46 protein-coding genes, 1 tRNA gene and 1 pseudogene are annotated in these 41,861 nt (G+C 72.9%); 25 read left to right on the top strand and 23 right to left on the bottom strand.

Annotated features, from left to right (window positions below; all coding sequences use genetic code 11):
* The 4 genes from RYN42_RS07990 to RYN42_RS07975 all read right to left on the bottom strand — a co-directional run.
* On the bottom strand, positions 1 to 632 hold a 632-nt coding region (locus tag RYN42_RS07990; protein ID WP_315095229.1), incomplete at its 3' end, for an FtsX-like permease family protein.
* Positions 629 to 1,363 (bottom strand): ABC transporter ATP-binding protein, encoded by a 735-nt coding sequence (locus tag RYN42_RS07985; protein ID WP_315095227.1) that lies wholly within the window; start codon positions 1,361 to 1,363, stop codon positions 629 to 631. The genes RYN42_RS07985 and RYN42_RS07990, both read right to left, overlap by 4 nt.
* Entirely contained in the window at positions 1,360 to 1,923 is a 564-nt protein-coding gene (locus RYN42_RS07980; RefSeq protein ID WP_315095225.1) for a PadR family transcriptional regulator, read from the bottom strand. Before RYN42_RS07980 ends, RYN42_RS07985 begins: the two co-directional genes overlap by 4 nt.
* A 136-nt stretch (positions 1,924 to 2,059) precedes the next feature.
* The gene (locus tag RYN42_RS07975; protein ID WP_315095223.1) at positions 2,060 to 4,633 is read right to left on the bottom strand and encodes a rhamnogalacturonan lyase; all 2,574 of its coding nucleotides are present in this window, start codon (positions 4,631 to 4,633) and stop codon (positions 2,060 to 2,062) included.
* Positions 4,634 to 4,890: 257 nt separating this feature from the next.
* Here RYN42_RS07975 and RYN42_RS07970 point away from each other — a divergent pair, with 257 nt between their 5' ends.
* From RYN42_RS07970 to RYN42_RS07955, 4 genes are all read left to right on the top strand, one after another.
* On the top strand, positions 4,891 to 5,187 hold the full coding sequence (locus tag RYN42_RS07970; protein ID WP_315095221.1) for a type II toxin-antitoxin system VapB family antitoxin: 297 nt from the start codon (positions 4,891 to 4,893) through the stop codon (positions 5,185 to 5,187).
* Entirely contained in the window at positions 5,184 to 5,819 is a 636-nt protein-coding gene (locus RYN42_RS07965) for a LytR C-terminal domain-containing protein (protein WP_315095220.1), read from the top strand. Before RYN42_RS07970 ends, RYN42_RS07965 begins: the two co-directional genes overlap by 4 nt.
* Before the next feature lie 78 nt (positions 5,820 to 5,897).
* Positions 5,898 to 6,077, top strand: coding sequence for a hypothetical protein (locus RYN42_RS07960; protein ID WP_315095218.1), 180 nt, complete (start codon positions 5,898 to 5,900; stop codon positions 6,075 to 6,077).
* A gap of 154 nt (positions 6,078 to 6,231) precedes the next feature.
* Positions 6,232 to 7,476 carry a glycosyltransferase 87 family protein gene (locus RYN42_RS07955; protein WP_315095217.1) on the top strand — a complete coding sequence of 415 codons (1,245 nt, stop codon included), beginning with the start codon at positions 6,232 to 6,234 and terminating at the stop codon, positions 7,474 to 7,476.
* On the opposite strand, the gene RYN42_RS07950 is transcribed toward RYN42_RS07955, so the two are convergent.
* Genes RYN42_RS07950 through RYN42_RS07935 form a run of 4 tightly spaced genes read right to left on the bottom strand, consistent with a single transcriptional unit; the run spans position 7,419 to position 11,035 of the window.
* Positions 7,419 to 8,642, bottom strand: coding sequence for a lysophospholipid acyltransferase family protein (locus RYN42_RS07950; protein WP_315095215.1), 1,224 nt, complete (start codon positions 8,640 to 8,642; stop codon positions 7,419 to 7,421). The two genes, RYN42_RS07955 and RYN42_RS07950, sit on opposite strands and share 58 nt — an antisense overlap.
* Positions 8,639 to 9,511: a phosphatidate cytidylyltransferase gene (locus RYN42_RS07945; RefSeq protein ID WP_315095213.1), complete on the bottom strand. Its 873-nt coding sequence runs from the start codon at positions 9,509 to 9,511 to the stop codon at positions 8,639 to 8,641. The genes RYN42_RS07950 and RYN42_RS07945 overlap by 4 nt, the downstream gene beginning before the upstream one ends.
* Complete coding sequence (locus RYN42_RS07940; protein ID WP_315095212.1) at positions 9,508 to 10,092, bottom strand: CDP-alcohol phosphatidyltransferase family protein; 585 nt, start codon at positions 10,090 to 10,092, stop codon at positions 9,508 to 9,510. The genes RYN42_RS07945 and RYN42_RS07940 overlap by 4 nt, the downstream gene beginning before the upstream one ends.
* A 19-nt stretch (positions 10,093 to 10,111) precedes the next feature.
* Positions 10,112 to 11,035, bottom strand: coding sequence for an LLM class F420-dependent oxidoreductase (locus RYN42_RS07935; RefSeq protein ID WP_315095210.1), 924 nt, complete (start codon positions 11,033 to 11,035; stop codon positions 10,112 to 10,114).
* 56 nt (positions 11,036 to 11,091) lie between these two features.
* Here RYN42_RS07935 and RYN42_RS07930 point away from each other — a divergent pair, with 56 nt between their 5' ends.
* Both RYN42_RS07930 and RYN42_RS07925 read left to right on the top strand, forming a co-directional pair.
* A complete protein-coding gene (locus RYN42_RS07930) occupies positions 11,092 to 11,745 on the top strand; it encodes a DUF1684 domain-containing protein (protein WP_315095209.1) in 654 nt (217 codons plus the stop codon).
* Complete coding sequence (locus RYN42_RS07925; protein WP_315095207.1) at positions 11,742 to 12,560, top strand: hypothetical protein; 819 nt, start codon at positions 11,742 to 11,744, stop codon at positions 12,558 to 12,560. Before RYN42_RS07930 ends, RYN42_RS07925 begins: the two co-directional genes overlap by 4 nt.
* A gap of 6 nt (positions 12,561 to 12,566) precedes the next feature.
* Here RYN42_RS07925 and RYN42_RS07920 read toward each other — a convergent pair whose 3' ends face one another.
* The 4 genes from RYN42_RS07920 to RYN42_RS07905 all read right to left on the bottom strand — a co-directional run bounded on the left by RYN42_RS07920 (position 12,567) and on the right by RYN42_RS07905 (position 17,075).
* Positions 12,567 to 13,457, bottom strand: a complete 891-nt coding sequence (locus RYN42_RS07920) for a DNA-formamidopyrimidine glycosylase family protein (protein ID WP_315095205.1) — start codon at positions 13,455 to 13,457, stop codon at positions 12,567 to 12,569.
* 10 nt (positions 13,458 to 13,467) lie between these two features.
* Positions 13,468 to 15,357 carry an AAA family ATPase gene (locus RYN42_RS07915; RefSeq protein WP_315095203.1) on the bottom strand — a complete coding sequence of 630 codons (1,890 nt, stop codon included), beginning with the start codon at positions 15,355 to 15,357 and terminating at the stop codon, positions 13,468 to 13,470.
* Between the two features lie 124 nt (positions 15,358 to 15,481).
* Positions 15,482 to 16,669, bottom strand: a complete 1,188-nt coding sequence (locus RYN42_RS07910; protein ID WP_315095233.1) for a sigma-70 family RNA polymerase sigma factor — start codon at positions 16,667 to 16,669, stop codon at positions 15,482 to 15,484.
* 19 nt (positions 16,670 to 16,688) lie between these two features.
* Positions 16,689 to 17,075, bottom strand: a complete 387-nt coding sequence (locus tag RYN42_RS07905) for a YciI family protein (RefSeq protein WP_315095232.1) — start codon at positions 17,073 to 17,075, stop codon at positions 16,689 to 16,691.
* Between the two features lie 185 nt (positions 17,076 to 17,260).
* Here RYN42_RS07905 and RYN42_RS07900 point away from each other — a divergent pair, with 185 nt between their 5' ends.
* The 8 genes from RYN42_RS07900 to RYN42_RS07865 all read left to right on the top strand — a co-directional run bounded on the left by RYN42_RS07900 (position 17,261) and on the right by RYN42_RS07865 (position 25,388).
* A complete protein-coding gene (locus tag RYN42_RS07900; protein WP_315095201.1) occupies positions 17,261 to 18,133 on the top strand; it encodes a L,D-transpeptidase in 873 nt (290 codons plus the stop codon).
* A 44-nt stretch (positions 18,134 to 18,177) separates the two neighbouring features.
* Positions 18,178 to 18,852 carry a phosphatase PAP2 family protein gene (locus RYN42_RS07895; protein WP_315095199.1) on the top strand — a complete coding sequence of 225 codons (675 nt, stop codon included), beginning with the start codon at positions 18,178 to 18,180 and terminating at the stop codon, positions 18,850 to 18,852.
* The gene (locus tag RYN42_RS07890) at positions 18,852 to 19,547 is read left to right on the top strand and encodes a phosphatase PAP2 family protein (RefSeq protein ID WP_315095197.1); all 696 of its coding nucleotides are present in this window, start codon (positions 18,852 to 18,854) and stop codon (positions 19,545 to 19,547) included. The genes RYN42_RS07895 and RYN42_RS07890 overlap by 1 nt, the downstream gene beginning before the upstream one ends.
* Positions 19,548 to 19,607: 60 nt before the next feature.
* Positions 19,608 to 20,186: a carboxymuconolactone decarboxylase family protein gene (locus tag RYN42_RS07885; RefSeq protein ID WP_315095196.1), complete on the top strand. Its 579-nt coding sequence runs from the start codon at positions 19,608 to 19,610 to the stop codon at positions 20,184 to 20,186.
* Positions 20,187 to 20,196: 10 nt separating this feature from the next.
* Positions 20,197 to 21,072, top strand: coding sequence for an RNA polymerase sigma-70 factor (locus tag RYN42_RS07880; protein ID WP_315095195.1), 876 nt, complete (start codon positions 20,197 to 20,199; stop codon positions 21,070 to 21,072).
* 145 nt (positions 21,073 to 21,217) lie between these two features.
* A complete protein-coding gene (locus RYN42_RS07875) occupies positions 21,218 to 23,065 on the top strand; it encodes a zinc dependent phospholipase C family protein (protein WP_315095194.1) in 1,848 nt (615 codons plus the stop codon).
* Positions 23,066 to 23,095: 30 nt separating this feature from the next.
* Complete coding sequence (locus RYN42_RS07870; RefSeq protein ID WP_315095193.1) at positions 23,096 to 24,088, top strand: hypothetical protein; 993 nt, start codon at positions 23,096 to 23,098, stop codon at positions 24,086 to 24,088.
* Between the two features lie 112 nt (positions 24,089 to 24,200).
* Complete coding sequence (locus RYN42_RS07865) at positions 24,201 to 25,388, top strand: serine hydrolase domain-containing protein (RefSeq protein ID WP_315095192.1); 1,188 nt, start codon at positions 24,201 to 24,203, stop codon at positions 25,386 to 25,388.
* Between the two features lie 3 nt (positions 25,389 to 25,391).
* Here RYN42_RS07865 and RYN42_RS07860 read toward each other — a convergent pair whose 3' ends face one another.
* Both RYN42_RS07860 and RYN42_RS07855 read right to left on the bottom strand, forming a co-directional pair.
* Positions 25,392 to 25,871 carry an SRPBCC family protein gene (locus RYN42_RS07860; RefSeq protein WP_315095191.1) on the bottom strand — a complete coding sequence of 160 codons (480 nt, stop codon included), beginning with the start codon at positions 25,869 to 25,871 and terminating at the stop codon, positions 25,392 to 25,394.
* Positions 25,868 to 26,176: a metalloregulator ArsR/SmtB family transcription factor gene (locus RYN42_RS07855; protein WP_315095190.1), complete on the bottom strand. Its 309-nt coding sequence runs from the start codon at positions 26,174 to 26,176 to the stop codon at positions 25,868 to 25,870. The genes RYN42_RS07860 and RYN42_RS07855 overlap by 4 nt, the downstream gene beginning before the upstream one ends.
* 49 nt (positions 26,177 to 26,225) lie before the next feature.
* On the opposite strand from RYN42_RS07855, the gene RYN42_RS07850 reads away from it, so the two are divergent.
* Entirely contained in the window at positions 26,226 to 26,861 is a 636-nt protein-coding gene (locus tag RYN42_RS07850) for a maleylpyruvate isomerase family mycothiol-dependent enzyme (protein WP_315095188.1), read from the top strand.
* 17 nt (positions 26,862 to 26,878) lie between these two features.
* Here RYN42_RS07850 and RYN42_RS07845 read toward each other — a convergent pair whose 3' ends face one another.
* Positions 26,879 to 27,499 carry a hypothetical protein gene (locus RYN42_RS07845; protein WP_315095186.1) on the bottom strand — a complete coding sequence of 207 codons (621 nt, stop codon included), beginning with the start codon at positions 27,497 to 27,499 and terminating at the stop codon, positions 26,879 to 26,881.
* A gap of 64 nt (positions 27,500 to 27,563) precedes the next feature.
* Complete coding sequence (locus tag RYN42_RS07840; protein ID WP_315095184.1) at positions 27,564 to 28,487, bottom strand: alpha/beta hydrolase; 924 nt, start codon at positions 28,485 to 28,487, stop codon at positions 27,564 to 27,566.
* Between the two features lie 63 nt (positions 28,488 to 28,550).
* Between RYN42_RS07840 and RYN42_RS07835 the strand changes: the two genes are divergently transcribed.
* A complete protein-coding gene (locus RYN42_RS07835; protein WP_315095182.1) occupies positions 28,551 to 29,498 on the top strand; it encodes a WYL domain-containing protein in 948 nt (315 codons plus the stop codon).
* 26 nt (positions 29,499 to 29,524) lie between these two features.
* Here the strand turns inward: RYN42_RS07835 and RYN42_RS07830 are convergent, their stop codons facing one another.
* The gene (locus RYN42_RS07830) at positions 29,525 to 30,511 is read right to left on the bottom strand and encodes an aldo/keto reductase (RefSeq protein WP_315095180.1); all 987 of its coding nucleotides are present in this window, start codon (positions 30,509 to 30,511) and stop codon (positions 29,525 to 29,527) included.
* Between the two features lie 96 nt (positions 30,512 to 30,607).
* The gene (locus RYN42_RS07825; protein WP_315095230.1) at positions 30,608 to 31,453 is read right to left on the bottom strand and encodes an aldo/keto reductase; all 846 of its coding nucleotides are present in this window, start codon (positions 31,451 to 31,453) and stop codon (positions 30,608 to 30,610) included.
* 141 nt (positions 31,454 to 31,594) lie between these two features.
* Between RYN42_RS07825 and RYN42_RS07820 the strand changes: the two genes are divergently transcribed.
* The 3 genes from RYN42_RS07820 to RYN42_RS07810 all read left to right on the top strand — a co-directional run bounded on the left by RYN42_RS07820 (position 31,595) and on the right by RYN42_RS07810 (position 33,907).
* Entirely contained in the window at positions 31,595 to 32,479 is an 885-nt protein-coding gene (locus RYN42_RS07820; protein WP_315095178.1) for a helix-turn-helix transcriptional regulator, read from the top strand.
* Between the two features lie 134 nt (positions 32,480 to 32,613).
* Entirely contained in the window at positions 32,614 to 33,156 is a 543-nt protein-coding gene (locus tag RYN42_RS07815) for a flavodoxin (protein WP_315095176.1), read from the top strand.
* Between the two features lie 172 nt (positions 33,157 to 33,328).
* Complete coding sequence (locus RYN42_RS07810; protein ID WP_315095174.1) at positions 33,329 to 33,907, top strand: hypothetical protein; 579 nt, start codon at positions 33,329 to 33,331, stop codon at positions 33,905 to 33,907.
* On the opposite strand, the gene RYN42_RS07805 is transcribed toward RYN42_RS07810, so the two are convergent.
* The 3 genes from RYN42_RS07805 to RYN42_RS07795 form a co-directional block, all read right to left on the bottom strand.
* Positions 33,904 to 34,245 (bottom strand): hypothetical protein, encoded by a 342-nt coding sequence (locus RYN42_RS07805; RefSeq protein WP_315095173.1) that lies wholly within the window; start codon positions 34,243 to 34,245, stop codon positions 33,904 to 33,906. The genes RYN42_RS07810 and RYN42_RS07805 overlap by 4 nt on opposite strands.
* A gap of 286 nt (positions 34,246 to 34,531) precedes the next feature.
* Positions 34,532 to 35,002, bottom strand: a complete 471-nt coding sequence (locus tag RYN42_RS07800; protein ID WP_315095172.1) for an NUDIX domain-containing protein — start codon at positions 35,000 to 35,002, stop codon at positions 34,532 to 34,534.
* Between the two features lie 372 nt (positions 35,003 to 35,374).
* Positions 35,375 to 35,464, bottom strand: a tRNA-Ser gene (locus RYN42_RS07795).
* 82 nt (positions 35,465 to 35,546) lie between these two features.
* Here RYN42_RS07795 and RYN42_RS07790 point away from each other — a divergent pair.
* The 3 genes from RYN42_RS07790 to RYN42_RS07780 are packed head-to-tail and all read left to right on the top strand — an operon-like array spanning position 35,547 to position 37,069.
* Entirely contained in the window at positions 35,547 to 35,804 is a 258-nt protein-coding gene (locus RYN42_RS07790; protein WP_315095171.1) for a FitA-like ribbon-helix-helix domain-containing protein, read from the top strand.
* A gap of 11 nt (positions 35,805 to 35,815) precedes the next feature.
* Positions 35,816 to 36,190, top strand: coding sequence for a type II toxin-antitoxin system VapC family toxin (locus RYN42_RS07785; protein WP_315095169.1), 375 nt, complete (start codon positions 35,816 to 35,818; stop codon positions 36,188 to 36,190).
* A gap of 18 nt (positions 36,191 to 36,208) precedes the next feature.
* Positions 36,209 to 37,069 (top strand): NAD-dependent protein deacetylase, encoded by an 861-nt coding sequence (locus tag RYN42_RS07780; protein WP_315095168.1) that lies wholly within the window; start codon positions 36,209 to 36,211, stop codon positions 37,067 to 37,069.
* Here RYN42_RS07780 and RYN42_RS07775 read toward each other — a convergent pair.
* Entirely contained in the window at positions 37,060 to 37,536 is a 477-nt protein-coding gene (locus RYN42_RS07775; RefSeq protein ID WP_315095166.1) for a nucleoside deaminase, read from the bottom strand. The genes RYN42_RS07780 and RYN42_RS07775 overlap by 10 nt on opposite strands.
* Positions 37,537 to 37,577: 41 nt before the next feature.
* On the opposite strand from RYN42_RS07775, the gene upp reads away from it, so the two are divergent.
* From upp to RYN42_RS07760, 3 genes are all read left to right on the top strand, one after another.
* Positions 37,578 to 38,213, top strand: coding sequence for a uracil phosphoribosyltransferase (gene upp / locus RYN42_RS07770; protein ID WP_315095165.1), 636 nt, complete (start codon positions 37,578 to 37,580; stop codon positions 38,211 to 38,213).
* 114 nt (positions 38,214 to 38,327) lie between these two features.
* Entirely contained in the window at positions 38,328 to 38,669 is a 342-nt protein-coding gene (locus tag RYN42_RS07765; protein ID WP_315095163.1) for a hypothetical protein, read from the top strand.
* Between the two features lie 46 nt (positions 38,670 to 38,715).
* On the top strand, positions 38,716 to 39,381 hold the full coding sequence (locus RYN42_RS07760; protein WP_315095161.1) for an NAD(P)H-binding protein: 666 nt from the start codon (positions 38,716 to 38,718) through the stop codon (positions 39,379 to 39,381).
* Between the two features lie 12 nt (positions 39,382 to 39,393).
* Here RYN42_RS07760 and RYN42_RS07755 read toward each other — a convergent pair.
* Positions 39,394 to 41,861, bottom strand: a pseudogene (locus RYN42_RS07755) (hypothetical protein); the annotation flags it as partial.

Raw genomic sequence — 41,861 nt, 5'->3', positions numbered from 1 at the left:
GTGGTCGGAGTGCCGCGGACCGCGGGCGTCGGGTCGAGGCGGACGGCGAGCACGGCCGGGTAGCACGCGGCGCCAACCGCGACGCCGACCCCGACGAGCGCTGCGAGCGCGGCCGCGAGCAGCGCGGAGAGCAGCTCGTCGCTGCTTCCCACCGGCACCACCAGCACCACGAAGGCGCAGCCCGCCGCCGCACCGAGGGCGGCACCGGCCGAGCCGCTCAGCAGGGCGGGCATCAGGACGACCCGCCGCAGGTCGGCGGGCCGGGCGCCAGCGGCGAACAGGAGCGCGAGCTCCCGGACCCGTCGCCGGACGCCGACGAGGAAGGCAGGGGTGATCAGGAGCACCGCCTGCACGATGGCCAGCGCCGCCGCGATCCCGAGGATGACCAGAGTTGCCGGGTCGACCTGGTTCGGCGCACCCCAGCCGTGCAGCGACCCGGAGATCCCGAGCACCGTGCCCGGCGTCAGCGCACGGGCGAGCATGACGGCGGGCAGCGTCAGGAGCGCGGTGGCGATCGCGACCATGACGGCGACGAGGACGGCTCTCAGCGGGTAGCGCCTGACATCACGGCGGCCGAGGCGGAGCGCCACCCCCCAGGGCGCCCGTGCCTCCGGACTGGCGGTGGCGGTCATCGCGCGCCCGACCCGGCCAGCAGCGTCTCCGGACCGGCGGCGTCGCCAGTCGTGTCGACGAGACGGCCGTCCCGGAGGAACACGGTGCGGTCGGCCCATGCGGCGAATCGCGCGTCGTGCGTCACCAGCAGTCCTGCGGCCCCGGCGTCGACCCGGCGGCGCAGGCAGCGCATCACGTCCTCGCCGGTCAGGGAGTCGAGCGCGCCCGTCGGCTCGTCGGCCAACACGAGCCTGCGCGGCCCGACCAGCGCCCGCGCGATCGCCACCCGCTGGCGCTGACCGCCGGACAGGGCTCCGGGGAACCGGTCGACGACATCGTCGAGCCCGACCTCGGCGAGCGCTACGAACGCCTGCTCGACGGCCGGCCCTCGGCGGACCCCGTCGAGCTCCAGCGGCAGTGCGACGTTCTCGAGGGCGGTCAACGACGGCACGAGGTTGAGGTCCTGGAACACGTACCCGACCAGCTGCCGTCGGGCACGCGCACGCCCCCGACGACCCAGCGCGACCAGGTCATGGCCAGCAACGGTCACCGCACCGGACGTGGGGACGTCGAGTCCGCCGAGGAGGTGCAGGAGCGTCGACTTCCCAGACCCCGACGGCCCCATCACGGCCACGAGCTCGCCGAGCCGCACGTCGAGGTCGACGTCGACGAGCGCCGTGACCTCCGTCGGGCCCGCGCCGTGCACTCGGGTCAGTCCGCGGGCGGTGACCAGGACCGGGCCGAGACTCATCGCGACACCTCATCGCGCGCGGGGACGGGCGTCGGTGCGGCGGCCGTCCTGGAAGCGGCGGTCACCCGCGCCTCGACGTGGTCAAGCCACCGGACCTCCGCCTCGGCCGCGAACACCAGGTTGTCCAGGACGAGTGACCACGCCAGCTCGTCGAAACCCTGTCCGACGTCCGCCTTCAGCCGGGTGAGGTCCCGCAGCGCGCGCAGGGTCTCGGTGCGCTGCGTCTGGACGAGTCGCACGACGTCGACGCCGGGGACCGTGACAGCGAGCGCGAGCTTGATGGTCAGCTCGTCGCGTGTCGGGGAGCTGCGCACGACGGCGGTACTCCACCAGTCGGCCAGCTCGGTGCGACCCGCGTCCGTGAGCGTGTACTGCGGAACGTCGTCATCGGTGGGGCTCTCGACGAGTCCGTCGCGGACGAGCCGGTCCAGCGTCGTCGACACCTGACCCATGTTGAGCGGCCAGGTGCCACCCGTGCGCTGCTCGAACTGCTGGCGCAGCTGATAGGCGTGCATCGGCTCGTCGGCGAGCAGTGCGAGCATCCCTTGCCGGACAGACATCTCTACCTCCGAGGTTACTGAGTAACTTTAGGTTACGCAGTAACCATGCACGCGTCAAGGCACGCAGAAGGGCGCCGGTCGGTAGTGACCCCGACCGGCGCCCCGGGCCGCGCTTGCCCTCGCGACCCCTCGATGCTCAGTCGAGCATCGAGATCACCTGCTGCGCCCGGTACCCGAGGGTCGCGCGCGCCGCGGGGGTCACCGTGGACAACCGCGTCCGCGGGGTCAGCAGGTCGACGTAATTCTCCAGCGACCTCGCGGCGAGCTTCTCGTTGCCGTGGTCGACCGCCTTGTCGGCCACCTCGACCGCCGCGAGCAGGCCCACGACCGCGACGCCCTTCACCGCGCCCGCGGCGATCTGCGCCTTGGTGGCGTCCCGCAGGGCGTCGATGCTGCCCGGCGCGTAGAAGGACGGCACCGGGACCTGGGTGTAGTCGGTGTCCGACGCCAGGTAGAAGCCGACGTACGACGGCTGGTTGTAGGTCGTCTGCTGGCGGGCGACCTCGACGCGGTACTGCGGGTCGTGCATGAGCGTGTACATCTTCGTGTGGCTCAGCCCGGTGCTGGTGAACAGCCGGATGGCCGACGAGTCCGCGGTGCGGACCAGCAGCTCCTCGCGCGAGTCGCCCAGGACGTCGGCGACCAGCGCCGCGTTGCCCTTGGTCCCGTTGTTCGACCGCGTCCCCGTGGCGATCAGCTGGGTGCCTCGCGTCCAGTCGTCGATCGTGACGTCCTGGTCGGCCGAGCCGTTGATGATCTGCGTCGTGCCGTCCGGGAGCCACCGGATGCTCTGGTTGGTGCCGGGGATGGGGCCGGGGGTGACCACACCCTGCGCCGAGTACAGCCCCAGCGAGGCGCTTCCACCGGGCAGGCTCGCCCAGGCCTCCAGGCCGCGCACGGCCGGCAGCACGTCGCCGACCATCGACCGGCCGGTGTCCCTGCCGGAGTAGGCACCGAAGAGGACCTCACCGGTCGCCGCGTCGCGCATCGCCATGCCGTAGGGCGCGAAGGTCGCTCCCTCGTGCGCGGTGTAGATCTCGAGGCCGGGGCGGTCCGGGTCGATGTCGGTGACGTGCATGGCGTCCCCGTGGCCCAGTCGGACCACCTCGCCCGGCGCCGCGCTCCCCGCGGGGAGCGTGTCGAACGACGAGTACAGGACCGAGCCGTCGTCGTCGATGGTCGCGGCGCCGTACACGATCTCCTGCTTGCCGTCGCCGTCGACGTCCGCGGCGGACAGGGAGTGGAAGCCCTGCGTGGTGAGCTTCCCGTACACCGGGTCGGTGCCGTCGCGGCCGTGCGGTCCGTCGTTGAACGGGTTGGTCATCGGCACGTGGCCGGAGTCGACGTACCACCGCTCGCTCAGCCGGCGGCCGTCCCAGTCGTACGCGACGAGCGTCGTGCGCGTGTAGTACCCGCGGGCGAAGACCGCCGACGGCGTCGCGCCGTCCAGGTAGGCGACGCCGGCCAGGAACCGGTCGACGCGGTTGCCCGGCTCGATGCGCGACATCGCGTAGTCGCCCCACAGCAGCCCGTCGTCGCCGCGGCCCGGCTTGTAGTCGATGGTCTGCAGCTCCTTGCCGGTGTCCCCCGCGAACACGGTCAGGTACTCCGGACCGTCGACGATGAAGCCCTCGAACGTGCGCAGTGCATTGCGCGGGCTGCGGGCGGGAGCGTAGGTGTCGACGAAGTAGGTGGCCAGGGCGGTCGCGTCCTCGCGGGACAGCGGGTACGCGTACTGCGGCGCCATGCCGAGCGCCGCCTCGACGGTCGACGGCCAGCGGCCCGCGACGACCTCCGGGTGGCTGCTCCAGCCCTGCAGCAGGGTGACCAGGTGGTCGAAGTACCCCGCCGCGCTGAGCCGGTAGTCGGTGGTGTCGGTGACGCCGGCGTCGCGGTCCCGCTTCGGGATCGAGACGTACTTCTGGCTCGCCACGGATCCGTCGGCCGCGTACCGCGTGGTCGTGCTGCCGGGGGCCGTCTTCATCATGAGCTCGGCCTTGCCGTCACCGTCGAAGTCGTAGACGGGGAACTGCGTGTAGTGCGCACCGGCGCGGATGTTCACGCCCAGGTCGATGCGCCACAGGAGCGTGCCGTCCTGCTCGTAGGCGTCCACGAAGACGTTGCCGGTGTAGCCGACCTGGCTGACGTCCTTGGAGTTCGACGGGTCCCACTTGACGAGGTACTCGTACTGCCCGTCGCCGTCCACGTCGCCCACCGACATGTCGTTGGCGGAGTACGTGTACGACACACCCACGGGCGTGACCCCGTCGGCCGGCTTGCGCAGCGGGATGTCGAGCGACGCCTGCGCCCAGGGCGTCGCCTCCGCACCGTCCACCTCGACGCCGTCGACCACGGCCGCCACGCGGTACCGGGACGTCGCCGTGCCCGCCGCGTCGACGAAGTTCGTCGAGTCGGTGACCGTACCGACCTTGACGCCGTCGCGGTACACCGCGAAGTCGGGCCCGACGAGGCCCGTGGCCGTGGCGCCGGCGACCTCGGACGCCAGCAGCCGCCACGAGAGGAAGACGCCGTCCCCGGTGACCGCGGCGACCAGGCCCCGGTCGAGGCGCTCGAGCGTCAGCGCGTCGGGTCCCTGCCCGGAGTGCGCGGGCGGGGTGGCGGACGCCGGCACCGCGGTCAGCGTGCCGACGAGCAGCGCGGACCCGGCGATCGCCGTCAGCGCTCGGGCACGATGGGAGATCAGACTCATCGTTGAATCCTTTCAAAGGGCGAGGCTTCCCCTGGGACCAGAGGGGTGGAGAGCCGGGGGCGCCGTTGACCCCGACCGCCCACGACCGTATCGCCTGGTTCACCCGAGTCAACCCGGTGTGCGACATTCGCCGGAAACAGTCGACGGGAGCGCTCCCGACGACGGAAACCGCTATCCAACGGCCCTGCGGACAACCGGCGCCCGGGTCACCCGTGGAGTCCGTACAGGCCGACGTGCGCGTCACCTAGACTCCCTCCGTGATCTTCAAGTCGGTGGGCGAGGGCAGGCCCTACCCGGACCACGGGCTCGAGACGGCCAAGCAGTGGGCCGAGGTCCCGCCACGCCAGGTGCGCCTGGACGAGCTGGTGACCACCAAGCGCACCCTGGACCTGGACGCGCTGCTCGCGGAGGACTCCACGTTCTACGGCGACCTGTTCGCCCACGTGGTCCAGTACCGCGGCGTGATGTACCTCGAGGACGGCCTGCACCGCGCCGTCCGTGCCGCGCTCCACCAGCGCGCCCTGCTGCACGCCCGCGTCCTGGTGATCAAGTGACGGACCAGGACCGCGGCCGGCAGCTGCGGCGCCGGCACATGCACGAGCGTCAGGCCGTCATCTTCGGCGTCCTGCTCGCGGCCCTCGCGCTGGCGGGCCTCGGTGCCGCCGCGATGTACACAGGCAGCCTGAACCTGCCGGTGTTCGCCCGCGACTTCGCGGCCGCGCCCAGCCCGACCGCCACGCAGGCGCCGTATCCGTGCCCCCCGGCCGGCGCGCTGCCCGTCGCCTACGGCCAGGTCACGGTCAAGGTCTACAACGCGACCACCCGCGTGGGCCTCGCGGGCGTCACGTCCGCGGGCCTGGCGGAGCGCGGCTTCGTGATCGCCTCGACCGAGAACGCCCCTGCCACGTACGACGGCAAGGCGCGCATCATCTTCGGCACCCCTGGAGTCGCGCAGGCGTACACCCTCGCGGCGCACGTCGACGGAGCGGTCCTCGTCCTGGACCCGCGGGCCGACGCCACCGTCGACCTGGCGCTCGGAGCCGAGTTCGCCGAGCTCAACCCGGTCGACACCATCGCGCTGGACCCCGCCGTCCCGCTCGTCGCGCCGCCCGGCTGCACGCCGTTCGACCAGGTGATCGCCCCCGTGGCCACCGAGACGCCCGTCGCGGAGACCCCCGCCGCCTGACCGTGCGGACCGCCCGCAGGCGTGCCACCGTGGTTCCCTGACCGCGGTCGCCGACCGCGCAGGAGTGGGAGGCCGACGATGAGCGAGTCCGTGAACACCCCCGATCCCGTCGAGCGCACGGCCCCCGACGCGCCGCCGCCCCCGGACGAGCAGAACTCCGACGCCTACCTCGAGCGCGACACGGGCGCCGTCCTGCCCGTCGCCGGACCCCAGGCCGGCACCGTGCCCGCCGCGCGGCCGGTCACCGGCAACGGCTGATCGCACAGCGGCACCCGGGCGCCGACGGCGACGGGCGGGCTAGCCTGAACCCTGCCCGCCCGTCGTCCATCGGCCTCGTCCTGGGCCGCTCCCGCTGGAGGTCGCACTGCTCGCCCGACTGCTGCGCTCCGCCACGCCGGTCTGGGTCGCGTTCGTGCTCGTGCACGGCTGGCTCGCGCTCGTGGGCCTGGTCCTCATCCCGCAGCAGGCGTTCTGGGACCTGGACCTCTACCGCTACTGGACGTGGCTCGGGATCGAGCGCGGCGAGTGGCCCGTGCTCGACGGCTCGTGGGTCTACCCCGCCGGGGCGATCCTGCCGATGCTCGTCGCGTCGGCGGCCGGCTCGTCCGTCTTCGCCCCGATGTGGGCCCTGCTCGTCACTGCGCTCGACGCGGCCGCGCTGGCCGTCCTGCTGCGTGTGCGGCGGCCCGGCTCCCCGCAGGACGGCTCGACGACGGTCGGCGCCTGGTGGTGGCTCGCGTTCCTGCTCCTGCTCGGCCCGGTCGCCATGGGCCGGCTCGACGCCGTCGTCGCCCCGGTCGTCGTCGTCGCTCTGGCGATCGCCCTGGACCACCCGCGCATCACCTCCGCGCTGCTCACCGCGGCCGCGTGGGTCAAGGTCGCTCCGGGCGCCCTGCTGGTGGCGCTCTTCGTGGCGGTGCGCCGGCCGTGGCGCAGTGCGGTGGTGCCCGCGGCGGTGGTCTCCGTCGTGGTGGTCGGGACCGTCGCGGCGCTGGGCGGGCTGCCGCACGTGACCTCGTTCCTCACCGCGCAGGAGGCCCGCGGGCTCCAGATCGAGTCGCCGGGTGCCACCCCCTGGCTCGTCGCCGGCCTCTGGTCGCCGTCGATCGTCCGGTACCTGAACGAGCCCCTGGTCACGTGGGAGATCCAGGGGCCCGGCACGCAGGGGGCCGCGGACGTGCTCGGTGCGCTGTTCTTCGTCGCACTGGCCGGGGCCGCGCTGCTGCTGTGGTGGCGCCGCGAGAACCTCGGTGCCCGCATGTGGTCCGGCGGCACCGCGCGCACCGAGCTGCTGGTCCGCGGCGCGCTGCTGCTCGTCCTGGTCATGCTGGTGTTCAACAAGGTGGGCTCGCCGCAGTTCATCGGGTGGTTGGCGCCCCCCGTCGCGGTGGCCCTGGCCCTGCGCCTGCCGGGCTGGCGCACCACCGCCTGGCTGGTGCTGGGCGTGGCCGGTGCGACGCAGGTGGTGTTCCCGTGGTTCTACACCGAGGTCGTCGGCGGCGGGCCGGTGGTCACGCTCACGCTGGCCGCCCGGAACGTCGCCCTCGTGGTGCTGCTGGTGCACACCGTGGCCGCCCTGGTGCGGCCGGTGGCCGAGGATCAGCCGGCTGCCCTGCGGCGCCAGGAGCGGATCACCAGCGCCAGCCCGACGGCGTAGCCGACGCCGAGCACGCCGAGGTACGGCACGTAGAACCGTCGCAGCACCGGGTGCGCGATCGCGGCCGCTCCCCCGATCCCCGCGCCCATGGCCAGCGCCCGCGCCCCGCGTGCCCCCGCGGTGTGCAGGGCGAGCGGCCCCCGGGGGACGCCCGCGTCACCGGCTGCGGCGGCGTACAGCTTGACCGGCACGCCGTTGACCGCCTGCTTCCAGACGCCCCGCGCGCCGACCGCCATGTGCTCCGCGGCCGCCGCACGCATGCTCGCGGTGGTGAGCGGGGCCGGCGGGCGCAGCCCGCGCCGGGTCAGCTCGGACGTGACCAGCACGCCCGCCACCGACCCGGCGGTGAGCCACCCGACGGCGGGCAGGATCCGACGCGGGTGCGCGACGCCGACGACCGCCAGGTACATCTCCATCGTCACGGGCCAGCTCACGCCCTCGGCGAACCCCCAGGCGGCGGCGCCGGCCATCCCGGCCTTCCCGTCCATCGCGCGGTGCAGCACCCGCCACGTGCGGGACTCCGACCAGGTGGCCGGTCCCTCGGCCAGCAGGGCCTCGAGCTGGTGGACCACCGGTGACATGTCGTCGTCGACCAGGTCCTCGGGCTGGATGGGATGCCCGAGCCGCACCTCGACCGGCCCCGGGTGCAGCCCGCCGCCCTTCGGCAGCAGGTCGGCCGTGCCGATGATCGCGACGGGCAGCAGCGGCACGTCGAACTCGCGGGCGAGCCGGACCGCACCGCTGCGCATGTCGCCCAGCCGGCCGTCGGTGCTGCGGGTGCCCTCGGGGAACACGAGCAGGCTGGAGCCGGCACCGAGCACCGCCTGCGCGCCCTCCACCAGCCCCGCGTAGCCCCCGCCGCCCTTGCGGTGCACCGGGACGGCGCCGATGGCCACCGTGAGCCCCAGGCGCATCCACGCCTTCTGGAACCAGTAGTCCTCCGCCGCCACGACGACAGGCTTGTACGGCGCCGGGAACGCGGCGATGAGGGCCGGGGTGTCGGCGTGCGAGCTGTGGTTGGCGACGATGACCATCGCCTCGTACGGCGCGGCGCCGCGCACCTTGTAGCCGCCGACCAGGTGGAAGACGTTGCGCCAGAAGGTGTGCCGGGCGGCTCCGGCCAGGTTGAACCCGGGCGGCAGGCCGACGCGTCGGCGGGACGTCATGCGAGCACCGCCGCGAGCGGGAGCACCAGCAGCAGCGAGTCCACGCGGTCCAGCAGGCCGCCGAACCCCGGCAGCCAGGCGCCCGCGTCCTTGACCCCGGCGCGGCGCTTCACCATGGACTCCAACAGGTCTCCTCCGACGCTCCCGAGCAGCACGGCGACGTACAGGCCCGGCGAGGCGGAATCGAGCACGACCAGCACGATCGCCGCCCCGACGGCGGCTCCGACCATACCTCCGACGGTCTTGTTCGGGCTGAGCCGGGAGAGTGGTCGTCGCGCCCACGCGAACCGGCGCAGGCCGGTCCCGCCGCACCAGGCGGCGATGTCGGTGGCCGCCGCGGCGAAGCACAGCAGGTACGCGTCCGAGCCGACGAGCACCAGGTTGGCCAGCGACCAGCACAGCCAGATGGACCCGAACGCGGTGAGCGTCGCGCGCTCGACCCCGCGCTCGGAGTCGCCGGTCAGCAGCGCCGGGACCGCGCAGAGCAGCGCCACCAGGGGCACCAGCGCGAGCAGGTCGGGGGCCAGCCACGCCGCCATCGGGTACGCGACGGCGAGCACCAGCAGGAGGGTCGTCTCCGCGCGGGGCAGGCGGACCATGGCGGCGAACTCGCGCACCGCCTGCAGCGCGAGCAGGGCCGCGAGCACCGCCGTGGGTCCCGGGCCGAGCCACATGGGGATCCCGATGACCGGCAGGATCAGGGCCCAGGTGGTCCAGCGGCGGCGCAGCTCCGGCCTGCCGGAGAGGAACACGGGGATCGCCGCGAGCGCGAGGATCACCACGCTGACCGTGAGCAGCCAGACCGCCCGGCCGTCCAGGTCGAGCTGCCACGAGGCCAGCCGCAGGTGGATCTCCAGGTCCGGGATCACACCAGCACCCGGCGCAGCTGCTGCAGCCGCGTGACCGCGGTGACCAGCGACATCCCCACCGTCGCCGCGAGCAGGAGCGGCGACAGCCCCGGCGCCGCGACCATGAGGACCACCGCGAGGCACCGCTCGGTCTTGCCGAACGGTCCGCCGTTGAGGCGCGGTGCCCCGGCTCCCGCCCCGGCCAGGGACACGAACGTCGGCAGGGTGGCCGCCAGCGTCGCGACGAGCACGAACGCGAGCGCCGCACCGCCCTGCACCCGCCCGAGCAGCACCGCGAGGCCCGTGAACATCAGCAGGTCGCTCGCCCGGTCGCCGAGCTCGTTGAGGACGAACCCCCAGGGCCGGGAGACCCCGCGCGCCCGGGCCACCGCCCCGTCCAGGTTGGCCCCCGCCAGCCGACCGGCCAGCAGCAGGAGGGCGAGCGGCCACGACCCGAGCGCGACGGCGACGCCGGCGGCCGCGGCGCTGAGCACGCCCAGCCACGTGAAGACGTCCGGGGACACGTCCCGGTCCACGGCCCACCGGACGATGCCGTCGAGTCGCCGGGTGTACCAGGGCTTGAGTGCGTACAGGCCGCGCATGCCGGGACCCTAGCGGGACTCAGCCCAGCTGCGACGCGACCTCCGAGGCGACGAGCTCCAGGTGGTCCAGGTCGTGCAGGTCCAGCACCTGCAGGTACACCCGCGTGATGCCGAGCTCCTGGTAGGAGCCGATCCGGTCGACGACGGCGGTCGGCGTCCCGGCGAACCCGACGGCCCGCACCTCGGCCACGTCACGGCCGATCGCCGCGGCACGGCGCTCCACCTCGGCGTCGTCGCGACCCGCGCAGAGCACCTGCGCCACGGAGAACACCAGCGTCGACGGGTCCCGCCCAGCCTCCTCGCACGCCGCCCGGACCGTGGCCACGCGACCCTCCACGTCGGTCGGTGCGGGGAACGACTGGTTGAACTCGGCGGCGTACCTCGCGGCCAGCGCGGGGGTGCGCTTCGGTCCCCCGCCGCCGACGATGATCGGCACGGGCGACTGCACAGGCTTGGGCAGCGCCGGGGAGCGCTTGAGCGTGTAGTGCTCCCCGTCGAAGTCGTAGAGCTCTCCGGCGGGCGTCCCCCACAGGCCGGTGATGAGCTCCAGCTGCTCCGTGAGCAGGCCGAACCGCTTCTCCGGGAACGGGATGCCATAGGCGGCGTGCTCCTGCGCGAACCAGCCGGCGCCCAGCCCCAGCTCGACGCGGCCGCCCGACATCTGGTCCACCTGCGCCACCTGGACGGCGAGCACGCCGGGGTGCCGGAAGGTGGCCGACGAGACCAGGGTGCCCAGCCGGATGCGGCTGGTCTCGCGCGCGAGCCCGGCGAGGGTGGTCCACGAGTCGGTGGGCCCGGGCAGCGGGTCGCCGTCGCCCATGCGCAGGTAGTGGTCGGAGCGGAAGAAGCCGTCGAAGCCGAGGTCCTCCGTGGCCTTGGCCACCGCGAGCTGGTCGTCGTAGGAGGCGCCCTGCTGGGGCTCGATGAAGATGCGCAGATCCATGCCGCCCAGCCTCACACAGGTCGACCTGCGACAGCGCGTCGTGCGACGGTGGGGCGGTGAACGCTGGATTCCCCGTCATCGCGCCCGGCCGGCATCCCGCCGACGAGCCGTTCGCCGTCGCCGACTGGCGCCGCCGCGTGGCCGAGATCTACGCGGACGTCCGCCGCGTCGCCACGGACGACCCCGCGGCCGCGCACGCGACCTGGGTGCAGCGGCGCGACGAGCTGCTGGCCGAGCACCCCGCGTCGCCGCTGGACGCCGTGGCCAAGGCGTCGTTCGAGGGGCTCGACATCCCGCACTACGACGCCGCCTACCGGTTCGAGTGCGAGCTCCGACCCGCCCCGCAGCAGCGCCTCGACGTGAGCACCGGGACCGACGGCGTGGTGCCGTTCGAGCGCATCGCCGACGTCGAGGTGGGTGACCTGGGGACGCTCGCGGTGTGGCGGCTGCGCGGCTACGCGGGCGGCCTGTTCGTGCCCGTCAAGGACGCGCTGGCGGGCACGCCCGGCGGCACGTACGGCGGCGGGCGGTACCTGCTGGACACCATCAAGGGGGCGGATCTCGGCATGGCAGAGAACAGGCTCGTGGTCGACCTGAACTTCGCGTACAACCCGTCCTGCGCGTACGACCCGGCGTGGGCCTGCCCGCTGGCCACCCGGGCCAACACGCTGGCCGCCGAGCTGCCCGTGGGCGAGCGGGTGTTCTCGTGAGCGCCCTGACCTCGATGTGGGCCTGGGACAACCCGGTGGCGCGCACGCTCGACGCCCGCGGACGCGACTACGCGCCCGCCGAGCCCGCCGCCCTCGTCGCGTTCTGCCAGGAGCGCGCGCTCCAGCGGGTGTTCCTGTCGGCTCCCTGGGCCGCCGACGAGGGACCGGTGGGCGACTGGTTCGGCGTCGCGACGACCGCGCTCCAGGCCGCCGGCATCGCGGTCGGACCGCTCGGTGGCGACCCCGGGTGGCTCGGTCAGCCGTCGCTCGCCGTCACGTGGGCGCTGACCGCCCTCCGCTCCGGACCCAGCGACAGCCTGCAGCTGGACGTGGAGCCGTGGGCGACCCCGGGCTGGGCCACCGACCGCGACCAGCTGTGCGCGCAGTGGTTCACGCTCCTCGACGGCGTTCTCGCGGCGCTGCCCGCGGGCGTCGGGCTGGGCGTCGACACCCCGTGGTGGCTGGCGCACGAGGCGTGGGAGGGCGGCACGCTGCTGGACGCCGTCCTGGCGCGCGCGGCGCGGGTGGGCGTCGTCGCGTTCAGCGACCACGCGCAGGGCCCCGACGGGATCGTGGCGCTCGCGGCGCCGGCGGTCGTCGCGGCGTCGTCGGCGGGGCTGCCGTTCACGGTCGGCGTCGAGACGGACACCGCGGCGGTGGCGGGAGGGGCCCAGTACACGTTCATCGACGAGGGTCCCCTCGTGCTGGAGGCCGAGACCGCGCTGGTGGCCGACGCGTTCGGCACGCTGCCCGGCTACGAGGGCGTCACGGTCGAGCACCACCGCGCATGGCGCTCGCTGCTGGGCCTCGACTGACCACCCTCAGACCTGGCAGACCGGGCACCAGTAGAGCTTCCGGGTGGCCATCCCCTCGAGGAGCACCGGGGTGCCGCACACCCGGCACGGCAGGCCGGTGCGCTGGTAGACCCAGAAGCGCTCGGCGGGGTCGGTCACGTCCTCGCGCGTGACGATCATCCCGACGCGGATCCCCTCGGCCAGCAGGACCGCCCAGTCGTCCCAGAGCGCCCGCGCGACGTCCCGGGGCACCCGCCGGCCGGGGGTGTGCGGGTCGAGGCGCGCGCGGAACAGCAGCTCGGCGCGGTAGATGTTGCCGATGCCCGCCACCACCGACTGGTCCATGAGCAGCTGGCCGACCGCCACGTTGCGGGACGTCAGCCGGGAGACCATCACCGCGCCGGCCGCGTCCAGGTCGTCCGTCGACGCCGGGTCCGGTCCCAGCCGCCCGGCGGCCGCGGCTGCCTCCGCCAGGTCGAGCACCTCGCACGCGGTGGGTCCGCGCAGGTCGGCCACGGTCGCCTCGCTGGCCAGCCGCACCCGCACCTGGCCCACCGGCTCGGGCGGGAACTGCTCGCCCGCCGCGCGCTCCTGCTCGCCCTCCCCCATCCGCACGGACCGCCGGAGCCTGGGCGCGCCCATGCTCCCCGACGCGACCCCGCCGGGCGTCAGCGGCGTGAGCGAGCCGAAGAAGTCCCACGCGCCGTACAGACCGAGGTGCACCCGGAGCACGTCGCCGCGCTCGAACGTGCAGAACAGCTGCTTGCCCACCGCGTCCGCGGCCACCAGCACCTGCCCGTCGAGGCGTGCCGCCCCCGCGGCGAACCGGCCCTGCGGCGAGCTCACCGCCAGGCGCCGGCCCACGAGGTCCTGGGTGAGCTGCCGCGCGATGCGGTGGACGGTATGACCCTCGGGCACGTCCCGAAGGTTAAGCCACGCGCAGCCGCTCCGCCGCGATGGCGGCCTGCGCCGCGGCACCGGCAGCGACCGCCGCGCTCTTCTCCTGCTCCTCGTCCTCCAGCAGCTGCTGCTGGGCCAGGGTCGCCGCCTCGAGCACCGCGGTGATCTCCCCACCGATCAGCTCGTGCCGCTCCAGCAGCGCGTCCCGCAGCGCCTCGACCAGGTGGCGGTGCCGGGACAGCAGCCGGCGCACGGTGCTGCGGGCGTCGTCGAGCACGGCCTCCAGCTGCGCGCGGGCCTGGGAGTCGCTGAGCACCGCGGACACCAGGTCGTGCGGGGTGGCCGCGAACGAGATGAGCGAGCCGGTCATGCCCGCCGCGCCGACCATCTGCGCGGCGGTGCGGGTGGCCGACGCCAGGTCGCCGGCAGGACCGGTGCTGGTCTGCCCGAAGAACAGCTCCTCGGCCACCCAGCCGCCCATCGCGATCTGCACGAGCGCGCGCAGGTCGTAGTGCGAGTGCGTCCAGACCTCCTCGCAGTCGCCGTGCGCAAGCAGGCCGAGCGCGTCGCCGCGGCGGATGATCGTGAGGACCTCCAGCGTGCGGTTCGGGGCGGCGAGCCAGGCGGTGACCGCGTGCCCGGCCTCGTGCGTGGCGATCAGGCGCTGCTCGGCCTCGGTGTACCGGACCGGCTGGCCGATGCCGACCATCTCGGTGATCCGCGCGTGCTCGACGTCCGCGTAGGTCATGGCCATCGACCCGCGACGCAGCGCGTTGACCAGGGCCTCGTCCATCAGGTGCTCGATCATCACGGGCGTCCAGCCGTTGGTGGCGGCCGCGATGCGGTCCCGCACGGCGGGGTCGTCCAGCTCGGCGTCCGTGGACCGGCGTGCCAGGAAGTGGTCGACGAGCGCGCGGCGGCCCAGGGCGTCGGGCGTCGCGAACGTCAGCCGACGGTCGAACCGGCCCGGCCGCAAGAGCGCGGGGTCGAGGGAGTCGGCGCGGTTGGTGGCGGCGATGAGCAGGATCGGGGCCTTCACCGGCTTGCGCAGCCGGAGCTGGCGGGCGGCCGGCAGGAGCAGGTTGGCGCGCGCGAGGAACCAGTTGACCAGCTTGTCGGACGTCGTGGGCTGGTCGAACGACTGCATCTGCACCAGCAGCTCGTTGACCACTCCACCGGTGCCCTCGCTGATGACGGCGTTGGTGACGGTCCGGGGCACCCGGAAGGCGTCGAACGGGCCGGCGGTCATGGCGCTGGCCATCCCGCCACGCCGGATGGCGATCGCGTCGATCTCCTCGATGAACCCGATCGCGCCGCCCTCCGTGCGGGCCGCCTGGCGCAGTGCCTTGAAGTACGCGCGGATCTTCTTGGCGGTGGCGCCGTAGTACATCGACTGGAAGGACGTCGCCGAGACGAACAGGAACGGCACGCCCGCCTCCGCCGCCATCGCCTTGGCCGTCATCGTCTTGCCCGTGCCCGGCAGCCCCTCGAACAGCAGGCCGCGGCGCGGGGTGCCGCCCATCTGCTCGGCGAACTGCTTGTGGGTCTGGAACAGGTCGATCGAGCGGCGGACGTCCTCCTTGACGGGGTCGATGCCGATGACGTCGTCCAGCCGGACGTCCACCTGCTCGGGCCGGTAGACCACGTGGGGCGAGCGCGCGGAGCCCAGCTGCGTGCCCACCAGCAGGAGCAGCAGCGCGGCGAAGAACAGCACGGGGACCAGGATCAGCGGGTCGATCGTCGGCATCGAGGGCAGCACCGGCCGGCTCAGCAGCGCGCTGCCGATGACGTACGCCTCGACCAGCAGCACCACGGCGGCGAAGCGGTACACGCGGCGGCGGCGGACCCGGTCCCGCTCCAGTGCGATGTCGTGCGCGCCCCGTCGGATGGGGGAGATGATCTCGTCGGCCACAGGCATGCCTTTCCCTCGGCGCCTGAAGTCAGACGACGCTGCGTCGCGGGAGGTGCGATCCGCCCATCGTCAGCCCGGCCGGGTGAGTCGGCAAGATCGGACATATCGGACCACCCGAACGGTCCAACGCTCACCCGTGCCGCAGCCGCGCCACCTGCACCAGCAGGTAGTCGCGCTCGGCGAGGCTGGTCGTCCCGCGCGAGGCCAGGAGCAGCTGGTCGGCGGCCTCGGCCGGACGGCCCGCGCGCTCCAGCAGGTGACCCCGCACGGCGGCCAGCCGGTGGTGCCCGGGCAGCCGGTCGTCGAGCGTGGCCAGCAGCGCCAGTCCGGCGTCGGGGCCGCGCACCATCGCGAGCGCGACCGCCCGGTTGAGCGTCACCATCGGGTTGCCGGTCATCCGCTCGAGCAGCCCGTACAGGGCGAGCAGCTGCGGCCAGTCGGTGGCGTCGGTGGTCGGCGCCTCGTCGTGCACCGCGGCGATCGCGGCCTGCAGCTGGTACTCCCCCACCGCACCGCGCACCAGCGCGTCCTCGACCAGCGCGATCCCCTCGTCGATCATCCCCCGGTCCCAGAGCCCGCGGTCCTGGTCGGTGAGGGAGACCAGCTCACCGTGCGGACCCGTGCGGGCGGGACGGCGGGCGTCGGTGAGCAGGACGAGCGCGAGCAGCCCGGCCACCTCCGGGTCGTCGGGCAGGCCGGCGTGCAGGGTCCGGGTCAGCCGCAGCGCCTCGGACGCGAGGTCGGCGCGGGCCACGGACGAGCCGGTCGTGCTGGCGTAGCCCTCGTTGAGCATCAGGTAGAGCACGCGCAGGACGGCCCGGAGCCGGACGGGGTAGTCCTCCGGCGACGGCATCCGGAACGGTCCGTCCAGCTCCCGCAGGGTCCGGCGTGCCCGGCTCAGCCGCTGCGCCATCGTGGCCTCGGGCACCAGGAACGCCCGGGCGATCTCCGCGGTGGTCAGCCCGCCGACGGACCGCAGCGTGAGCGCGACGGCCGACGCCGGGCTGAGCGCCGGGTGGCAGCAGCCGAACAGCAGCAGCAGGGAGTCGTCGGTGGCGGAGGCGTCCGCCGGGTCGACCGCCTCCATGGTGCCGACGAGCTCCTCGCGGCGGCGTCGCGCCTCCTCGCTGCGGTACCGGTCGACGAGCTTGTTCTGCCCGACCACCACCAGCCAGCCGCGGGGGTTCTCCGGCACGCCCTGCTCGGGCCACTGCGTCGTCGCGGCCAGCAGCGCGTCCTGCAGGGCGTCCTCGGCGTCCGCGAGGTCCCCGGACCGGCGCACCAGCACGCCGAGGACCTGCGGCGCCAGCTCGCGCAGCAGTTCCTCGAGGGGCAGGTCACTCGGCAGGGGCGGGAGCCTCCATCAGGGCGCGGACCTCGAACACCTGCTGCATCGGGGCGCCGCCGGGGCCGGGCGCCGCGGACGCCTGCGCGGCGATCGCCACGGCGCGGGCCTCGTCCTCGACGTCGACCATCCAGTAGCCGGCCAGGAACTCCTTGGACTCGGGGAACGGCCCGTCGGTGATGACGGGCGCAGACACCCCGTCGCTCGTCACGAACTTCGCGGTGTCCGGCCACGCCAGCCCCTGCCCGTCGACCAGCTCGCCGCTGGCCACGAGCTCGGCACCGAGGTCGTGCTGGAACTGGATGTGCCGCCGCACGTCCTCCGGGGCCCACTGGTCGATCGGGGGGACGCCCTCCACGAAGTAGTTCATCAGCAGCATGTACTTCACGATGCACTCCCGGTGTGTCCGCGGGGACCCTCGTCGGTCCGCTCACCCGGTGGTCGGAGCCGGGCGCTGGTTCTCGACACGCATCCTGTCGGCAATCCGACCGGGGCGACAGGGCGCGAGTTGGCCGATGCTCCGCCGGGGGCGCACCATGACCGGGACGACCGGGGGAACACGTGGTGCGCACGAGGATCGCGACGACGGTCGCGGTGGCTGTCCTGGCACTCGCCGGGGCCTGCGCCGACGCGCCCGTCGCCGAGCCTCCGCCCGCGGTCGTCGTGGCCGCCCCGGTCGCCGTCGAGAAGGCCGCTCCACCGGCCGTCGCCGTGCCGCCCGACGCCGACCTCGCCACCCTGCCGGTGGTCGACCTCCTACACGTGGTCCCCGGCCTGCCCGGCACGGACGGGCTCACGCAGCGGGCCAACGACGACCCCGCGCTGGGCCGATGGCAGACCGCGGTCGTCGTCCGGGACACCGCTGCCCGCGACGCCCCGGCGGGGCTGCCGGTCGGCGTCGTGCCCGCCATGACGTTCGAGGCACGCACCACCCTCCCGGTGATCGACCAGCGCGGCCGGTGGCTGCGGGTCATGGTCGCGACCCGCAGCGCGCTGCCCAGCCAGGACGTGGAGCAGGTCAACGGCCGCAGCGTGTGGATCGACTCCGTGGACACCGAGGCCGCGGGCACCGACTGGACCATCCAGGTGGACGTCGCCGCGCAGACCCTCACGGTCGACGACGGCACGACCATCCACGTCCTGCCGGTGAAGGCCACCGGCGCACCCGGCACACCCACCCCGCACGTCCCGGCGTTCCTGCTGGGCACCCGCTGGGAGCAGCCCGGCACCACGACGCCGCGGGTGCTCCTGCTCTCCACCCAGAGCCAGACGATCGACCACTACGACAAGCCCACCGGCACCGCGGTGACCGCCATCCACACCACCACCCTGCGCGGCACGGGCGCGGTCTCCAACGGCTGCGTCCGCGTGACCGACGACGTGCTCGACCTGGTCTGGCAGGCGCCCGCCGGGACGGTGGTCATCACCGTCGGCTGAGCGTTCGACGAGCGCACTCGGCCCCGCACACCTAGCCTCCGGGGATGCGACCGCTGCCCCTCCGCCGCCGTGCGCTCCTGCGCGCCGCCGCGTTCGGGATCGCGTTCACCGTCCCCGTCGCGGTGCTCGCGTACGTGGTGCGGGCGCAGGTGGGCGGCATCGTCCGGCTCGATCAGCGGGCCATCGCAGCGGCCACGGACTACACGCGCGACCACCCCGACCTCCAACAGGCGCTCATCGTCTGGCAGCAGGCGTTCCAGGCGCGGTGGGTCAACCTCGCGGCGACGCTGGTCTGCGTGTGGGTGTGGCGGCGGCACGGGCTCACCACCCGCGCGCTCTGGGCGTTCCTCACGATCATGGCCGCGTGGGCGATCCAGCTCGGCGCCAAGGGGCTGGTCCAGCGGGCGCGCCCCGTGGTCGAGGACGCGGTCGCGCACGCGCCAGGTTCCAGCTTCCCGTCCGGGCACGCGACCAACACCGCCGCCGTCGCGCTGACCCTGGCCCTGCTGCTCTGGCCGCTGCTGAGCCGCGGCGGACGCGTCGCCGTCCCGCTCGTCGCGGTCACCGTCACGCTGCTCACGGGTCTGGACCGCGTGCTGCTCGGCGTGCACTACCCCTCCGACGTCGTCGCAGGGTTCGCGCTCGGGACGGCCCTCGCGGGCGCGTCCTACCTGGGCTACAGCGGCTGGTCCGCGACGCCCCCCGACCGGGAGACGTGATGCACACCTTCCTGCGCCGCTACGAGCTGGACACCTCGGCACCCACCCGGTCCGAGGCCTGGCGGGACGTCCGGGTCCGCGTCCTCCTGCCGGCGCTCGCCCTCTGGGCGGTCGTCGTCGGCGTCGGGTTCCTCATCACGGGCCCCCTGGGCAACCTGCCCGGCGAGGCGGCGGTCAACGAGTGGTTCGTGTCCCAGCGCACCGAGACGCTCGACGCCGTCACGGCGGTGATGTCCGCGATCGGCACCACCGAGTTCATCATCGGCGCGTGCGTGCTGTTCGTCGCCCTGTTCTGGTGGCGCACCAAGCAGTGGTGGCTGGCGCTGGTCCCCCCGCAGGCGATCGCCGTGCAGGCCATCGTGTTCATGACGGCCGCGCTGGTGGTCGGCCGCGAGCGCCCGGACGTCGAAAAGCTCGACGAGTCGCCTCCCACCTCGAGCTACCCCAGCGGCCACACGGGCGCGTCGACCGCGTTCTACGTGACGCTCGCCATGCTGGCGCAGCGCATCGGCAACCGGGCGCTGCGCGTCGTGGTGACGATCGTCTGCCTGCTGGTGCCGATCGCCGTCGGCACAGCCCGGCTCTACCGGGGCATGCACAGCCTGTCCGACGTGCTGCTGGGCGCGCTCAACGGGCTGGTGTGCGCGTTCCTGGCGTGGAACTACCTGCGCCGGGACACGTCGGGCGGCCGCTGACCTGTCACACGCGAGCACCGGGCGGTGTCTCCATGTCGAACCGTCGACGAAGGAGCAGCCATGACCGGCCCCACGCGTGTCCCCCCGACCGAGCTCACCGGCGTGTACGGCGCGGTGGTCAAGGTCGCCGCCCGCAGGATGCTCGGCCACGTCCCCGAGTCGGTGGGCGTGCTCTGGCACCACCCGGCGGTCATGAAGGACTCCATGGGCGTCGGGCGCAAGGTCGAGGGCTGGCGGGAGCTGGACCGGGACCTGGCCACCTACGCCGCGATGGCCGCCGCGGCGACGGTCGGTTGCAGCTTCTGCCTGGACCTCAACTACTTCCTGGCGCACAACCACGGGCTCGACGAGGCCAAGGTCCGGGAGGTGCCGCGCTGGCGTCAGTCGTCGGTGTTCACCGCCCGCGAGCGCCGCGTCATGGAGTACGCCGAGGCCGCGAGCCTGACGCCGCCGGCCGTCACCGACGAGCTGTCGGACGCACTCCTGGCCGAGCTCGGTCCGGCAGCGCTCGTCGAGCTCGCCGCGCGCGTGGCCTTCATGAACATGTCGGCGCGCATGAACCTGGCGCTCGGCATCCACTCGGAGGAGTTCGCCGCGGCGTGCGGGCTGCCGCCGCTGGCCGCCCGGCCCGCCTCCTAGGCTCGAGCGCATGGTCAGCGACCCCTTCGTCGTGCACCGCAACCTGTTGTTCACGGTCGCGTACCAGCTGCTGGGCTCGGCCGGCGACGCCGAGGACGTGCTGCAGGAGTCCTGGCTCCGGTGGGCCTCGGCGGACCGGTCGGCCGTCCGCGAGCCGCGCGCCTACCTCGTCCAGGTGGTCACGCGGCAGGCGCTCAACCACCTGCGGACGGTGGCGCGCCGCCGCGAGGACTACGTCGGCGAGTGGCTGCCCGAGCCGCTGCTGACCAGCCCCGACGTGGCCGACGACGTCGAGCTGTCGGAGAGCCTGTCCCTCGCGATGCTCACCGTGCTGGAGACGCTGGGCCCGGCGGAGCGCGCGGTGTTCGTGCTCCGCGAGGTGTTCGACGTGCCGTACGACGAGATCGCGCAGGCGGTCGACAAGACGCCGGCGGCGGTCCGGCAGATCGCGCACCGGGCCAAGGGCCACGTCGCCGCGCGGCGGCCCCGCGTGCGGGTCGTCCGCTCGGAGCACGAGCGCGTCGTGGCCCGCCTGGTCGCCGCGCTCAACGCGGGTGATCTCCAGGGGCTCATGGACGTCCTGGCACCGGACGTGGTCGCCGTCGCGGACGGTGGAGGCAAGGCGCGCGGCGCGGCCCGGCGGCCGATCGTCGGCGCCGCGAGGCTCGCGCGCTACCTCGTCGGCGGGATGTCGAAGGCGGGCGGCGCGCTGCTCGCCTCGCTGACCTGGGTCAACGGGCAGCCCGCCGTCCGGATGGAGCTGGACGGCGGGCTCGTCGGCGTGGCCAGCGTCGCGGTCGCCGACGGTCGCGTGACCCGGGTGTGGACCATCGCGAACCCCGACAAGCTCGGCCGGCTCGACGAGGAGGCGACCCTCGGCCGATGAACGTTCACCCCCGCCGCGCCTTGTTCCCGCTCCGCCCGTTGTGGGGCAATGAGGACACAGGTTCGGCTGCCGACGAGGTCAGTGCCGGCACCGGACGCCAGGGGAGCCCGCGCTGTGGCGGGCGGTCAGCAGGGGGGCTGCTGCCATGCCAGGTCCGATCGTCCATCTCCAGAACATCCGGAACGTCCCGCGCTACCTGCGTGAGCTCGGCGGGGACCGCGGCCGTGAGCTGGCCGAGCTGCTCGAGAAGGACCCGTGCAGCCCGTACGCCAACTTCGGCGCACAGGGCCCCGACTTCCTCGTCTTCTCCCTCAAGGAGTACGGCACCCCGCTCGACGAGTTCGCCAACTTCCTGTTCGGGGTCTACGACGCGCTCGAACCGTTCATCGACTTCTACGAGGCGGTGATCGAGCCGGTCGCCGACGCGATCGACGACGCCGTCACCGCAGTCGACCAGGCCCTGTTCAGCGGGCTGCTCACCCAGATCGGCGACACCGCCACGCTCATCACCAGCGCGCTCGAGGTGCAGCTGGCCAAGATCGTCACGCAGAACATCGACCTCTTCTACGGGTTCCACCCCAAGATCCAGCAGGGCAGGCCCGAGGACGAGTGGTACTGGTTCGACACCTGGCACTACCGCCGGACCGGCAAGCTCGCCTCGACCATGTGGAAGCTGGCGCAGGGCGACGACGACCTCATGCGCTACGCGGTCGGCTACGGCAGCCACATCGGCGCGGACGTGGCAGGCCACCCGTTCGTCAACTCGATCGTCGGCGGCCCCTACCGGTCGCACTGGCACCGCCACCACCTGGTGGAGAACTGGATCGACGCCTACGCCCGCAAGGGCTACCCGGACAGCCGCACGACCAAGAAGTGCCTCAACCTGACCTCCGACGACACCTACGTCGCCGACGCCATCTCCGGCAGCTACTACTCCCGGCTGTGCGAGTTCCCCGGCGGCCAGCTGCCCGGCAAGCTGGCGGACCTCATGGTCAAGGCCGTCGACCAGGTGTACGACGCCGCGCCCGGCCGGCCGGTCCCGCCGAAGCTGACGGCCACCGACTTCGACTCGACCTACCGGCTGTGGCTGATGTGGTTCGAGCGGGCCACGTCCATCGGCGCTGCCAAGAAGCCGACCCCCGTCCCCCCGCCCGGGTCCGCGACGGCAGCGCTGTTCACCGACTACGTCAGCGGGTTCCCCTCGTTCAGCGGCGGGGGTGGTGGAGGCGGCGGCGGGGGCGGCGGCTTCAACATCCTGGACATCTTCGCGGCCATCCTGGGCTTCATCAAGTGGCTCATCGAGTCCATCGCCTACACGATCCAGTGGACCCTGACGCACATCGTCGACATCCTCACGCTGCCGGTGACCGAGGCGCTCGGACTCGTCAAGTGGCTGCTCTACCAGGTGCAGAAGGCCGTCTGGCAGGTCTACGAGGAGGGCCGGTTCGCGCTGGTGCTCGGCGCGTACCTGTCCCCCGAGCCGGGCGACTTCAACCGCACGCCGTGGGGCACCGCGTTCATCAACACCGCGTCCGCGCACCTGACCGGCGGCCCGTCGCCGTCGTTCGGCAACTACCCGCTCAAGCAGGAGTCGCACGGGTTCTTCGGGCCGATGGAGCACCACCTGGTCTACCCCGGCACGCCGCGGGAGTTCGAGGCCACCGAGTCCGCGCCGCTGCCGTTCTGGGGCCAGAACCCGGACGTGATCCTCAACGGGTTCCATCCGTACGACCCGCAGGTCGAGGACCTCTACACGGCCAAGGCCCCGTACGGCACCGGGCCGGCGTTCACGCACTGGACCGACTCGCAGACCTGGGCGGGGTTCCAGTTCGGCAGCATCCCGGCGTTCACCGCGCGGCTGCTGTCCGGGCACATCGACGACCTGCCCGACTTCAACCTCGACGCCGACCGCGGCCACGGGTGGAAGACGTGGGAGCCGAAGGACCCGGACATCGACGTGGTGAACCCGGTCGACACCAGCTATCTCCCATAGACCGCACGTCGACACCAGGGGGCTGACGACATGCCTGACGACCACAACAACCCGAATCCCGGGCAACCGGGCCACGACGGCCGCGACGACGACACTCCGTTCGACGCGGTCACCCGCCTCTACATCCGCACGCACCCCGCCGACGACGGCACGGAACCGCTGCCCGCGGCGCTGCCCTTCTGGGTCAGCCCGGACATCTGGATCGTCAAGCCGGGGGGCGCGGTCGGCGGCGAGGCGGTGCCGCTGCAGCAGAACCACGTGAAGGTCACGGTGACCAACGGCGGCGGCATCCCGGCGGTCGACGCGTACGTCGAGGCGTTCGTCGCGGATCCCTCGACCGTCATCTCGCCCGCCACGGCGTTCCTGGTCGGCGGCGGCTTCCTCACCGTGAACGGGTACTCGACCGCGGACATCCTGCTGCCGTGGACCCCGCAGGCCTCGGACAGCGGGCACCGGTGCATCGTCGCGAGGGTGGCGCTGACCATTCCCCTCGACACGTACCTGAACCCGGCGATCTTCGACGTCGTCGGCGACCGGCACGTGGCCCAGCGGAACATCCAGGTGCTCGAGGTGGCGAAGGGCCAGAAGATGACCTTCCGGTTCCTCATCGGCTCGCCGGGCGAGGGACGGGCCGCGGCGACCGTCCGGACGGTCGAGACGACGTTCGACCTGGACGCGAAGGCGCTGACCACGATGGGCGGCTGCGCGGGCGGGCTGCCGGCGACGGAGCCCCTGGCCGACCTCGGGGTCCGGGTGCTGTCGGCCCGCGAGACGCTCGTGCGTCCGACCCTGGCGGCGGACGTGCGGCCGGCGCTCGGCATCGCGACGAGGCCCGACCCCGTGCCCGAGGGGCGCGAGGTCGGTGCGCGCCTGGAGGGGGCCAAGCCGCGGTACGCCGCGGTGACGTTCGCGGTCTCTCCCGACGAGGAGACCGGACGCCTCCACGCGTTCGACGTCGTGCAGCTGGACGACGCGACCGGCGAGGTGGTCGGCGGTCTGTCGTTCGTGGTGCGGGTGGTGTGACCCGACGTCGAGGGTGGAGGTGACCCCACCCTCGATGCGGGTGGTGGCGTGATGGTGGGCGACGGACCCGCCGCCCAGGCTGGACGGGTACGCACCCGCCCCTGGAGGTCCCATGAGCCGCACGCCCCAGCCCACCCGCATGTCGGCGCTCGCCGTCGTGTGCACGCTCGCCGCCGGCGCCGCGCTGGCGGTCCCCGGAGTCGCGTTCGCCGACGACCGCCGACCGCGGACCGACGAGGTCCAGGAGACCCTCGACCACCTGGTGGAGGTCGACGGGGTGCCCGCCGCGCTCGCCACCGTCACGGACCACCGGGGACGCGACCGGAACCGCGTGGCGGGCGTCGGCAACCTGGCCACCGGCGGACGTGTCCCGGTGGACGGTCAGGTCCGCATCGGCAGCAACACCAAGACGTTCGTCGCCACCACGGTGCTCCTGCTGGTCGGCGACGGCCTCGTCGAGCTCGACGCCCCGGTCGAGACGTACCTGCCCGGGCTCGTGCGCGGACCCGTGGACGGCCACGACATCACCGTGCGGGACCTGCTGCAGCACACCAGCGGCATCGGCAGCTACACCAACGGCCCGCCCTTCATCACCGACGGCGCCGTCACGCTCACCGCGCTGAAGGACTGGTACGTCGAGCCGCACGAGCTCCTTGCCCTCGGGCTCGCCCAGCCGGCCACCCCGCCGGGCGCGTGGTCGTACAGCAACACCAACTACCTGCTGGCGGGCCTGCTCGTGCAGAAGGTCACGCAGCGCCCGCTGGGCGACGTCGTCACGGACCGGATCATCGAGCCCCTCGGCCTGCGCGACACCTACGTGCCCGGCCGCGGGGAGCGGGCCATCCGCGGCGACCACCCGCTCGGGTACCACGCCGAGCCCGCCGGCTCCGCCCTGTTCGAGCACACCGACATCGACCCCGCCTCGTCGTGGGGGGCCGGCGACATCGTGTCCACGCCCGGGGACCTGACCACGTTCTTCCGCGCCCTGCTCGGCGGCGAGATCCTGCAGCCGGCCGAGCTTGAGCAGATGAAGGCGACCGTCCCCATGGACCTGCCCGGCATCCCCGAGGGCTGGCGCTACGGGCTGGGCCTGCAGTCCACGGAGCTCAGCTGCGGCGAGCTCGCGTGGGGCCACGGCGGGATCATCCCCGGCTACCAGACCGACGGCGGCGTGAGCGAGGACGGCAGCCGCGGGGTCACTGTGGCCACCACGACCATGCACGCGATGCTCCCCGCGGAGGCGTCGGCGGACGTCACCGCCCGGATCTCGGAGCTGGTCGACACCGTCCTGTGCTCCTGACGTTCAGGCCGTGGCGGCGTCGGCGAAGGTGCGCAGCAGGGTGGACCAGCCGCCGCCACCCTCCTCGATCGCCTTGCGCACCGCCTCCCCGCCGACGAGCCGCTCCAGGTGCCGGTGCTGGAGCTCCACCACGGTCTGGTCGGGTCCGTCCGGTGTGAAGCGAACCTCGATCTCGGAGGCACGGTCCGGGTCGTCGTCGTACCGCCAGCTCCCCGTGATCTGCCAGGACACGACGAGGCGGTGGGGCGGCTCCCAGGCCAGGACGTGGCCCCAGGTGCACTCGCTGCCGTCGGCGCCCCGCTCGAACCACCGACCGCCCACGTACGGCTCCAGGACGGTGTCGACCATCTCGGACTCGCCGATGCGGTACTCGGCGGGCCACCACCGCCCCATCGACTCGGTGAAGAACCTGAACGCCGACTCCACCGGCAACGCGACGGTCGCTCGGCCGTGCAGGTCCGGGATCCCGCCGGGGTCCGTCACGGCACCTCCTGGTCCGCAGCCTTGTGGAAGCTGGTCAGCGCGTCGTCCCAGATCCGCTGCAGGTACACCCGCAGGGCGTCGACGCCGTCGGCGTTGAGCCGGTAGATCCGCCTGGTGCCCTCGGCGGTCGCCACGACCAGGCCACCGTCCTTGAGCACCTGGAGATGCTGCGAGACGGCCTGCCGGGTGATCGGCAGCCGATCCGCGAGCTCGCCGACGGAGCTGGGGTGCCGGGCGAGGTACTCGAAGATCGCTCGTCGGGTGGGGTCGCCTAGCAAGCCGATCTCCATTCCGCCAGTGGCCACTTTCGAAAGTCTACACTTTCGCAGTAGCCTCGACCCGGGGGTGAGTCGGATGTCAGATCTGCAGGCGCTCGCCACGGAGGAGCGCGCCGACTTCCTGGCCCTGCTGGAGCAGCTCGCGCCGGAGCAGTGGGATGCCGCGACCCTGTGCCCACGGTGGCGGGTCCGGGACGTCGCCGCTCACGTGTTCAGCTACGACGAGCTCTCGCGCGCCGACCTGGTCTGGCGGTTCGTCCGCGGCGGGTTGGCGCCCTCCCGGGTCAACGCCGCCTGCCTGGCGCCCTACCGCGACAGCTCCCCCGCCGAGCTCGTCGCCCTGGCCCGGCGGTGCGTCCGACCACGAGGGCTCCCGTCCGCGTTCGGAGGCGGCATCGCGCTGGTCGACGGGATGATCCACCAGCAGGACATCCGCCGCCCCCTCGGGCTGCACCGGTCCATCCCGCCCGACCGGCTCCGGGCCGCCCTGGAGTTCGCCAAGACCGCGCCGGTCATCCGCGGCTCGTGGCACCGCCGCGGGCTGCGGATGGTCGCCACCGACCTCGACTGGTCAGCCGGCTCCGGACCCGAGGTGCACGGACCCGGCGAGGCCCTCCTCCTCGCCATCTCCGGGCGCAGCGCCTCGGTCGAGGAGCTCAGCGGACCAGGCGTCCCGACCCTGCGGCCCCGGCTCGTCGCTGCCGCCCGCTGATCCCCCGCGGACTGCGCTCAGGACACCGGCTGCCCCGCGGGTGCCCGCAGACCGAGCGCGCGCAGCTCCAGCGACGCCAGTGCGCGCACCACGTCGGGTTCCCCGCGGCGCCACGCGTTCGCCGGGTCGTCGCTCACCCGGGCGAGCGCCCGGACGGGCTGCGTGGCCAGCGCCCGCAGGGCGAAAAGGTCCAGGTCGGCCGCGGAGTCGAGGATGCGCCGGGCGGCGCCTGCGCGGCGGACGAACCGGATGCGGGAGAGCAGCCACACCGCGACGACGAGCAGGATCGGCACGGCTGCGATCGTCAGCCCGAGCAGCACCGCCAGCTGGTTCGCCCCCTCCTGCACCTGGACGCCCGCGCGGGCGATCGAGTCCGCGGCGCCCCCGGCCGCGGTGAACGGGGCGCGTGCGTTGTCGCCGACCAGCGGGACCCGCGCCACGGTGTCTCCGGCGGACGCCAGGCTCTCCGAGAGCGAGGACCCGGCGTTCTCGAGCGTCCGCCCGGGGGCGGCCAGCCGGCCGACGACCTCGTGCACCCACTGCCCGGCGCGGACCCAGAGGACCACCCAGACGACGACGAGGAGGTCCCCGACCAGCTGGCGGGCACGGCGGGCGGGGGTCTGCGCGTAGAGGGTCACGCGGCCATCCTGGTGCTCGGGAGGCCGGGGCGACAGGACCCCGGCACGGCGGACCTGGCCGCCGCTAGACGGCGTCCCGCTGGCTCAGCCACGTGAGGATCGCGCGATTCGTCTCGCCCGGCTTCTCCTGCTGGATCCAGTGACCGCAGTCCAGGGTGACCACCTCCACGTCCGGCACGAACGCCGCCAGGTTCTCGGACCTCGCGATGGTGTCCCGATCGCCGTAGATCATCAGGGTGGGCTGTCGGACGATCGGGTCGACGTGCGCCAGCAGGTGCCAGTTGCGGTCGATGTTCCGGTACCAGTTGATGCTGCCCGTGAACCCCGAGGCCTCGAACGCCTCGACGAGCACGGCCAGCTCCTCGTCGCTCATGACCGGCTCCCCACGCGGTGTCTCCGCCCGGGCGAGGTTGATCATCGCCATGCCCGGCGCAGGCTCGGTCGGGGACTCGTTCATCCGGTACAAGTTCCGCAGGAACTGGGCGGTGTTCTCGTCGAGCACGGCATCGGCGACGCCGGGCTGCCGGTTGAAGTGCACGAAGTAGAAGTCAGGCCCGAGCACGCTCTCCATGAGCTCGCTCCAGGGCACCTCCCCGCGCTCCATGTAGGGCAGGCTCAGGTTGATCACCTTGTTCACACGGTCCGGGTGCAACAGGGCCAGGCCCCAGACGACCATGGCGCCCCAGTCGTGCCCGACGAACGTGGCGTCGTCGTACCCGTAGTGGTCGAGCAGTGCGACCAGGTCGCCCGTCAGATGCTCGAGGTCGTAGGCGGTCACCTCGTCCGGACGCGACGAGCTCCCGTACCCCCGCTGGTTGGGGACGATGACGTGGTACCCGGCCTCGACGAGGGCGGGCACCTGGTGTCGCCACGAGGAGGCGTGCTCCGGCCAGCCGTGGCACAGGACGATCGGCCGCCCTGCCTTGCCGGCTTCCAGGACCTGGAGCTCTACGCCGTTGACTGGGATGAGGGTCGTCTGTGAGGTCATGCCGCCATCGTGCTGACCGAAACCGGTCATCTCCTGACCGGTTTTCTGTGCGAGGTTGTCGGCATGCGAGCCGACCGGCTGATGGCCCTCCTCTTCCTGCTGCAGCAGCGCGAGCAGGTGACCGCTGCGGAGGTCGCCCGCGAGCTGGAGATCTCCGAGCGCACCGCGCGCCGCGACCTCGACGCCCTGGCCATGGCCGGGGTGCCCGTGTACTCCCTGCAGGGCCGAGGCGGCGGCTGGCGCCTCGTGGGCGGCGCCCGCACCGACCTGTCCGGGCTGACGGCGAGCGAGGCGCGCGCCCTGTTCCTGGTCGCCGGCCCGGCCTCGGCGGCGACGCCGGCCGTCAAGGCAGCCCTGCGCAAGCTCGTCCGCGCCCTGCCGGAGCCCTTCCGGGTACAGGCCGAGGCAGCAGCATCGTCGCTGCTCCTTGATCCGCGACGATGGGGGTCGAACCCGGCGGAGGTCCGACCCCCTCGCTTCCTCGACGCGCTCCAGGACGCCGTGATCCGCGGGGTCCAGGTGCGGCTCGGCTACGTCGACCGCGCAGGCGCCGACACCGAGAGAACCGTCCACCCGCTGGGCATCGTCGCCAAGGGTCCGTCCTGGTACCTCGTCGCCCACACCGAGGCCGGCCGGCGCACGTTCCGGATCGACCGCGTCTCCTCCGTCGACCCCACCGACGACGCCGTCCACCGACCCACGGACTTCGACCTGGCGACGAGCTGGCGAGAGATCTCCGACGAGGTCGACCGCAGACGGACGCCCCTCGAGGCCCAGGCGCTGTGCACGCCCGACGGGATCGGCATCCTCCGGCTGGCCTTCGGAGTCCGGCTCGAGGTGGGCGGTGCCGCGACCGACGGCCGCATCGAGGTCGTGATCCGCGGCAGCGACGAGTACGTGCTCGCCGGCGAGCTCGCCGGTCTGGTGCAGTGGGTCGAGGTGACCGGGCCGCCGGGCGTGCGCGGGGAGCTGGCGTCGATCGGCAGCGCGCTGATGGGCCGGTACGGCTGACACGGTGCCGACCACGACGTTGCGTACTAGCGGTCGATCCACCGCTGCATGGCCTCGGGGTAGCGGGCTCCCTGGATATCGGCCCGGTCAGAAGCTTCGGTGAGCTCGGCGATGTCCTCCGCCGTCAGCTCCAGCTCGACTGCGGAGTTGTTCTCGGTCAGTCGGTGCAGCTTGGTGGTCCCGGGGATGGGCACGATCGACCGGTGCTGGGCAAGGAGCCAGGCCAGGGCGACCTGACCGGCGGTGGCGCCGCGGCGTGCGCCGATGCCCTTGACGGCGTCGACGAGTGCCTCGTTGGCGGCGCGCGCGTCCTCGGTGAAGCGCGGCAGGGAATTGCGCAGGTCGCCGTCGGCGAACGTCGTGGTGGTGGTGATCGCGCCGGTGAGGAATCCCTTGCCGAGGGGGCTGAACGGCACGAACCCGATGCCGAGCTCGATCAGGGTCGGCAGGATCTCGGCCTCCGGCTCGCGCCAGAACAGTGAGTACTCGCTCTGCAGGGCCGTGACTGGCTGAACGCTGTGTGCCCGGCGAATGGTGGAGACGCCGGCCTCGGACAGGCCGAAGTGCTTGACCTTGCCGTCGGCAATGAGGTCGCGGACGGTGCCGGCGACGTCCTCGATCGCGACGTCGGGGTCGACGCGGTGCTGGTAGAGCAGGTCGATGGACTCGATGCCCAGGCGGCTCAGGGAGTCCTCGACGGTGGCGCGGATGTGCTCGGGTCGGCTGTCGAGCCCTGTGGACGTCGAGCCGTCGAAGGAGAACCCGAACTTGGTGGCGATGACGACCTCGTCCCGCACGGGTGCGAGCGCTTCGCCGACGAGCTCCTCGTTGGTGAACGGACCGTAGACCTGGGCGGTGTCGAAGAACGTGACGCCCTGGTCGACGGCGCCGCGGATGAGCGCGATGCCGTCCTGCTTGTCGACGGCGGCGCCGTAGCCGTGGCTCAGGCCCATGCAGCCGAGCCCCAGGGCGGACACCTCGAGGCCGCTACGGCCGAGAGTGCGCGTGATCATCGTCGTTCCTTCCAGATGGGACGTGTCGTGGTGCTGGTGTCAGGCGGTAGCCGGGGTCACCGGTGCGCCGCATGGCCCTGAGCGGTGTCGGGCGGTTCAGCTGCTCCGGCGGGAGTTGAGCCAGCTGACCATCGCGGGGTCGCGGTGGTCGAAGGCCACGCTGACGCCGGTCTCCAGGGTGGCGATGGAAGCCATCTGGTCCTCGGTGAGCTCGAAGTCGAAGACGTCGAAGTTCTCGGCCATGCGCTCGGGACGCGAGGACTTCGGGATGACGACGACGCCGCGCTGGATGAGCCAGCGCAGGGTGACCTGGGCGACGGACTTGCCGTGGGTCTGGCCGATCGCGGTGAGGACCGGCTCACTGAAGATGCCGTTCTTGCCCTCGGCGAGCGGGCCCCAGGACTCGATCTGCACGCCGTGCTCGGTCATCACCTGCTGGTCGGTCGTGCGCTGGTGGTAGGGGTGGGTCTCGATCTGGTTCACGGCCGGGGTGATCTCGTTGTGCTCCAGGAGGTCCACGAGGCGGTCGGGGTGGAAGTTGGAGACCCCGATGGCACGGATGGCGCCCTGACGGTGCAGGTCCTGCATCGCCCGCCAGGAGCTGTAGTAGTCCCCGAAAGGCTGGTGGATCAGGTACAGGTCCAGGCGGTCCAGCCCGAGCGCCTGCAGGGAGGCGTCGAAGGCCCGCTTGGTGCCGTCCTCGCCACCGGAGTGGATCCAGAGCTTGGTGGTGATGAACAGCTCGTCGCGGGCGATGCCGCTGGCCTTGATGGCGCGCCCCACGGCTGCCTCGTTGCCGTAGGAGGCGGCCGTGTCCAGGTGGCGGTATCCGGCCGCCAGTGCGTCGGTGACGACGCGCTCGGTCTCCTCCTCCGGGACCTGGAAGACACCGAAGCCGAGGATCGGCATCTGGACGCCGTTGTTGAGGGTCACTGTCTGCATGGGGTTGATGTCCTTCGTCTTCTGGTCAGGGCGGCTGTGTTCGTCCACCACACCACCTGTGCGCTCGGCGAGGAACGTTCTGGCTATGGGTGCACTGGCAGTGCGTGGCTAGCGGGCCCGGGCGCTCGTACCGTCGAGGCCATGGACCCACGTGACGAGGTGCGCGACTTCCTCAGCTCCCGTCGTGGCCGGCTGAGCCCGACCGACGTCGGGCTGCCTGCTGGCACCGGACGGAGACGGGTGGCGGGGCTGCGCCGTGACGAGGTCGCCGTGCTGGCTGGCGTCTCCTCGGAGTACTACGCCCGCCTGGAGAGGGGGAACCTCTCCGGCGCCTCCGATGCTGTCCTGGACTCGATCGCGGCCGCGCTGCGCCTGGACGAGGCCGAGCTGCTGCACCTGCGGAACCTCGCGCACGCCGCCAACCAGCCCGCGCGGCGCCGCCGCACGCCGGCGCCTCGGACCGCTGTGCAGGCCTCATTGCAGCGCGTCCTGGACGCGATGGTCACCGTCCCGGCCTACGTCCGCGACTCCCGCATGGACATCGTCGCCGACAACGCCATGGCGCGTGAGCTGCTCAGTCCCGTCTACCGGTTCGCGCGCCACACCGGCACCGCACCGAACAGCGCCCGGTACGCGTTCCTGGACCCCTCGGCCCGCGACTACTACCCCGACTGGGAACAGGTCACCCACGACTGCGTCGCCGCGCTGCACGGGGCCGCCGGCCACAACCCGTATGACAAGCCGCTGACCGACCTCGTCGGCGAGCTGTCCACCCGCTCCGAGACGTTCCGGACCCTGTGGGCAACCCATGACGTGCGCCTGCACCGCACGGGCATCAAGCGACTGCGCCACCCCGAGGTCGGCCTTCTCGCCTTGGAGTATGACGTCATGGAGCTCGTCCAGCCGCTCGGCCTGGTCTTCATCGCCTACAGCGCCGCACCCGGCACGCCCAGCGCCGACGGCCTGACCCTGCTCGCGTCACTGGCCGCGTCCCGCACCGCCGCATCGACCGCGCAGGACGCGTGACCCCGCCGACCAGCAGGCGAACCTTCCTGCGAGCGGTTCTGGCCGGCAGCGCCGGGGCAGGCCTGCTAGCCGTCTCAGGCTGCGCCGCCCCCGACACCGCGCAGGGCCCCACCCGAAGCCAGGAGCCCAACCCCATGACCCCAGCACCCTCACCTGGCACCAGGACGCTGCTCGTGTACTTCTCCCGGCCCGGTGAGAACTACTGGTACGGCGGACGCAGAGACCTCGAGGTCGGCAACACCGAGGTCCTGGCCACGATGATCACCGAGCGCGTCGAGCTCGACACCTACCGGATCGAGGCAGCCGACCCCTACCCCCACGACTACGAAGAGACCAGGGCACGCAACGTCCGCGAGCAGGACCAGGACGCCCGGCCCGCGATCGCCTCACCCCTGCCTGACGTCACGGAGTACGACACGGTGATCCTCGCCAGTCCGATCTGGAACGTGCGCCCGCCGATGATCATGTCCACCTTCGTGGAGTCCGTTTCCCTGGAGGGCAAGCGCGTCCTGCCCGTCACCACTCACGCGATGAGCGGCCTCGGGCGATCCGTTGCTGTGTACACCGAGCTCGCCGTCGGCGCCACGATCGGGCAGGGGCTCGCCGTCCAGGGCGAAGAAGTGGCCGACGCCGGCCCTGACCTCGAGCGGTGGCTGCGCGAGGTCGCCCTGGTGTGACCGGAGACGGGGACTTGCCTTGACTGCCCGTCGGGGGGCTGCACGCTCGCCGCCCGTCGGCGTTCCGTTCTCGGACCACCGCGATCGAGGACGCCCATGCGCTGCCCGTCGGCCGACGCCGACGCTGGCGGTCGTACGCGAACTGGAAGTCCGCTGCACACAAGGGGGAATGATGCAGCTCAAGCTCACGTCGCTGTTCGGCCGTCGGCCAGGCACAGACGACGACCCGGACGAGGACGTTTCCGTCGCTTACGACCCGGACGAGGATCTGGTCGAGAGCCCCCCGCCGCAGCCGGCGAAGACGTCAAAGGGCCGCGGACGGAACCCTGACGCGCCGAGGCTGACGAGCCCGATGAAGTGGGCGCTGTCGCGCGTGGCCAACCACGTCACGTTCTCCGATAAGCGGATGGTGGCCTGGTACCTGCTCGACCCGCAGCGGTGGAGCTTCCGCACGGTCGCTGACGGCGAGTCCCTGATCGAGGCGCATGCGTCGCAGGTCGCCGAGCTCGTGGGGCGGACCGTGTACGGGCGCATCACTACCCGTCCTTACGCGGTAGAGACCTGGGCGGAGGCCGCGTGGAACAACTCGCCGGCCACGACCGAGGAGTTCGCGAAGAGCCTCGAGCGGGAGGGTGCACCTAAACGATCGTTTGAGTGCCTGTACGCGTCTCGAGTGGCTGCCGGGGGGAGGTCGGCTCAGAGCCCCATCTGGTGCAGGGCTCGCGGTGCGGCCGACCGAAAGGGGCGTTAGCCCGCCTGTCCCGGCGCCGGTGGGCATTCCAGTACCTCGATCGCATTGCCCTCGAAGAGCCGCAGGTGCGGATGCTCGGCGAAGATCTGGACGGCCTCCTCGTGCGACTCGGCGTCAACGATGGTGTACCCGGTCTTCGAGTCGGTGAAGTCCTCGACTCCCTGCGTTGTGACGCGCTTCTTGCGGAAGAGCGGAGCACCCGGGTTCACGAGTGACTGCTGGTGGGTCTCCGCCCACTGTGCCCATGCACTCATGAACTCGGCCTGCTGCTGCTCACTGAGCGCGTTCTTCCCGCGTTCGTCCGCGGCGCCGTGGTAGATCGCCAGGAACCGTGCCATGCAGTCAGGGTAGAGCGGGCACGACGGCAGCGACAGCTGCCTCTCGGGGCTCGGTCGGCGCTGGAACCACGTGCGAACACTCGGCGAGCTCGCAGGGGAACTGGCCGCTGCAGGCAAGATCTCGGCTGACGTCGAGGCCGCAGCGTGGCTGCACGACCTGGGCTACGCGGAGGAGTTGTCGGCGACTGGCTTGCACGCCCTCGACGGTGCGGCTTTCCTCGCAACCGTCAGCCGCTCCCGCGCGCAGCTGCTCGCATCCGCTGAGCGAGCGAGAAGGCAGCTTGAGCTACCCGATGAATGGCCCGCCGGAAGCGCGGAGGGCATGCTCGAGGCGTAGCCGCATCGAGTCGTGGAGGTCCAGCGAGTCGATCTGCTCAGGCGTGAGCCACTCCACCTCGTCACTCTCGAAGCTCGTGCGCTTGTCGCCGCCGACGAGCCGCGCTCGGAACGCGATCGAAAACTGCTGACGCACCTCCCCATCGTCGTACTTCATGACGTGGTTCGGGTTGGTGTACGTGCCGGTGATCGTGTCGACCTCGACGTCGTAGCCGGTCTCTTCCTTGACCTCGCGGATCACCGTGTCGGCGATGCTCTCGCCGGGCTCGTGACCACCGCCCGGCAGGGCCCAACGGTTGTTGTCGGTCTTGTGGATCATCAACACGCGGCCCTCGTCGTCCTGCACGATCGCGACGACTGACGGCACGACGGAGTTGATCTCCGGCGCATCCGGGTCATCGATGTAGTCGATGCGAGCCATGCCGTCGAGCGTACGTGCGGTCACGCCGGCTTGGCGGCCGGCCAAGCGCGCTCGAAGCACTCCATGGAGTAGGCGAAGAGACGGCCGCCGGGATCCGGTTGACGTCCATGATCGGCGAGTGGCCAGCGGTGGCTCCGAGAGCGTGCGGGTCCACGAGCAGCTGATCGTCAAGCGGAACAGTGAGGCGTAGAGCGTGCTGCCGAGCTTCCGAGTAGTGGCGCGAGGTACTCCCGGACGTCCGCGACGTCATCGATCAGCTCGTCGCTCAGGCGTCGGATGAGGCCCCGAAATGAGGCACGGTGGAGCCAAAGTGGAGCAGCAGGTACGACGAAGGGCCCCACCCGCGTGTTCATGCGGGTGGGGCCCTTCGGCTGGCGGTAGCGGTGGGATTTGAACCCACGGTGGACTTTCACCCACACACGCTTTCGAGGCGTGCTCCTTAGGCCGCTCGGACACGCTACCTCGGGGAGAACGGTACCTGGTCGGGGCCCCTTGCTCCGAATCGGGCGTTGCATGTGGATCACATGCAACGTAGCCTCACCACATGGTGATGGTCCAGATCCGCCACGTCCCGGACGAGCTCCACCGCGAGCTGCGCGCCCGGGCCGCCCGTGAGGGCAGGTCACTGTCGGAGTTCCTCCTGGCAGAGCTGGTACGGATCGGTTCGCGACCCACCCTCGACCAGCTCGCGGACCGCATCCGTGCGCGCGACGTGGCCCCGCCCCGGGCGGACCAACCCGTCGTCGAGCTGATCCACGCCGAGCGCGATGCGCGCGACGAGCACCTGACCGCAGGGTTCTGAGGGTGCTCGTGGTGGACGCGTCGGCGGTCGTCGACTTCCTCCTGGATCCCGATCGACTCCGCGCACGCTTCCGAGCCGGTGGTGACGACCTCCACGCCCCCGCACACCTCGACGTGGAGGTGCTCAGCGCGCTGCGTCGACTCTCGCAGCGCGGCACGCTGACCGAGGGTCGTGCGCGCGGCGCCGTCGACGACCTGGCGGACCTGCCGCTGACCCGGTACGACGTCCCGCCGCTGCTGCGCAGGTCCTGGCAGCTGCGCGACCAGATCAGCGCGTACGACGCCCCCTACGTCGCCCTCGCGGAGGCACTCGACGCGACGCTGCTCACCCGCGACGGACGCCTGGCTCGCTGCACCGGCCACACCGCCCGGATCGAAGCCGTCTGACCGTCGTACCGTGGACCGATGAGCACCACGAACGACGCCGTCCCGATGACCGCCGGCTCGCTCGCCGACGTGGTCGAGGTGCTCGCGGGCCACCGCCTGGCGGTCCTCACAGGCGCGGGGGTCTCGACGGACTCGGGCATCCCCGACTACCGCGGGCCGGACTCGCCGCCGCGCACCCCGATGACGTTCCAGCAGTTCACGTCCGACGAGGGCTTCCGCCGGCACTACTGGGCCCGGAACCACGTCGGCTGGCGGCACGTGCACCGGACGATGCCGAACGCGGGGCACCGCGCGCTGGCGGCGCTGGAGCACCGCGGGGTGGTCAGCGGGCTGATCACGCAGAACGTGGACCTGCTGCACGAGGCGGCGGGCTCGCGGCACGTCATCGACCTGCACGGGCGGTACGACCGGGTGCGCTGCCTGTCCTGCGGCACGGTGATCTCGCGGGCGGAGCTGGCCGACCGGCTCGACGCCCTCAACCCGGGGTTCACCGCGGCGGTCGCGGACGTCGAGATCGCGCCCGACGCCGACGCCGTCATCGAGCAGACCAGCCACTTCGTCGTCGCCGCGTGCAGCGCCTGTGGCGGTTTGCTCAAGCCGGACATCGTGTACTTCGGGGAGACCGTCCCGCGGGACCGGGTGGAGCGGGCGTACGCGATGGTCGACGACGCCGACGCGCTGCTGGTCGCCGGGTCGTCGCTGACCGTGCAGTCGGGGCTGCGCTTCGTGCGGCACGCGGCGCTGGCCGGCAAGCCGGTGGTCGTCGTGAACCGCGGGGCGACGCGCGGGGACAAGTACGCGGCGGTGACGCTGGACGCGGGGACGTCGGAGACCCTGACCGACCTGGCCGAGACGCTCCCGACGCCGCGTCAGCGCTGAGCCTCGAAGAACCGCTGCAGCAGCAGCCCGCACTCGTCGGCACGCACTCCTCCGACCACCTCGACCCGGTGGTTCAGTCGCCGGTCGCGCACCACGTCCCACTGCGACCCGCACGCACCCGCCTTCGGATCCCACCCGCCGAGCACCAGCCGCGGGATCCGCGCGAGCACCGTGGCGCCGGCGCACATGAGGCACGGCTCCAGGGTCACGACGAGGGTGCAGTCGTCCAGCCGCCAGCGCTCGAGCCGAGCGGCCGCGGACCGCAGGGCGAGGATCTCCGCGTGCCCGGTGGGGTCGGCGTCGGCCTCGCGGGTGTTGTGGCCCCGGCCGACGACCTCACCCCTGGGGCCGACGACGACCGCGCCGACGGGGACGTCCCCGGTGAGCGCAGCGCGCCGCGCCTCGTCGAGGGCGAGCCCCATCGCCCACACGTCCTCGACCTGCCACGGTCGCAGGGGCTCGGTCATGGGGGCATCATCGCGCACCCCGCGGCCGGTAGGTTGTGCCCATGCGCCTGCACGTCGCGGACCACCCCCTGGTCGCCCACAAGCTCACCGTCCTGCGCGACGTCAAGACCGCGTCGCCCACCTTCCGCCTCCTGGTCGACGAGCTGGTGACCCTGCTCGCGTACGAGGCGACCCGGGAGGTGCGCGTCGAGTCCGTCGACATCGTCACCCCGGTCACCTCGACCACCGGCGTCAAGATCGCGGACCCGCGCCCGCTGGTGGTGCCGATCCTGCGCGCCGGGCTCGGCATGCTCGACGGCATGACGCGGCTGCTGCCCACCGCCGAGGTCGGCTTCCTCGGCATGCAGCGCGACGAGGAGACCCTCGAGGCGATCACCTACGCCAACCGCCTCCCGGACGACCTGTCGGGCCGCCAGTGCTTCCTGCTCGACCCCATGCTGGCGACCGGCGGCACACTCGTCGCCGCGATCGACTTCCTGCTGGCGCGCGGTGCCCGGGACGTCACCGCGGTCTGCCTCCTGGCCGCCCCCGAGGGCCTGGCCGTCGTCGAGAAGGCCGTCGGGGACCGGGCCGACGTGTCGATCGTCGTGGCTGCGGTCGACGAGCGGCTCAATGACAAGGCGTACATCGTCCCCGGCCTGGGTGACGCGGGCGACCGGCTGTACGGCGTCGTCTGAGGCGTCCCACCCCCTGGGACGCCCGGGAATCCCCCTTGGTGCCCACGAGGGGGCGTGCGACGCTCGTCCCATGACCACGTCCGCGCAGCTCGTTCTCGCTGCGTATCCGTGCGCGTGTCATCGGTCCTGATCCGCCAGGCCCTCGACCAGACCGCCGCCCGCCACCCGGGCGCCGCGGACCGCGCACCCGGAGACGACATGGCACTGCCCGCACCCCTTCCCCGCCCGCAGCCCGGGCTCCTGCTCTACGTGAGCCTCCCCGAGGGGACCGCCCACGCGCCCGCCGACCTGGCGGAGGTCGCCGAGATCCTGCGGGAGTTCGCCACCGAGCTGCTGCCCGGCTCGGACACGTACACGGCACTCTCGCTCGCGGCCCCGGGTTCCGACGAGGTGCACCGCCTCGGCGACCGGCTGACGCACCTGCGGCTCGTCGGCGACGCCGACCGGCCGGGCTGACCGCCCCCACTCGCCGGTCCCCGGACCCCTGCCTACGGTGGTGCCCATGCGCATCGCTATCGCGGGGGGCCACGGGCAGGTTGCCCGGCACCTCTCGCGCGCCCTGTCCTCCCGCGGTGACGTGCCCGTCGCCCTGGTCCGCCAGCTGGTCCACGTGGAGGACGTCGTCGCGGACGGCGCCGAGGCCGTCGTCCTCGACCTCGAACGGGCCAACGCCCGTGACGTGGCCGAGGCGATCGCCGGTGCCGACGCCGTCGTGTTCGCGGCGGGCGCCGGTCCGGGCAGCGGAGCCGCACGCAAGGACACGGTCGACCGGGCCGCGGCCGGCCTGCTCGCCGACGGGGCCGCACTGGCCGGCGTACGCCGCTACGTCCTGGTCTCCTCGATGGGCGCCGACGCCCCGCCGCCCGACGGCACGGACGAGATCTTCGCCGCCTACCTCGTCGCCAAGCGCGCCGCCGAGGGCAACCTGCGCGAGCGGGACCTCGACTGGACGATCCTGCGCCCCGGCCACCTGACCGACGACCCCCCGACCGGCGCGGTCCACCTCGACGAGCGCGTCCCCGGGGGCGTCATCCCACGCGCGGACGTGGCGGAGGTCCTGGTGGCGCTGCTGCACGAGCCGCGCACCGCGGGGGTGGTCCTGGAGCTGGTGGGCGGCGGGACGCCGGTGTCGGACGCCGTCACGCAGGTGGTCAGCCGCGCCGGCTGACTGCCCGCGTGCTCACCTCGTCGACATCCAGTCGGGTCCCTCGTCGTCTCCGCAGTCGGGTGTCGCCCACGGAGCCGCGGCGTGGAGTCCCCGCAGCGCGGGCTCCGCACCGGGGCAGGCCTGCTCCACGGGGTCGTCGACCGAGGTCTGTTGCGGCTGGTCAGTCGACGGCGTCCGGGTATCGGGCGATGCCTCGTCGAGCGGCACCCGCGCGGGCGGGCCGTTGCCGCGCTCGCTGCCACCCGCCGGTCCGTTCCCTCGCTCACCGGCCGCCGCCCCACTGTTGCCGGCCCCACTGTTGCCGCGCTCCGCGGTCGCCGCAGTGTCCCCGCGCTCAGAGGTCGCCGCGGCATCGGCGTTCCCACGCTCCGAGCTCGCCGCGGCAGCATTCCCCCGGTCTGCCGGGGCCGCCGGGCTGTTCCCGCGGTCAGGGGTCACGGGCGACGGCGACGGGATCACCGTCTCGGCGGCGGGACCGCTCGCCGGGAGGGCGGAGACGACGGGGGTGTACACCCACCGGTGTGCGCGCACGGGCTCGGCGCCGGAGGCGGTGGCGACCATCGTCACCGTGCCCCAGGCGTGCCGCTTCCACGTGACGTCGGCCTCCACCCGCACGGGCGCGTCCACCCGCACGGTCCCCAGCTCGCACACGACGGTGTGCGGGTTCCGCGCCGAGGTGCACCCGTCGACCAGCTGCGGGGCGGCCTGCACGTGCGCGGGCAGGTTCAGCGTGACGACGGTCCCCGCGGCATCGGCGTCGGTCGCGCTCACCGTGAACCGCACGGTCCCGGTGCCGTCGGACCTCAGCTCGACCTGGGGGTCGTAGCCGCCGAGCCCGAGGACCGGTCGGAGCACGTCGACGGCGATACGGTACGGCTGCGCAGCGTCGGCGTCGGGGGCCTCGGCGGTGACCCAGACCGGTGCGCCCTGGGGGAAGTTTCCCTCGACCGCGTGCACCTCGAGCGGCAGGTCGAGGGTGGCCCCGGGGTCGATCTGCGCCGCGGTGCAGACGACGGTCCCTCCGCCGGCCGGGCAGCTCCAGGCGTCGCTGGCGACCGGTGGCGACCCGAAGCCTAGCGTCGCGGGACGGCGGAGCGTCACCTGGACGCCCTGCGCCGGCAGCCCGCCGGTGTTGGAGATGCTCAGGGGCACCACCGTGGGGCTGCCGAGCCCGACCTGGGCCGTGCTGACCCCGTTGACGGCCAGCGCGGCCGGACGACGGACGGTGAGCGGCAGGGCGACCGTCTCGAGGGAGCGACGGCCGCTCGGCGCCAGCTGGAGCGTGAGCGTGCCGTCCTGCTCGGCACCCGGCGCCGCGGACAGGAGCAGGGACAGGGGCGCGTCCGCGCGTGCGCCGATCGATCCCGTGCGGCAGACCAGCGGACCGGCGCCCGCGCACCTCCACGCGGAACCTGGTCCTGCGGCACCCGCGACACCGGGCGGCAGGCTGACTGTCACGACCCCCTCGTCGGCGGGGATAGTGGTCCCACCCACGTTCGAGACGGCCAGGTCGAGCTGGCGGGTCCGTGCGGTCGCCAGCTCGACGCCCGTCGGGACGCTGCGCAGGGCGAGCCGGGCGGGCGCGGGTGCGATGGCGACGTAGATCGGGGGGGCGACGTAGACCAGTCCGGTGCCCACCACCCGCAGGCCGATCTCGCCGTCGGCGCGGTCGAACGACTCGTCGATGGAGACACGCAGCACCAGGGTGGTCGTCGCGAAGCCCGGCAGCCTGTCGAGCGTGCAGCGCGCGAGCTGGGTCACGTCCGCGGTGACGCACACCCAGCCGGCCGTCGACGCCGCGAACCGCCCTGCCGCCAGGCCCGCCAGAGCGGGGTCGGCGACACCGTCGAGCGTGACGCCGTCGGGCAGCGTGACCTCGGCAACCAGGTCGGTCGCTGCAGTACCACCGCTGTTGCGCACACCGACCGAGACCAGCTGGTCACCGAGCCCGGCCTCGAGCGCCAGGCCACCGGTTGGGACGTCGACCGACACGTCGGGAGGCGTCGGCGGTGGGTCGATGGGGTCGCCGGGACCGACAGGATCACCGGGGTCGCCGGGATCGACGGGGTCAGCCGGGTCAGCCGGGTCTGCAGGCTCCACCGGATCCACGGGGTCGGCCGGCGTCTCCTCGGCGGGGCCGTCGGCCAGCAGGTCACCCTCGTCCGCCGCGTCGTCCTCCAGGACGGTCTCGTCCAGGAACAGCTCGGACGGCTCGGGCGTCGGGATGTCGGTCGGCTGGGGCGTCGCCACGGCCGAGACCGACGGCGTCGGCTCCGCGGTGCTCGCCACGGTGCTGGACGTCGGGCTCGGCGCCACCAGCGTCGAACCCTCCGGGTCGCCGAGGAGCGTGGCGACGCTGATGGCCGCCGCCGCAGCGATCGCGACGCTGCCCACGGCCACCGCCGCGGCGCCCAGCGGGATCGAGGCCAGCAACGCGGCCACTCCACCGGCAGCCGCAGCTCCGCCCGCTGCGCCTGCGC

Origin of the sequence: uncultured Cellulomonas sp. (genome assembly GCF_963527515.1) — a bacterium.
Taxonomy (GTDB): Bacteria; Actinomycetota; Actinomycetes; order Actinomycetales; family Cellulomonadaceae; genus Cellulomonas.
This window is presented reverse-complemented; position numbering and strand designations above follow the sequence as displayed.

Excerpts from the sequence above, each read along its gene's own strand:
- RYN42_RS07870 (WP_315095193.1), top strand. The coding sequence starts at position 23,096 with ATGCCTGACGACCACAACAACCCGAATCCCGGGCAACCGGGCCACGAC.
- RYN42_RS07865 (WP_315095192.1), top strand. The coding sequence starts at position 24,201 with ATGAGCCGCACGCCCCAGCCCACCCGCATGTCGGCGCTCGCCGTCGTG.
- RYN42_RS07820 (WP_315095178.1), top strand. The coding sequence starts at position 31,595 with ATGGACCCACGTGACGAGGTGCGCGACTTCCTCAGCTCCCGTCGTGGC.
- RYN42_RS07985 (WP_315095227.1), bottom strand. The coding sequence starts at position 1,363 with ATGAGTCTCGGCCCGGTCCTGGTCACCGCCCGCGGACTGACCCGAGTG.
- RYN42_RS07835 (WP_315095182.1), top strand. The coding sequence starts at position 28,551 with ATGCGAGCCGACCGGCTGATGGCCCTCCTCTTCCTGCTGCAGCAGCGC.
- RYN42_RS07905 (WP_315095232.1), bottom strand. The coding sequence starts at position 17,075 with ATGCTGCTGATGAACTACTTCGTGGAGGGCGTCCCCCCGATCGACCAG.
- RYN42_RS07935 (WP_315095210.1), bottom strand. The coding sequence starts at position 11,035 with ATGGATCTGCGCATCTTCATCGAGCCCCAGCAGGGCGCCTCCTACGAC.
- RYN42_RS07975 (WP_315095223.1), bottom strand. The coding sequence starts at position 4,633 with ATGAGTCTGATCTCCCATCGTGCCCGAGCGCTGACGGCGATCGCCGGG.
- RYN42_RS07810 (WP_315095174.1), top strand. The coding sequence starts at position 33,329 with ATGCAGCTCAAGCTCACGTCGCTGTTCGGCCGTCGGCCAGGCACAGAC.
- RYN42_RS07850 (WP_315095188.1), top strand. The coding sequence starts at position 26,226 with ATGTCAGATCTGCAGGCGCTCGCCACGGAGGAGCGCGCCGACTTCCTG.
- RYN42_RS07775 (WP_315095166.1), bottom strand. The coding sequence starts at position 37,536 with ATGACCGAGCCCCTGCGACCGTGGCAGGTCGAGGACGTGTGGGCGATG.
- RYN42_RS07840 (WP_315095184.1), bottom strand. The coding sequence starts at position 28,487 with ATGACCTCACAGACGACCCTCATCCCAGTCAACGGCGTAGAGCTCCAG.
- RYN42_RS07780 (WP_315095168.1), top strand. The coding sequence starts at position 36,209 with ATGAGCACCACGAACGACGCCGTCCCGATGACCGCCGGCTCGCTCGCC.
- RYN42_RS07980 (WP_315095225.1), bottom strand. The coding sequence starts at position 1,923 with ATGTCTGTCCGGCAAGGGATGCTCGCACTGCTCGCCGACGAGCCGATG.
- upp (WP_315095165.1), top strand. The coding sequence starts at position 37,578 with ATGCGCCTGCACGTCGCGGACCACCCCCTGGTCGCCCACAAGCTCACC.
- RYN42_RS07875 (WP_315095194.1), top strand. The coding sequence starts at position 21,218 with ATGCCAGGTCCGATCGTCCATCTCCAGAACATCCGGAACGTCCCGCGC.
- RYN42_RS07760 (WP_315095161.1), top strand. The coding sequence starts at position 38,716 with ATGCGCATCGCTATCGCGGGGGGCCACGGGCAGGTTGCCCGGCACCTC.
- RYN42_RS07830 (WP_315095180.1), bottom strand. The coding sequence starts at position 30,511 with ATGATCACGCGCACTCTCGGCCGTAGCGGCCTCGAGGTGTCCGCCCTG.
- RYN42_RS07915 (WP_315095203.1), bottom strand. The coding sequence starts at position 15,357 with ATGCCTGTGGCCGACGAGATCATCTCCCCCATCCGACGGGGCGCGCAC.
- RYN42_RS07805 (WP_315095173.1), bottom strand. The coding sequence starts at position 34,245 with ATGGCACGGTTCCTGGCGATCTACCACGGCGCCGCGGACGAACGCGGG.
- RYN42_RS07790 (WP_315095171.1), top strand. The coding sequence starts at position 35,547 with ATGGTGATGGTCCAGATCCGCCACGTCCCGGACGAGCTCCACCGCGAG.
- RYN42_RS07895 (WP_315095199.1), top strand. The coding sequence starts at position 18,178 with ATGCGACCGCTGCCCCTCCGCCGCCGTGCGCTCCTGCGCGCCGCCGCG.
- RYN42_RS07950 (WP_315095215.1), bottom strand. The coding sequence starts at position 8,642 with ATGACGTCCCGCCGACGCGTCGGCCTGCCGCCCGGGTTCAACCTGGCC.
- RYN42_RS07940 (WP_315095212.1), bottom strand. The coding sequence starts at position 10,092 with ATGCGCGGCCTGTACGCACTCAAGCCCTGGTACACCCGGCGACTCGAC.
- RYN42_RS07960 (WP_315095218.1), top strand. The coding sequence starts at position 5,898 with ATGAGCGAGTCCGTGAACACCCCCGATCCCGTCGAGCGCACGGCCCCC.
- RYN42_RS07800 (WP_315095172.1), bottom strand. The coding sequence starts at position 35,002 with ATGGCTCGCATCGACTACATCGATGACCCGGATGCGCCGGAGATCAAC.
- RYN42_RS07885 (WP_315095196.1), top strand. The coding sequence starts at position 19,608 with ATGACCGGCCCCACGCGTGTCCCCCCGACCGAGCTCACCGGCGTGTAC.
- RYN42_RS07890 (WP_315095197.1), top strand. The coding sequence starts at position 18,852 with ATGCACACCTTCCTGCGCCGCTACGAGCTGGACACCTCGGCACCCACC.
- RYN42_RS07880 (WP_315095195.1), top strand. The coding sequence starts at position 20,197 with ATGGTCAGCGACCCCTTCGTCGTGCACCGCAACCTGTTGTTCACGGTC.
- RYN42_RS07815 (WP_315095176.1), top strand. The coding sequence starts at position 32,614 with ATGACCCCAGCACCCTCACCTGGCACCAGGACGCTGCTCGTGTACTTC.
- RYN42_RS07825 (WP_315095230.1), bottom strand. The coding sequence starts at position 31,453 with ATGCAGACAGTGACCCTCAACAACGGCGTCCAGATGCCGATCCTCGGC.